The organism is Mycobacterium sp. UNC410CL29Cvi84, assembly GCF_000686745.1.
GTDB classification, from domain to species: Bacteria; Actinomycetota; Actinomycetes; order Mycobacteriales; family Mycobacteriaceae; genus Mycobacterium; species Mycobacterium mucogenicum_B.
The window spans coordinates 115,343-160,088 of record NZ_JMLM01000015.1; the positions used below are offsets into that span (position 1 = coordinate 115,343).

General features: G+C 67.5%; 47 protein-coding genes (1 of these 47 only partly in view). 22 read left to right on the plus strand and 25 right to left on the minus strand.

The window, feature by feature from the left end; translation table 11 throughout:
* Positions 1 to 286, plus strand: the 3' end of a protein-coding gene (locus BR47_RS0121185; protein ID WP_020100555.1) for a helix-turn-helix domain-containing protein. The gene continues 314 nt to the left of window position 1, outside the view; 286 of the gene's 600 nt are visible here — the last part of the coding sequence; its start codon lies beyond the left edge, outside the window; it ends in the stop codon at positions 284 to 286.
* Here BR47_RS0121185 and BR47_RS0121190 read toward each other — a convergent pair whose 3' ends face one another.
* On the minus strand, positions 287 to 1,690 hold the full coding sequence (locus tag BR47_RS0121190; RefSeq protein WP_051634926.1) for a purine-cytosine permease family protein: 1,404 nt from the start codon (positions 1,688 to 1,690) through the stop codon (positions 287 to 289). It lies immediately after the preceding gene.
* Between the two features lie 217 nt (positions 1,691 to 1,907).
* Between BR47_RS0121190 and BR47_RS0121195 the strand changes: the two genes are divergently transcribed.
* The 3 genes from BR47_RS0121195 to BR47_RS0121205 are packed head-to-tail and all read left to right on the plus strand — an operon-like array spanning position 1,908 to position 5,818.
* Positions 1,908 to 3,305, plus strand: a complete 1,398-nt coding sequence (locus BR47_RS0121195) for an amino acid permease (RefSeq protein ID WP_231506745.1) — start codon at positions 1,908 to 1,910, stop codon at positions 3,303 to 3,305.
* Positions 3,306 to 4,100, plus strand: a complete 795-nt coding sequence (locus tag BR47_RS0121200; RefSeq protein ID WP_029120717.1) for a carbon-nitrogen hydrolase family protein — start codon at positions 3,306 to 3,308, stop codon at positions 4,098 to 4,100. It abuts the gene before it with no gap.
* On the plus strand, positions 4,097 to 5,818 hold the full coding sequence (locus tag BR47_RS0121205; protein ID WP_020100559.1) for a flavin monoamine oxidase family protein: 1,722 nt from the start codon (positions 4,097 to 4,099) through the stop codon (positions 5,816 to 5,818). The genes BR47_RS0121200 and BR47_RS0121205 overlap by 4 nt, the downstream gene beginning before the upstream one ends.
* A gap of 109 nt (positions 5,819 to 5,927) precedes the next feature.
* Here the strand turns inward: BR47_RS0121205 and BR47_RS0121210 are convergent, their stop codons facing one another.
* The 14 genes from BR47_RS0121210 to BR47_RS0121275 all read right to left on the minus strand — a co-directional run bounded on the left by BR47_RS0121210 (position 5,928) and on the right by BR47_RS0121275 (position 18,202).
* Positions 5,928 to 6,122 carry a helix-turn-helix domain-containing protein gene (locus BR47_RS0121210; protein WP_029105025.1) on the minus strand — a complete coding sequence of 65 codons (195 nt, stop codon included), beginning with the start codon at positions 6,120 to 6,122 and terminating at the stop codon, positions 5,928 to 5,930.
* 96 nt (positions 6,123 to 6,218) lie between these two features.
* Entirely contained in the window at positions 6,219 to 7,844 is a 1,626-nt protein-coding gene (locus tag BR47_RS0121215; protein ID WP_020100561.1) for an ABC-F family ATP-binding cassette domain-containing protein, read from the minus strand.
* A gap of 40 nt (positions 7,845 to 7,884) precedes the next feature.
* Positions 7,885 to 8,715, minus strand: a complete 831-nt coding sequence (locus BR47_RS0121220) for an enoyl-CoA hydratase (RefSeq protein ID WP_020100562.1) — start codon at positions 8,713 to 8,715, stop codon at positions 7,885 to 7,887.
* A 47-nt stretch (positions 8,716 to 8,762) separates the two neighbouring features.
* A complete protein-coding gene (gene trxA, locus BR47_RS0121225; RefSeq protein ID WP_020100563.1) occupies positions 8,763 to 9,128 on the minus strand; it encodes a thioredoxin in 366 nt (121 codons plus the stop codon).
* Between the two features lie 65 nt (positions 9,129 to 9,193).
* Positions 9,194 to 10,294, minus strand: a complete 1,101-nt coding sequence (locus tag BR47_RS0121230) for an NADH:flavin oxidoreductase (protein ID WP_029120718.1) — start codon at positions 10,292 to 10,294, stop codon at positions 9,194 to 9,196.
* A 69-nt stretch (positions 10,295 to 10,363) separates the two neighbouring features.
* On the minus strand, positions 10,364 to 11,047 hold the full coding sequence (locus BR47_RS0121235) for a DUF8548 family protein (RefSeq protein ID WP_029120719.1): 684 nt from the start codon (positions 11,045 to 11,047) through the stop codon (positions 10,364 to 10,366).
* 149 nt (positions 11,048 to 11,196) lie between these two features.
* Entirely contained in the window at positions 11,197 to 11,685 is a 489-nt protein-coding gene (locus tag BR47_RS0121240) for a hypothetical protein (RefSeq protein ID WP_141772255.1), read from the minus strand.
* 218 nt (positions 11,686 to 11,903) lie between these two features.
* Complete coding sequence (locus tag BR47_RS0121245) at positions 11,904 to 12,281, minus strand: metal-sulfur cluster assembly factor (RefSeq protein ID WP_020100567.1); 378 nt, start codon at positions 12,279 to 12,281, stop codon at positions 11,904 to 11,906.
* On the minus strand, positions 12,278 to 12,826 hold the full coding sequence (gene sufU / locus BR47_RS31070) for a Fe-S cluster assembly sulfur transfer protein SufU (protein WP_231506746.1): 549 nt from the start codon (positions 12,824 to 12,826) through the stop codon (positions 12,278 to 12,280). The genes BR47_RS0121245 and sufU overlap by 4 nt, the downstream gene beginning before the upstream one ends.
* Positions 12,823 to 14,082: a cysteine desulfurase gene (locus BR47_RS0121255; protein WP_029120722.1), complete on the minus strand. Its 1,260-nt coding sequence runs from the start codon at positions 14,080 to 14,082 to the stop codon at positions 12,823 to 12,825. The genes sufU and BR47_RS0121255 overlap by 4 nt, the downstream gene beginning before the upstream one ends.
* 1 nt (position 14,083) lies before the next feature.
* The gene (sufC, locus tag BR47_RS0121260; protein WP_029120723.1) at positions 14,084 to 14,851 is read right to left on the minus strand and encodes a Fe-S cluster assembly ATPase SufC; all 768 of its coding nucleotides are present in this window, start codon (positions 14,849 to 14,851) and stop codon (positions 14,084 to 14,086) included.
* A complete protein-coding gene (sufD, locus tag BR47_RS0121265; protein WP_029120724.1) occupies positions 14,848 to 16,029 on the minus strand; it encodes a Fe-S cluster assembly protein SufD in 1,182 nt (393 codons plus the stop codon). Before sufD ends, sufC begins: the two co-directional genes overlap by 4 nt.
* Positions 16,029 to 17,456: a Fe-S cluster assembly protein SufB gene (gene sufB, locus BR47_RS0121270; RefSeq protein WP_020100572.1), complete on the minus strand. Its 1,428-nt coding sequence runs from the start codon at positions 17,454 to 17,456 to the stop codon at positions 16,029 to 16,031. Before sufB ends, sufD begins: the two co-directional genes overlap by 1 nt.
* Complete coding sequence (locus tag BR47_RS0121275; RefSeq protein ID WP_020100573.1) at positions 17,453 to 18,202, minus strand: helix-turn-helix transcriptional regulator; 750 nt, start codon at positions 18,200 to 18,202, stop codon at positions 17,453 to 17,455. Before BR47_RS0121275 ends, sufB begins: the two co-directional genes overlap by 4 nt.
* A 97-nt stretch (positions 18,203 to 18,299) precedes the next feature.
* On the opposite strand from BR47_RS0121275, the gene mptB reads away from it, so the two are divergent.
* From mptB to BR47_RS0121295, 4 genes are read left to right on the plus strand one after another with little or no spacing between them, the layout of a single operon-like run.
* On the plus strand, positions 18,300 to 19,979 hold the full coding sequence (mptB, locus tag BR47_RS0121280) for a polyprenol phosphomannose-dependent alpha 1,6 mannosyltransferase MptB (RefSeq protein ID WP_020100574.1): 1,680 nt from the start codon (positions 18,300 to 18,302) through the stop codon (positions 19,977 to 19,979).
* Entirely contained in the window at positions 19,970 to 20,905 is a 936-nt protein-coding gene (locus tag BR47_RS0121285) for an ABC transporter ATP-binding protein (protein WP_036420326.1), read from the plus strand. Before mptB ends, BR47_RS0121285 begins: the two co-directional genes overlap by 10 nt.
* The gene (locus BR47_RS0121290; protein ID WP_020100576.1) at positions 20,902 to 21,684 is read left to right on the plus strand and encodes an ABC transporter permease; all 783 of its coding nucleotides are present in this window, start codon (positions 20,902 to 20,904) and stop codon (positions 21,682 to 21,684) included. The genes BR47_RS0121285 and BR47_RS0121290 overlap by 4 nt, the downstream gene beginning before the upstream one ends.
* 46 nt (positions 21,685 to 21,730) lie before the next feature.
* The gene (locus BR47_RS0121295; RefSeq protein WP_020100577.1) at positions 21,731 to 22,645 is read left to right on the plus strand and encodes a COX15/CtaA family protein; all 915 of its coding nucleotides are present in this window, start codon (positions 21,731 to 21,733) and stop codon (positions 22,643 to 22,645) included.
* A gap of 174 nt (positions 22,646 to 22,819) precedes the next feature.
* Here the strand turns inward: BR47_RS0121295 and BR47_RS0121300 are convergent, their stop codons facing one another.
* Positions 22,820 to 23,755 (minus strand): ATP-grasp domain-containing protein, encoded by a 936-nt coding sequence (locus BR47_RS0121300; protein WP_029120725.1) that lies wholly within the window; start codon positions 23,753 to 23,755, stop codon positions 22,820 to 22,822.
* An 18-nt stretch (positions 23,756 to 23,773) separates the two neighbouring features.
* On the opposite strand from BR47_RS0121300, the gene BR47_RS0121305 reads away from it, so the two are divergent.
* Positions 23,774 to 24,748 carry a quinone oxidoreductase family protein gene (locus BR47_RS0121305; protein WP_020100579.1) on the plus strand — a complete coding sequence of 325 codons (975 nt, stop codon included), beginning with the start codon at positions 23,774 to 23,776 and terminating at the stop codon, positions 24,746 to 24,748.
* On the opposite strand, the gene BR47_RS0121310 is transcribed toward BR47_RS0121305, so the two are convergent.
* Both BR47_RS0121310 and BR47_RS0121315 read right to left on the minus strand, forming a co-directional pair.
* The gene (locus BR47_RS0121310) at positions 24,745 to 25,674 is read right to left on the minus strand and encodes a DUF1254 domain-containing protein (RefSeq protein ID WP_029120726.1); all 930 of its coding nucleotides are present in this window, start codon (positions 25,672 to 25,674) and stop codon (positions 24,745 to 24,747) included. The two genes, BR47_RS0121305 and BR47_RS0121310, sit on opposite strands and share 4 nt — an antisense overlap.
* A 33-nt stretch (positions 25,675 to 25,707) precedes the next feature.
* Positions 25,708 to 26,724 carry a heme o synthase gene (locus BR47_RS0121315; protein WP_225433633.1) on the minus strand — a complete coding sequence of 339 codons (1,017 nt, stop codon included), beginning with the start codon at positions 26,722 to 26,724 and terminating at the stop codon, positions 25,708 to 25,710.
* Positions 26,725 to 26,952: 228 nt separating this feature from the next.
* Here BR47_RS0121315 and tkt point away from each other — a divergent pair, with 228 nt between their 5' ends.
* The 12 genes from tkt (at position 26,953) to BR47_RS33260 (ending at position 37,074) form a co-directional block, all read left to right on the plus strand.
* Complete coding sequence (gene tkt, locus BR47_RS0121320; RefSeq protein ID WP_020100582.1) at positions 26,953 to 29,046, plus strand: transketolase; 2,094 nt, start codon at positions 26,953 to 26,955, stop codon at positions 29,044 to 29,046.
* Between the two features lie 26 nt (positions 29,047 to 29,072).
* Entirely contained in the window at positions 29,073 to 30,182 is a 1,110-nt protein-coding gene (tal, locus tag BR47_RS0121325) for a transaldolase (RefSeq protein WP_020100583.1), read from the plus strand.
* On the plus strand, positions 30,179 to 31,738 hold the full coding sequence (zwf, locus tag BR47_RS0121330) for a glucose-6-phosphate dehydrogenase (protein ID WP_029120727.1): 1,560 nt from the start codon (positions 30,179 to 30,181) through the stop codon (positions 31,736 to 31,738). Before tal ends, zwf begins: the two co-directional genes overlap by 4 nt.
* On the plus strand, positions 31,735 to 32,646 hold the full coding sequence (gene opcA, locus BR47_RS0121335) for a glucose-6-phosphate dehydrogenase assembly protein OpcA (protein ID WP_029120728.1): 912 nt from the start codon (positions 31,735 to 31,737) through the stop codon (positions 32,644 to 32,646). Before zwf ends, opcA begins: the two co-directional genes overlap by 4 nt.
* Positions 32,639 to 33,373, plus strand: coding sequence for a 6-phosphogluconolactonase (gene pgl / locus BR47_RS0121340; RefSeq protein ID WP_029120729.1), 735 nt, complete (start codon positions 32,639 to 32,641; stop codon positions 33,371 to 33,373). Before opcA ends, pgl begins: the two co-directional genes overlap by 8 nt.
* Positions 33,374 to 33,375: 2 nt before the next feature.
* Positions 33,376 to 33,744: a hypothetical protein gene (locus BR47_RS0121345; RefSeq protein ID WP_020100587.1), complete on the plus strand. Its 369-nt coding sequence runs from the start codon at positions 33,376 to 33,378 to the stop codon at positions 33,742 to 33,744.
* A gap of 172 nt (positions 33,745 to 33,916) precedes the next feature.
* A complete protein-coding gene (locus BR47_RS31075) occupies positions 33,917 to 35,311 on the plus strand; it encodes an HNH endonuclease signature motif containing protein (protein WP_036427634.1) in 1,395 nt (464 codons plus the stop codon).
* Positions 35,312 to 35,615: 304 nt separating this feature from the next.
* Positions 35,616 to 36,068, plus strand: coding sequence for a hypothetical protein (locus BR47_RS0121355; protein WP_029120730.1), 453 nt, complete (start codon positions 35,616 to 35,618; stop codon positions 36,066 to 36,068).
* Positions 36,069 to 36,135: 67 nt separating this feature from the next.
* The gene (locus BR47_RS32745) at positions 36,136 to 36,309 is read left to right on the plus strand and encodes a CsbD family protein (protein WP_081831358.1); all 174 of its coding nucleotides are present in this window, start codon (positions 36,136 to 36,138) and stop codon (positions 36,307 to 36,309) included.
* A 45-nt stretch (positions 36,310 to 36,354) separates the two neighbouring features.
* Positions 36,355 to 36,513: a DUF6131 family protein gene (locus tag BR47_RS33570; protein ID WP_020100591.1), complete on the plus strand. Its 159-nt coding sequence runs from the start codon at positions 36,355 to 36,357 to the stop codon at positions 36,511 to 36,513.
* A 126-nt stretch (positions 36,514 to 36,639) separates the two neighbouring features.
* Positions 36,640 to 36,840 (plus strand): hypothetical protein, encoded by a 201-nt coding sequence (locus BR47_RS0121370; RefSeq protein WP_036427635.1) that lies wholly within the window; start codon positions 36,640 to 36,642, stop codon positions 36,838 to 36,840.
* Between the two features lie 66 nt (positions 36,841 to 36,906).
* Positions 36,907 to 37,074: a hypothetical protein gene (locus BR47_RS33260; RefSeq protein WP_155987078.1), complete on the plus strand. Its 168-nt coding sequence runs from the start codon at positions 36,907 to 36,909 to the stop codon at positions 37,072 to 37,074.
* 19 nt (positions 37,075 to 37,093) lie between these two features.
* Here the strand turns inward: BR47_RS33260 and ppc are convergent, their stop codons facing one another.
* The 4 genes from ppc to secG all read right to left on the minus strand — a co-directional run bounded on the left by ppc (position 37,094) and on the right by secG (position 41,328).
* Entirely contained in the window at positions 37,094 to 39,901 is a 2,808-nt protein-coding gene (gene ppc / locus BR47_RS0121380) for a phosphoenolpyruvate carboxylase (protein ID WP_029120732.1), read from the minus strand.
* 54 nt (positions 39,902 to 39,955) lie between these two features.
* Positions 39,956 to 40,321, minus strand: a complete 366-nt coding sequence (locus BR47_RS32210) for a hypothetical protein (protein ID WP_141772256.1) — start codon at positions 40,319 to 40,321, stop codon at positions 39,956 to 39,958.
* On the minus strand, positions 40,318 to 40,911 hold the full coding sequence (locus tag BR47_RS0121390; protein ID WP_502685832.1) for an MspA family porin: 594 nt from the start codon (positions 40,909 to 40,911) through the stop codon (positions 40,318 to 40,320). Before BR47_RS0121390 ends, BR47_RS32210 begins: the two co-directional genes overlap by 4 nt.
* Positions 40,912 to 41,091: 180 nt before the next feature.
* Positions 41,092 to 41,328 (minus strand): preprotein translocase subunit SecG, encoded by a 237-nt coding sequence (gene secG / locus BR47_RS0121395; RefSeq protein WP_029105032.1) that lies wholly within the window; start codon positions 41,326 to 41,328, stop codon positions 41,092 to 41,094.
* Between the two features lie 169 nt (positions 41,329 to 41,497).
* Here secG and BR47_RS0121400 point away from each other — a divergent pair, with 169 nt between their 5' ends.
* Positions 41,498 to 41,809 carry a hypothetical protein gene (locus BR47_RS0121400; RefSeq protein WP_138158388.1) on the plus strand — a complete coding sequence of 104 codons (312 nt, stop codon included), beginning with the start codon at positions 41,498 to 41,500 and terminating at the stop codon, positions 41,807 to 41,809.
* Between the two features lie 4 nt (positions 41,810 to 41,813).
* Here the strand turns inward: BR47_RS0121400 and tpiA are convergent, their stop codons facing one another.
* The 3 genes from tpiA to gap all read right to left on the minus strand — a co-directional run.
* Entirely contained in the window at positions 41,814 to 42,599 is a 786-nt protein-coding gene (gene tpiA, locus BR47_RS33830; protein WP_029120735.1) for a triose-phosphate isomerase, read from the minus strand.
* Positions 42,600 to 42,602: 3 nt separating this feature from the next.
* The gene (locus BR47_RS33835) at positions 42,603 to 43,829 is read right to left on the minus strand and encodes a phosphoglycerate kinase (protein WP_029120736.1); all 1,227 of its coding nucleotides are present in this window, start codon (positions 43,827 to 43,829) and stop codon (positions 42,603 to 42,605) included.
* 23 nt (positions 43,830 to 43,852) lie between these two features.
* On the minus strand, positions 43,853 to 44,746 hold an 894-nt coding region (gene gap / locus BR47_RS0121415), incomplete at its 5' end, for a type I glyceraldehyde-3-phosphate dehydrogenase (RefSeq protein WP_029120302.1).

Genomic DNA, 44,746 nt, shown 5'->3' on the forward strand with positions numbered 1-44,746 from the left:
CCGCTTCCAGGTCCTGATGAGCGACATCGCGCCCGGCGGCGGCAGCGGGAACGACACCTACTCACTGCCGGCCGAAGTGGAGTTCGCGATGGTCATCGAGGGCCGGCTGCACATCGACTTCGTCGAGGGCAACGGCAGCCGCATCACCCTGAACCAGGGCGATGCGCTGACGTTCGAGGCCGACCGTCCACACGCCTTCCACGCCGACGCGCAGTCCGGCGCGAAGGTGTTGTGGGTGCTGACCCCGGCCCTGGCGCACCGGCGCCTGGCCGAGGCCGCCGAATAGCTAGGCGGCCGTCAGCTCCTGACGGCTCCGTTCGACCGCGGCGTGCTCAGGCGCCAGGTCCACGCCGCGCGTCAGCACGTAGTACGCCAGCCCAGATACCGCCAGGCCGACGACGAACGAGATGTCCACTCCCCCAAGCATCTTGGCGATGGGCCCCTCGTAGAAGTGCAACGAGATGAACGGCACCATCGACACCATGCCGACGAGGTACGCCGCGAGTCCGCGCCAGGACCACCGGCCGTAGATGCCGTCGGGCCGGAAGATGTCGACGATCGAATAGTGCCCGCGCCGAACGAAATAGAAGTCGACGAGGTTGACGGCCGTCCACGGGATCAGGAAGTACAGCATCAGCAGCACGAAGGTGTTGAACGACTCGAGGTAACCCTCGGGCAGCGACAGCGCGACGACGAAGGCGACGAACGACGTGAGCGCGATGCCGAGCACCCGCAGGCGCACGGTCGGCGTGATCGGCCGGAAGGCGTCGAGGGCGCTCATGCTCGTCAGGCTGGCGCCGTAGGCGTTGACGGACATGATGGTCACCAGGGCGATCGACGCCACCACGACGGTGAAAGTGCCGAAGCCGGGCAGTAATTGGTTGCCGACGGTCTGGATCGAGACGATCGCGTCCGGCGTCGGCAGCGCCGATGCCAGCACCGCGCCGAGCGACATCAGCCACACCGACGACCCGGCGGCACCGAGGTAGGTCCACCAGATGACGTGCTTGGCCGAGGTGTTCTCGGGCAGGTACCGCGAGTAGTCGGAGACATAGACCGCGTACGAAATCTGGTATCCGGCCGCGGCGGCGAACTGCATGAGGAACACCGTCAGCGAGAACTTGCCGCCGTCGGGAACCGCCGCATTGAGGTGCAACGTCGACAAGGCGTAGACGGTGAGGACGCCGAACACGACGATCAGCAGGTATGTCAGCCACCGCTGCACGACCATCATCAGGTCGAAGCCGACGACGGCGATGACGATCGCGGCCACCATCAGCCCGAGGTACCAGAGCCAGTTCGGGCCGGGGAAGACCGTCTTGAAGCCGGATGTGGCGAGGATCGTGTTGAAGACGTTGAAGCCGATGTACACGAAGATCACGGCGATGAACGGGACGAGCGCGCCGCGCGAACCGAACTGCGCGCGCGACTGGATCATCTGCGGCAGGCCCATCGTGGGGCCCTGGTTGGCGTGGAAGCACATGAAGAGCGTCCCGAAACAGGCGCCGGCGACGGCCGCCAGCACCGACCACCCGGCGGACAGTCCGTTGGCCGGCCCGAGGAAGCCCGTGACCATCGTGGTCAGCACGAAGTTCCCGGTGAACCAGAACGGTGCCTGGTGGTGCACCTTGCCCCTGCGTTCCCCGGTCGGGATCCAGTCGATGGACCGGGTCTCGATTGCACCTGCCATGGCATCCCCTTTGATGTGGCTCAGATCACTGGCCCTAGAGTAGGCATCCGCGGTCGCCAAAGGCAACAATTGTTTCCTAGCTCACTCCACATGTTGACAAGCGGGAGTGACGTACCGCACTCTGTTACGCGAGTCACAAATCTCGTGGCGCGCCCTCCTCCCCACGGAGCTCCCCTTGGCCATCACCGAGGCCCCTCGTCCGGGCATTCTGCGCGCCATGAGCGCACAAAAATCCGTCGACGACATCGTCGCCGCCAACGAAACCCCCGACGGCCCCCACCTCAAACGCTCGATGGGTTTCATCCATCTGACCGCCCTGTCCATCGGCGCGACGCTCGGCACCGGAATCTTCGTCATTCTCGGCGCCGCCGTCCCGAAAGCCGGTCCGGCAGTCCTGCTCTCGTTCATCCTCGCTGCCGTCACCGCGCTGTTCTCGGCGCTGTCGTACGCCGAACTGGCCGGCACCATCCCCGTCTCCGGCAGCTCCTACTCCTACGCCTACGCCACCCTCGGCGAGTTCTGGGCCTGGGTGTGCGGCTGGTGTCTGATGCTCGAATACGGCGTCTCGGTCGCCGCCGTCGCCGTCGGCTGGGGCGGCTACATCAACACACTGCTCCACCAGTTGTTCGGCATCGAACTTCCCGCCGCCATCACCGGCGCACCGGGCGAGGGCGGTGTCATCAACCTGCCGGCCATCGCGATCGTGGTCCTCGCCTCGATCCTGCTGCTCAGGGGCGCATCCGAGTCTGCCGCCGTCAACACCGCGATGGTGATCCTCAAGTGCATCGTGCTGGTGTTCTTCTGCGCCGTCGCCTTCACCGCGTTCAAGGCCGGCAACCTCACCCCGTTCATGCCGCTCGGCTTCCTCGGCGTCTCCGCCGCCGCGTCGCAGGTCTTCTTCTCCTACATCGGCTTCGACGCGGCCTCCACCGCGGGCAACGAGGCCAAGGACCCGAAGCGGGACCTGCCGCGCGCCATCATGGCCTCGCTGCTGATCGTCACTGTGCTGTACCTCGCGGTCGCGCTGGCGGCCCTCGGCGCGATGAGCTGGACCAAGTTCAGCGCCGACGAAGGCGCCACCCTGGCCGTCGCCCTCAGCGGCATCACCACCAGCAATGTGCCGGCCATCATCCTGTCGATCGGTGCCGTCATCGCGATCGCCAGCGTCGTCCTCGCCGTCCAGTACGGGCAGACCCGCATCCTGTACACCATGGCCGTTGACGGCCTGGTTCCCGGGCTGTTCGCCAAGATCAACCCGAGGACCTTCGTGCCGACCTGGAACATCGTCATCTGCGGTGTCGTCGTGTCGCTGTTGGCCGGCTTCGTCTCGCTGGGTGAGCTGGCCAACGCCACCTCGATCGGCTGCCTCTTCGCCTTCGCGCTCGTCAACATCGCCGTCATCATCCTGCGGCGCACGCGCCCCGATCTGCACCGCACGTTCCGGCTGCGGCTGTTCCCCGTCGCGCCGGTGCTGGGATTCCTGTTCTGCTGCTACCTGATGTGGGCGCTGCCCGTCGCGACGTGGATCGCGTTCGGCATCTGGGGTGCCCTCGGTCTGGCGATCTACTTCGGCTACAGCATCCGGAAGTCCAAGCTGCGAGTGGGCGCTGCGTAGATGATCACCGTCGGCATGTTCCAAGGTCCGCAGGAATCCGGGACCGTCGCCGAGAACCTCGCCGCCATCGCGGCGGCGGCCCAGCAGGCCGCCGCCGCCGGCTGCCAGATCGTCGTCACGCCCGAGATGTCGGCCACCGGCTACAACATCGGCAGCGAGATCGCGCAGCGCGCCGAACCCGCCGACGGCCCGATCTTCCAGGCAGTCAGCACGATTGCGCGCGAGGCCGGAATCGCCGTCGTCTACGGATATCCCGAGGCCACCGAGGGCAAGCCGTACAACAGCGTCCAGGTCGTCAGCCGGGACGGTGCGGCCCTGGCCAACTACCGCAAGACCCACCTGTACGGCTTCGACCGCGACTACTTCACCGCGGGTTCGCAGTGGGTCACGCAGTTCGAGCTCGACGGCGTCACCTGCGGACTGCTGATCTGCTACGACATCGAATTCCCCGAGAACGCCCGCGCCCACGCCGATGCCGGCACGCAATGGCTCGCAGTCCCCACCGGACTCATGGAGCCGTGGAGTTTCGTTGCGACGCACATCGTTCCGGCCCGCGCCTATGAGAGCCAGATGTTCGTGTCGTACGTCAACCGCACGGGGTTCGAGAACGGCCTCGAGTACTGCGGACTGAGCTGCACCATCGCGCCCGACACGACCGAACTGAGTCGCGGTGGCCGCACCGAGGAACTCCTCATCACCCACATCGATCCCGGCGCGGTGGCCGTGTCCCGCGCCGTCAACACACATCTCGGCGATCGCCGCCGAGATCTCTACCAGGAGAACCAGACCCGATGACCGTCCCTCAGCCCATCGAAGAGACGCAGCTGTCGGAGACCGGACCACGGTCGTCCGACAAGCCGATCACCATGTTCGGCCCCGACTTCCCGTTCGCCTACGACGACTACGTGTCCTCCGCCGACGGCCTCGGCGAGATCCCGGCCGACCGCCACGGCACCGAGGTCGCGATCGTCGGCGCCGGCTGCGCCGGCATCACCGCCGCCTACGAGCTCATGAAGATGGGCCTGAAACCCGTTGTCTATGAAGCCGATCAGATCGGCGGCCGCATGCGGTCCATCCCGTTCGAGCACGCCCCCGACGCGGTCGCCGAAATGGGGTCGATGCGGTTCCCGCCGACGTCCACGACGCTGTACCAGTACTTCGACAAGGTCGGCATCGAGACCGTCGAATTCCCGAACCCGCTGTCGGCCGCCGCCCCCAGCACCGTCGTCGACCTCAAAGGACAGACCTACTACGCCGAGAAACTCGCCGACCTGCCGCAGGCCTTCACCGACGTCGCCGACGCCTGGCGCCAGACGCTCGAGGACGGCGCCGACCTGCACGCGATCCAGAACGCCATCCGGGAGCGGGACACCCAGGCCCTGAAGTCGGCGTGGGGCAAGCTCGTTCGCGAACTCGACGACGAGACGTTCTGGGGCTTCCTGACCAAGTCGCATCACTTCAAGTCGTTCGAACTGCGCGAGATCTTCGGCAAGGTCGGCTTCGGCACGGGCGGCTGGGACACCGACTACCCGAGCTCGATGCTCGAAATCCTGCGCGTCGTGCTCACCGAGGCCGACGACAACCACCGCGGTGTGGTCGGTGGATCGCAGCAGCTGCCGCTGCGGTTGTGGAAGCGCGCCCCGCAGCGCCTCGCCCACTGGCCGGCCGGCACCTCGCTCGAATCGCTGCACGGCGGCCGCACCCGGGGCGCCGTCACCGACATCCGGCGCACCTACCCGAACCGCTACACCATCACCGACGCCGACGGGGAAACCCGCACCTACGACGCCGTCATCGTCACCGCCCAATCGTGGATGCTACTCAACAACATTCGCTGCGACGACGACCTGTTCCCGTCCAACGTATGGTCGGCCATCGAGCAGACGCACTACATGGGTTCGTCCAAGGTGTTCGTGTTGGTCGACCGCCCCTTCTGGAAGGACAAGGACGCGCAGGGCCGCGACGTCATGTCGATGACGCTGACCGACCGGATGAGCCGTGGCACCTATCTGCTCGACCAGGGGCTCGACGCCGACGGCAACGAGAAGCCCGGCGTCATCTGTCTGTCGTACACGTGGGAGGACGACTCCCGGAAGATCGTGCCGCTGAGCGCAACCGAGCGCATGGACCTGATGCTCAAGTCGCTGCAGGCGATCTACCCGAACGTCGACATCCGCAGCCACATCATCGAGACGCCCAAGACGGTGTCGTGGGAGACCGAGCGCAACTTCATGGGTGCGTTCAAGGCCAACCTGCCGGGCCACTACCGCTACCAGGAGCTGCTGTACACGCACTTCATGCAGCGCGATCTCGACCCACGGCATCGCGGCATCTACCTGGCGGGTGACGACATCTCGTGGACCGCGGGCTGGGCGGAGGGCGCGATCACCACGGCGCTCAACGCGGTATGGGCCGTGATGGATCAGTTCGGCGGGTCGACGTCGCCCACCAACCCCGGGCCGGGCGACGTCTTCGACATGATCGCCCCGGTCCGCCTGACCGACGAAATCTAGGACGCGTCAACGGGTTACGACCCGAGGAGCCGTCGTGCGCGTCCCCCGACCGCGCATGGCGGCTCCGCGACGGTCCGTTCGCGGCGAAAGCGGCTGGGCCGCAGGATGTTCAGGCGATCTTGCGGCTGCGGTGATTCGGGCCGCCGCGGCTGCGCATGACCGCGCCGGACTGCACCAGCATGCTGTGCACCGACCCATAGGATTTTCCGGACGTGGCCACCAATGACCTGATACTGGCGCCGCTCTCGTAGGCGTTACGCAGCTGGGTCATCATCTGGTCGCGAGATGCTTTGGATTGCCTCATCGCCGGTCCCCTGACTCTCCCCCGGCGGTATACCGGGCTGACGGGAATCAGCGTAAGAACAGCAGTCGCTCGGCGCGGGCGATTCGGTGAATCAGGTCAGGCCAATTCGATGAGATCGCGGTAGGTGTCCGACCAGAAGTCCTCGGTGGCGTCCGGCAGCAGCAGCACGCGCTGCGGATTGAGCGCCTCGGCCGCACCTGGGTCGTGCGTCACGAGCACCACCGAACCGGCATAGCTGCGCAGCGCGTCGAGCACCTGCTCGCGCGACGCCGGGTCCAGGTTGTTGGTCGGCTCGTCGAGCAGCAGCACGTTGGCGGTCGAGGCGACCAGGCCGGCCAAGGCCAGTCGGGTCTTCTCACCGCCGGACAGCGTGCCGGCGGGCTGATCCAGCTGCGGGCCGGTGAACATGAACGCGCCCAGCAGGCCGCGCAGATCCTGCTCCCCGGTGTCCGGGGCGGCGTGCCGGATGTTCTCCCACACCGTCGCGGCGTTGTCGAGGGTGTCGTGTTCCTGCGCGAAGTAACCGATCTTCAGGCCGTAGCCCGGTTCGATGCCGCCGGCGTCGGCGGTCTCCACGCCGGCCAGCAGGCGCAACAGCGTCGTCTTACCGGCACCGTTGAGGCCCAGCACGACGACGCGCGAACCCCGGTCGATCGCGAGGTCCACGCCGGTGAAGATCTCTAGCGAGCCGTAGGTCTTGGTGAGGCCCTTGACGATCAGCGGCGTCTTGCCGCACGGCGCCGGCGTCGGGAACTTGATCTTCGCGACCTTGTCGGCCACCCGCTCGGCATCGAGCTCGGCGATCATACGCTCGGCACGGCGCAACATGTTCTGCGCGGCAACAGCTTTGGTGGCCTTGGCGCCCATCTTGGCGGCCTGCGCCCGCAGTGCGCTGGCCTTCTTCTCGGCGTTCGCGCGCTCGCGGCGGCGGCGCTGCTCGTCGGTGGCGCGGGCGTCGAGGTACTTCTGCCAGCCCATGTTGTAGACGTCGGCCTCGCCGCGCACGGCATCGAGGAACCACACGCGGTTCACCACGTCGGCGAGGAGTTCGACGTCGTGGCTGATCACCACGAGGCCGCCGGTGTGGCTCTGCAGGAACGTCCGCAGCCAGCCGATGGAGTCGGCGTCGAGGTGGTTGGTCGGCTCGTCCAGCAGGAGCGTGGTGTTGGAGCCGGAGCCCTCGGATGCGGCGAACAGGATGCGGGCCAACTCGATACGGCGACGCTGGCCGCCGGACAGGGTGCGCAGCGGCTGCGTCAGCACCCGGTCGGGCAGACCCAGGCTGGCGCAGATGCGGCCGGCGTCGCTCTCGGCGGCGTAGCCGCCCAGGGCCGAAAACCGTTCCTCCAGAACGCCGTACCGCCGGACCGCCTTGTCGCGGGCGGCGTCGTCGACGACCTCGGCCATGATGGCCTGCTGCTTCTCCAGGTCGGCCAGCAGGGTGTCCAGGCCGCGGGCCGAGAGCACCCGGTCGCGGGCCAGGACGTCCAGGTCGCCTTCCTTCGGATCCTGCGGCAGGTAACCGACTTCGCCGATGCGCTCGACCGAGCCCGCGTAGGGCTGTCCTTCGCCGGCCAGGATGCGCAGCGTCGTGGTCTTGCCGGCTCCGTTGCGGCCGACCAGACCGATCCGGTCGCCCGGCTGGATGCGCAGCGCGGAACCCTCGAAGGCCAGCAGCGTGCGCGCTCCGGCGCGGACCTCCAGGTCCGTTGCGGTGATCACGCTGCTGCCTCCTTAGGGGTGCCGGGCTGTCCGGGCCGGCTTACTTGTCGTCTGTGAAGACCGCGGGTCGCTTTTCGGCGCGCGCGGCAACCGCCTCTTCGAAGTTGGCGGTGAGCAGTCGGATGAAGAGCTGACCCAGGCCTTCGGCCTGCATATGGCTCTCCAGACTACCGGCGTCCAGTCCACTCCAGAGAGTCCGCTTGGTCAATTCAATTCCCGGGCGGGAGAACGAGCCGATGCGCTCGGCCATGTCGAAGCAGGTTTGCAGGAGCTGATCGTCGGCGACGGTCCGCGACACCAGACCGATCCGCTCGGCCTCTGCCGAGTCGATGTCCCGGCCGGTGAGCATCACCTCGAACGCCCGCGACGTCCCGATGGCCCGCGGCAGCAGATAGGACAGGCCCAGTTCGCTGGCCGTCAGGCCGTTGTTGATGCCCGCGGCCCGGAAGTAGGCGCCCTCGGCGGCGACGCGGATGTCGCACGCCAGCGCGAGGCACAGGCCGCCGCCGATCGCCGCGCCGTTCACGGCCGCGATGACGGGTTGATGCAGCTTGCGCAGGGCGAGGATGACATCGTCGAGCACTTCCATGGAGCGCAGTGCGAACGTCGGCCGGGTCAGTCCCGCGACGTGCGGCACCGAGCCGGCCGACTTGTGGTCGGCGCCGGACGAGAATCCGCGGCCGGCCCCGGTGAGGACGACCGCGCGCACGTCGTTGTCGTTGGTGATCTCGTCCAGGGCCGCCTTGAGCGGGACCATGACGTCGAAGGCCATGGAGTTCATCCGCTCGGGGCGGTTGAGGGTGACCAGTGCGACGCCGGGGCGCGGACGGTCGACGAGTACCAGTGGGTTCTGTTCGCTCACGTCCTGCACGCTAGCGGGTGCGCAAAGTCACACCCGCCGGCAGTGCTCGGCCACTCTCAGGCGTCGGTGGCGTCGCCCTTTTCGGCCATCGCGGCGTCGATGTCGAATTCCTTGATCTGGCTGATGACCTCGTCGAGCTGGTTGGCCGCGAGCATGCCCGAGTGCCGGAAGACCAGCTGGCCCTTCTTGAAGGCCATCAGGGTCGGGATGGCCTGGATCTCGGCGGCGGAGGCCAGCGCCTGCTCGGCCTCGGTGTCGACCTTGGCGTGGAAGACGTCGGGGTGCTTCTCGGACGATGCGGTGAACGTCGGAGCGAACGCCCGGCACGGCCCGCACCATGACGCCCAGAAGTCCACCAGCACGATGTCGTTGTCGCTGATGATGCCGTTGAATTCGGCGGCGGTGATGTCCTTGGTGCTCACGCTTCTCCCAACATTGCGGTGTACCTGCTTGTTCCCAGTATGTGGTCGGCTCAATCCTGGTCTGGTCAGCTCAATCGCGCCAGCGCAGTGGCCGCGTCGTAGCCATTGAACCCGTCCAGGGTGCCGCTGCGCAGGCGGTTGACCCATCCGGGGTCGGCGAGCAGCGCCCGGCCGATCGCGACCATGTCGAACTCGCCCGCGTCGAACTGCTCCACCAGCTGATCCACCGGTCCCGGTTCGATGACCTGGCCGGGCTTCTCGGAGCGGAATGCGGTCTGCAGGCCGACCGAACCGACCGTGATGACGGGCGTCCCGGTGACCTTCTTGGTCCAGCCGGCCAGGGTCAGGGCGGGGTCGGCGTCGGGGAACGCCGGCACATAGTGCCGACGCGTCGAGGGATGCAGCGCGTCGACACCGGCATCCACCAATGGCGCCAGCAGTTCCTGCAGCTGCATCGGGTCGTCGACCAGCGTCGCGTTGTAGTCGGTGCCCTTCCACTGCGAGAAGCGGTAGATGATCGGGTAGTCCGGGCCGACCGCGGCACGCACCGCCGCCACCACCTCGGCGGGGAACCGGGTGCGGTTCTGGACCGAGCCGCCGTACTCGTCGGTGCGCAGATTCGTTCTGGTCCACAGGAATTGGTCGAGCAGGTAGCCATGGGCGCCGTGCAGTTCGACGGCGTCGAAGCCGACCTCCTTCGCATTGCGGGCGGCCTCGGCGTACCACTGCGCGACGGCGGGGAGCTCGTCGGCGTCCAGCGCCCGGCCGATCTGCTCACCGTGGCCGTTCACGCCCGACGGACTGACCGGCGCCACCCCGTCGCGGTCGCCGCGCTCGGCGCCCTGGTGCCACACCTGGGCGGCGATGGTCGCGCCGTGGCGGTGCACCGCGCTGGTGACGCTGCGCCAGCCGTCGAGCGCCTCGGCGCCCACGAGCGTCGGGATGTCCGGCGAGCCGGCTGCCGACGGGTCACCCACCCGCACGCCTTCGGTGATGATCAGGCCGACACCGCCGGCGGCCCGACGCGCGTAGTACTCCGCCACGTCGGGCCCCGGGACACCTCCGGGCGACGCCTGCCTGGTCATGGGAGCCATCGCGAACCGATTGGGCACGGTAAGGTTCCGCAGGGCCAGAGGGGCGAAGAGTGCAGATGCATCGACGGTCATGAGCCTATGCAACACCGTGCCGGCTCAACCGATTCCGCCGGCGCCCGGCCGGCGGTCAATTGTCGGCCCTCACGCCGACGACGGGAGCTCCTGCGCGCGGCGTGCTTCGAACCGCCAGATCGCCTGGTGCAACGCATCGGCGTGCCAGCCAGCCGCCGCCGCGACAGCGGCCAGGAGCCCCGCCGTGTCGGCGGCGTCGCCACCGACCTCACGCGCGACGTATCCCGCGACCGTCGGATCAGTACCAGGCAGTTCGGCCAGCATCAGCAGGAAGCGCCAGGTGAAGCCCGACCGTTGCCCGGGCACCGCGCACCACGCCCGCTTGGCCTCCCTCGCCAACTCGGGGTCCCCGGCGATCACCCGCAGGTCCTCGGTGGTGCGTATCCCCAGTGCGACGAAGGCCTGCGCCGTCTCGGTCAGCGCCACCGATCGCAGCGGTGCGTCCTTCCTCGTGGACGTCGGCCGGCGGTTGCCGATCTGGGCGGCCCACTGCTCGGGACCCCCGAGCGCTTCGACATTGGCGAGCAGTTCGGGTGCGCCGTCGGTGTCGGCGTCACCGCCCTGCCCGGCTCGGTAGCTGCGGTACCGCTCGACGATCGAGTCGACGGTGAGGTGCCGGGCGCCGGGTGCATAGATCGCGTCAATGATGCAGAGTGCCAACGAATCCGGATAGCCGACGGGCGTCGGCCAGCCGGCGGGGTCGCCGAGATCGCGTTCGCACGCGGCCCGCAGTCGTTCGATGCCAGCGTTCATGGTGATGCCTCCTGTCGCAGTGGACCGGTGTGGTCCTGTTGCGCTGGAAGCTAGAGAAAGGCTCCGACAAGAACGCGGCGAAATGGCGTCAGAATCGGGAGTTATCCACAGGCTCGGTCGATATTTTCGACTGTTCGGTCTGTACGCCATCATCGGCGGGCCGGCGTCGTCAGCCCGGCCCACTGCCGCAACAACCAGCGGTCGGCGGGCACCTGGGGATTCCAGTCGCCCCACTCCCAATCGAAGCCGCTGCCGACGACCCTCGCTCCGTAGAGTTGCCGGCGCACGCCTCTGGCGCCGATCAGATCGAGGACTTGCCTCACCTCATCCGACATCGCCAGGTTCACCGCTCGAATGACGATTCGATCAGCTTGCCTGCGAGCTTCCGCGATCTTGCGAAACAGCCCCCGCGCCTCGCAACCGAAGTACGTCTTGAACTCGACCAGCGTGCCGCTGACGATGGCATCGGCGGAGGCCGTGCCGTCCACTCGACTCACAGGCAACGCGATGACGTTGTGCCCTTCAGCGGCAAGCTGTTTCGCGATCACAATCTCGTTCTCATCGAACGCCTGCATCGATTCGTCGACCCAGCCGGTCGGCGCCCCAGACCAGTGCGAGGCCTCGATTTCGGTGAGCATCTGGGCAAGCTCTACAGCGTCAAGCCCAAAGTGGAGCCACTGCAGCACCGCTTGGTGATGCGGCCCATACCGCAGGGATTCACCCGAAGCCCGACAAGCGCACCAGATCGGACGATCGTCCGCACAGCCGACCATCCCGACTCCTTCCGTCTGATCAACGGAAGGACGTTACGGATGCGGTACGACAAAATTCGGCGGCGAATGCCGTCTCGAGAAAACTAGACCGTGAAGCCCAGTGCCCGAAGCTGTTCGCGACCGTCGTCGGTGATCTTGTCCGGACCCCACGGCGGGTTCCACACCCAGTTCAGCTTGAGGTCGCTGACGAGGCCCGCGCCCACCAGGGCGGTCCGGGACTGGTCCTCGATCACGTCGGTCAACGGACAGGCCGCCGACGTCAGCGTCATGTCCAGCTTCACGACGGTGCCTTCGTCGCCCTCTTCGAGGGTCATGCCGTAGACGAGACCGAGATCGACGACGTTGATGCCGAGCTCGGGGTCGACGACGTCGCGCATGGCCTCCTCGACGGCGTCGAGCAGTTCGGGGTCGTCGACCACATTGGCCGCCGCGGTGGTGGCTTCGGGTGTGCCTTCGGTCATCGCTTGTCCTCCGCAATTGCGCCGGCGGATGCCAGCGCCGTGTCCGATGCGCTCGCCAACGCGAGCGCCGTGTCCGATGCGCTCGCCAACGCGAGCGCCGTGTCTTTGGCGCTCGCCTCGGCGAGCGCGGCTTTGAACGCGGTCCAGCCCAGCAGCGCGCATTTCACCCGCGCCGGGTACTTGGCGACACCGGCGAACGCGATGCCGTCACCCAACACATCTTCGTCCCCCTCGACGTTGCCGCGGGAGGAAATCATCTCGGTGAACGCGCCGACGGTCTTGAGCGCCTCGTCGATGCTCTGACCGATCACCTGGTCGGTCAGCACCGACGTCGACGCCTGGCTGATCGAGCAGCCCTGGCCGTCGTACGAGATGTCGGCGATGGTCTCGCCGTCGTCGGACAGCGTGACCCGCAGCGTGACCTCGTCACCACAGGTCGGGTTGACGTGGTGCACCTGCGCGCCGAACGGCTCGCGCAGCCCGCGGTGGTGCGGGTGCTTGTAGTGGTCCAGGATCACTTCCTGGTACATCTGTTCCATTCTCATGCAAAGAACTCCACAGCGCGTTTGACGCCCGCGACCAACCGGTCCACTTCGTCGAGCGTGTTGTAGACGGCGAACGACGCGCGGGCCGTCGCGGCGATCCCGAACCGCCGGTGCAGCGGCGCCGCGCAGTGGTGCCCGACCCGGACCGCGATGCCCTCGTCATCCAGAATCTGGCCGACGTCGTGGGCGTGCACACCGTCGAGCACAAAACTCACCGGGGAACCGCGGTGCTCGGTGGTGGTCGGCCCGATGATCCGCACCTGCGGAATCTGGGTCAGCCCGTCGAGCGTGGCGGCCACCAACTCGGCTTCGTGCGCCTCGACGGCAGCCATGCCGATGGCATCGAGATACCGTGCGGCAGCGGCCAATCCGACGACCTGGGACGTCATCGGGGTGCCGGCCTCGAACCGCTGCGGCGCCGGCGCATACGTCGCCTGCTCCATGGTGACGGTCTCGATCATGGAGCCGCCGGTGAGGAACGGCGGCAGCGCGTTCAGCAGATCGCGGCGCCCGTACAGCACACCGATTCCGGTGGGCCCCAACATCTTGTGACCCGAGAACGCCGCGAAGTCGACGTCGAGGGCGTGGAAGTCGATGGGCTGGTGCGGCACCGACTGGCACGCGTCCAGCACGGTCAGCGCACCGACAGCCTTGGCTCGCGACACCAGTTCCGCGACCGGCGCGATGGCGCCCGTGACGTTCGAATGATGGGTGAAGGCAACCACTTTCACCCGGTCATCGAGCTGCAGCGAATCCAGGTCGATGCGGCCAGCCTGATCGCCTGAGTCGGTCACTCCGAACCACTTCAGTTCGGCGCCGGTCCGGCGGGCCAGCTCCTGCCACGGGATCAGGTTGGCGTGATGCTCCAGCTCCGTGGTGACGATGACGTCGCCCGGGCCGACCACGCGGTCGAACCGGCTGTCCCCCACCGCATACGACACCAGGTTCAGTGCCTCGGTGGCGTTCTTGGTGAAGACCAGCTCGTCGTCGTCGGCACCGACGAACGCCGCGATGTCCGCACGGCCCTGCTCGTAGGCGTCGGTCGACTCCTCCATCAGCTGGTGCGCACCACGGTGCACCGCGCCGTTGGAGGTGGTCAGGAACGCCCGCTCGGCGTCGAGCACCTGCAGCGGCTTCTGCGACGTGGCCCCGGAATCCAGGTACGCCAACTGATTCCCGCCACGCATGACGCGGCTGAGAATCGGGAAGTCCGCCCTGATCCGCGTCAGGTCAAGGTCAACCGACGACGCGGTCATGTCAGGCCTCTGCGGCGGCAGCCGTGTAGCGCTCGTAGCCGTGCTCTTCGAGCTCGTCGGCCAACTCCGGACCACCGGAGGCGACGATCCGGCCGTCGAAGAAGACGTGCACGAACTGCGGACGGATGTAGCGCAGGATGCGGGTGTAGTGCGTGATCAGCAGGACGCCGCCGTGCTCGGCCTCGGCGTACCGGTTGACGCCCTCGGACACCACGCGCAGCGCATCGACGTCCAGGCCGGAGTCGGTCTCGTCGAGGATGGCGATCTTCGGCTTGAGCAGGCCCAGCTGCAGAATCTCGTGGCGCTTCTTCTCGCCACCGGAGAAACCTTCGTTGACGCTGCGCTCGCCGAACGCCGGGTCGATGTCCAGCTCGGACATGGCGGTCTTGACCTCTTTGACCCAGTGCCGCAGCTTGGGGGCCTCACCGCGGACCGCGGTGGCCGCGGTACGCAGGAAGTTCGACATCGAGACGCCGGGCACCTCGACCGGGTACTGCATGGCCAAGAAAAGACCAGCACGGGCCCGTTCATCCACGCTCATCTCCAGCACGTCCTCGCCGTCCAAGGTGATGGAACCGGAGGTGACGGTGTACTTGGGGTGACCGGCGATGGCGTACGACAGCGTCGACTTGCCGGAACCGTTGGGGCCCATGACCGCGTGGGTCTCGCCCGACTTCACGGTCAGGTTGACACCCTTGAGGATCGGGACGTCGGCACCGTCGGGTGCGGTGACCGAGACGTGCAGGTCCTTGATTTCCAGTGTGGTCATGAGTTGTTGCGTCCTTCAGTCAATTCGAGTTCGTGTTCGATGGCGGCGGTGAGGCGGTCGCGGACTTCCGGCACGGCGATCTTCTGGATGATCTCGCCGAAGAAGCCCCGGACCACCAGGCGGCGGGCCTGGTCCTCGGGAATACCGCGGGCCTGCAGGTAGAACAGCTGCTCGTCGTCGAAACGTCCGGTGGCACTGGCGTGTCCGGCGCCGACGATCTCGCCGGTCTCGATCTCGAGATTGGGCACCGAGTCGGCGCGGGCGCCGTCGGTGAGCACCAGGTTGCGGTTCACCTCGAAGGTGTCGGTGCCGGTGGCCGCGGCGCGGATCAGCACGTCGCCGATCCACACGGTGTGGGCATCGGGCTTCTTCGAGTCCGGATCCCCTTGCAGCGCACCCTTGTACAGCACGTTGGAGCGGCAGTTGGGCACCGCGTGGTCGACCAGCAGGCGCGACTCGAAGTGCTGGCCGTCGTCGGCGAAGTACAGGCCGAGCATCTCGGCGTCGCCGCCGGGGCCCAGGTAGCGGGTGCGCGAAGTCAGCCGCACGACATCGCCGCCGAGGGTGACGGCGACGTGCCGCAGCACGGCGTCCTTGCCCAGCGTCGCGTGGTGGGTGCTGACGTTCACCGCGTCGTCGGCCCAGTCGGCGATCGACACGACGGTCAGGCGGGCCGCGTCACCGACGACGAATTCGATGTTGTCGGCGTAGGTTCCGCTGCCGGTCTGGTCGACGACCACGACGGCCTCGCCGAGTTCGGCGACCCGCAGCTGCAGCTGGCCGTACGCGGTCTTGCCCTCACCCGGTCCGGCGATGGTGATCTCGATGGGCTCGGCGACCTGGACGTCGCGACCGACCGACACGATGGTCGCTTCGGTGAACGACGAATACGCCTGCGCGGCAACGCGGTCCGCGGGCACGCCGCCCTGGCCCAGGCGCTCGTCGTCGCGGCCGACAGTCTCGACGGTGACGCCGTCGCGCTCCGACACCTCGACGCGCGCGGCGCCGGTGGCGACCGCGGAGCCGTCGTGCAGACCGTGCAGACGCTTCAGCGGCGTGAACCGCCACAGCTCGTCACGGCCGCCCGGCACCTCGAAAGCGTTGACGTCGTAGGACGTGAACAGCTCACCCTTGTTGGCGACGATGCCTTCCGTCGCCTCAGTCAGATTCGAACTCACTAGCCGACAGCACCTTCCATCTGCAGCTCGATCAGCCGGTTGAGCTCGAGCGCGTATTCCATTGGCAGTTCCTTGGCGATGGGCTCGACGAAGCCGCGCACCACCATCGCCATGGCCTCGTCCTCGGTCAGGCCGCGGCTCATCAGATAGAACATCTGATCCTCGCTGACCTTCGAGACCGTGGCCTCGTGACCCATCGTGACGTCGTCCTCACGGATGTCGACGTACGGGTACGTGTCCGAGCGGCTGATGTTGTCGACAAGCAGCGCATCGCATTTCACGCTCGACTTGGAGCCGTGCGCGCCCTTGTTGACCTGGATCAGGCCGCGGTACGACGAGCGGCCGCCACCACGGGCCACCGACTTGGACACGATGTTGCTCGACGTGTTCGGCGCCAGGTGCACCATCTTGGCGCCGGTGTCCTGGTGCTGGCCTTCGCCGGCGAACGCCACCGAGAGCACCTCGCCCTTGGCGTGCTCGCCGGTCATCCAGACCGCCGGGTACTTCATGGTGACCTTGGAACCGATGTTGCCGTCGATCCACTCCATGGTCGCGCCGGCCTCGGCGCGGGCCCGCTTGGTTACCAGGTTGTAGACGTTGTTCGACCAGTTCTGGATGGTCGTGTACCGAACGCGCGCACCGGGTTTCACCACGATCTCGACGACGGCCGAGTGCAGCGAGTCCGACTTGTAGATCGGCGCGGTACAACCCTCCACGTAGTGCACGTAGGAGCCCTCGTCGGCGATGATCAGCGTCCGCTCGAACTGGCCCATGTTCTCGGTGTTGATCCGGAAGTACGCCTGCAGCGGGATGTCGACGTGCACGCCCTTCGGCACGTAGATGAACGAGCCACCCGACCACACGGCGGAGTTCAGCGCCGAGAACTTGTTGTCACCGGACGGGATCACGGTGCCGAAGTACTGCTTGAACAGCTCCGGGTGCTCGCGCAGGCCCGAGTCGGTGTCCAGGAAGATGACGCCCTGCGCCTCGAGGTCCTCGCGGATCTGGTGGTACACGACCTCGGACTCGTACTGCGCGGCGACACCGGCGACCAGGCGCTGCTTCTCGGCCTCCGGGATGCCCAGGCGGTCGTAGGTGTTCTTGATGTCCTCGGGCAGTTCCTCCCAGGACGTGGCCTGCTTCTCGGTGGACCGCACGAAGTACTTGATGTTGTCGAAGTCGATGCCCTCGAGGTCACTGCCCCACCGCGGCATCGGCTTCTTGTCGAAGATGCGCAGCGCCTTGAGCCGGAAGTCGAGCATCCACTCCGGCTCGTTCTTCTTCGACGAGATGTCGCGCACGACAGCCTCGTTCAACCCACGGGTCGCGGCGGCGCCGGCAGCGTCACTGTCTGCCCAGCCGTAGCCGTACGTGCCCAGGGAGGCAATGGTCTCCTCCTGGGTCAACTGTTCCGGGGTGGTCGTCATTGCGACACTCCTTCTTCTTGGGTCGCGGGGTGGATCGAGTGGACTGCGTGCTCGGGGATGACGGGGACGTGCGTCGTACACGCACAATCGCCGTTGACGATGGTGGCCAGGCGCTGCACGTGCGTACCCAGGACCTCGGCGAACGCTTCGCGCTCGGCGTCGCACAGCTCGGGGAACTCCTCGGCGACGTGCGATACCGGGCAGTGGTGCTGGCAGATCTGCACCCCGCCGATCGGGCCCGTCACCGGGGTCGTCGTGGTGGCGTAGCCGGCCTGGGTCAGTGCCGCGGCCACCTGGTCCGCGGTGGCGGTGACGTCGTCGGTGGCGGTGACGCCCGACAGGATCGAGTCGATCCGGCGACGCGCGAACGTGCGGATGGCGTCGTCACCGCCGATCTCGCGCAGCTGGCGCATGGCGGCCGCCGCGAGGTCGTCGTAGGTGTGGCCGAGCTTGGCGCGCCCGGCGGCCGTCAGTCGATAGCGCTTGGCGGGGCGGCCGCGGCCGTTGTGCTGCCACGCGGCGGCGGCGCTGGATTCGGCGTCGCCGGCCTCGATGAGCGCGTCGAGATGACGCCGCACACCGGCGGCGGAGATGCCGAGCTGCTCGCCGATCTGGGTCGCGGTGACCGCGCCTTCCAGCAGCAACTGCACGATGGCCGAGCGGGTGTGACCATCGGAAACAGCCGTCGCCGACGCCACCGCGGTCGCGGTGCCGACAGCTTCGGGAGCTCCGGACGGTAATTTCACAACACCATTGTGACGGAATTCAGAACCCGAATCTAGGAAGGTAACCCTTATCACCGAGTTGGCGGGGGCCGAACAGGCCTACGGCTAATCTGCTCTGATGCCCGACCGCCTTCAGCACCTGAGCACGGCCGTCGCGCATTGGCACGCCGACGAGCCGTCCGTCGGCTCCCCGCTCAACGCGTCCGAGGTCGCCTCGCTGCGCCGGACCCGGCGATTCGGCGCCACCGGAACGGTACTGATGGCCATCGGCGCACTCGGCGCCGGCGCCCGGCCCGTCGTGCAGGATCCGACGTTCGGGGTGCGCCTGCTGAACCTGCCGTCGCGCATCCAGACCGTCTCACTGACCATGACCACCACCGGCGCCGTCATGATGGCGCTGGCCTGGCTGATGCTGGGCCGCTACACGCTGGGCAAACGCCGGATGTCGCGAAGCCAGCTGGACCAGACGCTGCTGCTGTGGGCGTTGCCGCTGCTGATCGCGCCGCCGATGTACAGCAAGGACGTCTACTCCTATCTGGCGCAGAGCCAGATCGCGAGCATCGGACTGGACCCGTACCGCGTCGGCCCGGCGACCGGCCTCGGGCTCGGCCACGTCTTCACCCTGACGGTGCCGAGCCTCTGGCGAGAAACACCGGCGCCGTACGGACCGCTGTTCCTGTGGATCGGGCGCGGCATATCGGAGCTCACCGGCGACAACATCGTCGCCGGCGTGCTCTCCCACCGGCTGGTCGTGCTGCTGGGTGTCGCCGCCACGGTGTGGGCAACGCCACGTCTGGCCCGCCGCTGCGGTGTCGCCGAGGTCAGCGCCCTGTGGCTCGGGCCCTGTAATCCCCTGCTCTTCATGCACCTCATCGCCGGCATCCACAACGAGGCCCCGATGCTCGGCCTGATGCTCGCCGGCACCGAATTCGCCATGCGCGGCATCGATTCCGGCCGTCCCCTCATCCCCCGGCCACTGCACTGGCCGCGGCACCGCGAGGACTGGTCGGCGTGGTGGCCACTGGCGATGCTGCTCACCGGCACGGTGCTCATCGCCATGTCGTCGCAGATCAAGCTGCCGTCCCTGCTCGCGCTGGGGTTCGTCGCGATGGCCCTCGCACGCCGGCTGGGCGGGACGGTCAAGGCCTTCTTCCAGGCCTGCGTGCCGCTGGGCACCGTCGCGCTCGCGGTCATGGCGCTCATCGGCTGGGCCAGTGGCCTGGGCTTCGGCTGGCTGTTCACCCTCGGCACCGCGAACGTGGTGCGCTCCTGGATGTCGCCGCCGACGCTGGTCGCGCTCGGCACCGGGCAGGTCGGCATCCTGCTGGGCCTGGGCGACCACACCACCGCGGTCCTCGGACTGACCCGCGGGATCGGCGTCTTCGTCATCGGCGTGCTGGTGAGCTGGCTGCTGTTGTCGGTGCTGCGGGGACGGCTCCATCCGCTCGGCGGTCTCGGCGTCGCCATGGGCGCGACGGTGCTGCTGTTCCCCGTCGTGCAGCCCTGGTACCTGCTCTGGGCGATCATCCCGCTGGCCTGCTGGGCCACCCGGCCGGGCTTCCGCGGCACCACCATCGTGGTGACGTTCGTCGTCGGCGTCTTCGGCCCGACGGCCAACGGCGACCGGTTCGCGCTCTTCCAGATCCTCGACGCGACGCTGGCCAGCACCGTCATCGTCCTGCTGCTCATCGGCCTGACCCGCAACCGCCTGCCCTGGCGCGGATTGCCGGAATCAGACAACGGTGACGCCCCTGGTAGCGGCGCTGCCAGGCCCGACGCTTACGCTGAATCCCCGTGAGTTCCGGTGAGACGCCCGTATTGCTGCGCGGCGTCAGCAAGCGCTACGGCGATATCCAGGCCGTGAACAACCTGGATCTGGAGGTGCGGCGCGCCGAGGTGCTGGCCCTGCTCGGACCCAACGGGGCCGGCAAGACCACCACCGTCGAGATGTGCGAAGGCTTCAACAAGCCCGACTCGGGCAGCATCTCGATCCTGGGCCTGGACCCGACGGCCGACAACGCCAAGCTGCGCGCCCGCATCGGCGTGATGCTGCAGGGCGGCGGCGGCTACCCCGCTGCCAAGGCCGGCGAGATGCTGAACCTCGTCGCGGCGTATTCGGCGAATCCGCTCGACCCGCAGTGGCTCATGGACACCCTCGGTCTGACCGAAGCCGCGCGCACCACCTACCGCCGGCTGTCCGGCGGGCAGCAGCAGCGCCTCGCGCTGGCCTGCGCCATCGTCGGACGCCCCGAGCTGGTGTTCCTCGATGAGCCCACCGCGGGCATGGACGCCCACGCCCGAATCGTGGTGTGGGAGTTGATCGAAGGCCTGCGCCGCGACGGTGTCACCGTCGTGCTGACCACGCATCAGCTCACCGAGGCCGAGGAACTGGCCGACCGCATCGTGATCATCGACCACGGCGCGGCAGTGGCCGCGGGCACGCCCGCCGACCTGACGCGAGGTGGCGCCGAGAACCAGTTGCGCTTCTCGGCCCCGCCCAAACTGGACCTGACCCTGCTGATCTCGGCGCTGCCGGAGGGCTACCGCGCCACCGAAGCCGGCGCCGGCGAGTACCTGGTGGAAGGCCACATCGACCCGCAGGTGCTGGCCACCGTGACCGCGTGGGCCGCCCGCCTGAACGTGCTGGCCACCGACATGCGCGTCGAACAGCGCAGCCTCGAGGACGTGTTCCTCGACCTGACCGGACGGGAGCTGCGGTCGTGAGTACCGAGACCAATCGGTTCGCCCCGGGAACGTTCACCCCGGACCCGCGACCGGCGGGCATCCCCGCGATGCTAGCGGCGCAGTACGGCCTCGAGCTCAAACTGCTGCTGCGCAACGGCGAGCAACTGCTGCTGACGATGTTCATCCCGATCACGCTGCTGGTCGGGCTCACACTGCTGCCACTGGGCTCGCTCGGTGATCACCGGCCGGGGACGTTCACCCCGCCGATCATGGCGCTGGCGGTCATCTCGACGGCCTTCACCGGACAGGCCATCGCCGTCGCGTTCGATCGGCGCTACGGCGCGCTCAAGCGCCTCGGCGCCACCGCGCTGCCGGTATGGGGCATCATCGCCGGCAAGTCGCTGGCGGTGATCACGACGGTATTCCTGCAGTCAATCCTGTTGGGCGGCATCGGCATTGCGCTGGGTTGGCGGCCGAGCCCGCTGAGCCTGCTGCTCGGCGCCCTCGTCATCGCGCTCGGCACCGCGTCGTTCGCGGCGCTGGGCCTGCTGCTCGGCGGGACGCTGAAGGCAGAGATCGTGCTGGCCCTGGCGAACCTGCTGTGGTTCGTCCTGGCCGCCCTCGGCGCCCTGACCATAGAGCACCGCGTCGTGCCCGAGGCGCTGCGCTGGGTGGCCCGGCTGACACCGTCGGGTGCACTCACCGAGGCCCTCACACAGGCGATGATGCTGTCGGTGGACTGGTTCGGCATCGCCGTGCTGGCCGCGTGGGGCGTGCTCGCCGGGCTCGCCGCGATGCGCTGGTTCCGGTTCAGCTGACAGCCCCTACTACGCCGCGTAGTTAGCCCTGGCCTACGATCAGACCGTGCTCGACAAGCTGCCCATCCCCTCGCTTCGGGTCCAGCGGCTCATCGCGTTCCTGGTCATCCTGACCCAGGGCGGCATCGCCGTCACCGGGGCCATCGTCCGCGTCACCGCATCTGGACTGGGCTGCCCGACGTGGCCGCAGTGCTTCCCCGGCAGCTTCGTGCCGGTGCCACACGCCGAAGTGCCCGTCGTGCATCAGGCCGTCGAATTCACCAACCGCATGTTCACGTTCGGCGTCGTGCTGACGGCCGCCCTGGCGGTGCTCGCCGTCATCCGCGCCGGCCGCCGCCGCGAGGTCCAGGTCTACGCCTGGCTGATGCCGGCGTCGACCGTCGTGCAGGCGGTCATCGGCGGCATCACCGTCCGCACCGGACTGCTGTGGTGGACCGTCGCCGTCCACCTGCTGGTGTCGATGGTGATGGTCTGGCTGGCGGTCCTGCTCTACGTCAAGATCGGCGAACCCGACTCGGGCACCGAGGAACTCGTCGTGCCGCAGCCACTGCGCTGGTTCACCGCACTGACCGCCGTGACCCTGTCCGCGGTGCTGGTCACCGGGACCTTGGTGACCGGCGCCGGACCGCACGCCGGCGACAAGAGCGCCCTGCAGCCCGTCAAGCGCCTGCAGGTCGAGATCACCGATCTGGCGCACCTGCACTCGTCGCTGCTGGTGGCCTACCTCAGCTTCGTGATCGGGCTGGGCTTCGCGCTGCTCGCGGTGCACGCCCCCAAGCCGGTGCTGCTGCGGCTGGCGGTGCTGGCCGGGCTGGTGCTCGCGCAGGGTGCCGTCGGCGCGGTCCAGTTCTACACCGGCGTGCCCGCGGTTCTGGTCGCCATCCACGTGGCCGGTGCAGGCGCCTGCACCGCGGCCACCGCAGCGCTATGGGCGTCGATGCGAGTGCGGACGTCCGCGTAGCGAGTCCCTGGCTTCAGTCGGGTCTGCGACATCCCGTCACAGATTGCAACCAGGGACGCCGCGACGCCGAACTTGATCCCTGACTTGGGCCAAAGTAGCGACACGTCGCCGCAGATTGATGTCAGGGATCTCGGCTCAGCACTTCGCCCGCTGACCATGCCCCAGGCAGCCTGGTTATCCCAGGCCCGACAGCGGGCCGAGGCCGAGCCGCTCCAGAGCTGACTCGACACCGAGGGCGAATTGTCGTTGGGCCGCAGCACGTTCGGGCTCGGCCAACTGCCGCCAGCCCAAGCCCGGTTCGACCAGTTCCAGCTCGAGCAACCGCGGGTCCCGGTGGTCGCCGATGACGTCCACCCGGGCGTACAAGAACTCCGCCGGCTCGATGCCGAGATGCGCGGCCGCGGCGGCCAGGGTCGCGTAGCCGACGTCCCACAATTCGAAATCCGGGTCGGCAGGTTGCAGCTGTTCCTCGGCGTACGTGCCGGATTCGTGCATCTCCACGCTGCCACCGGGCGGCGGCAGCATCGGCCCCTTGATGAACGCGTGCGACTGCTTGCCGGCCAGGAACACCAGCGCTGTCTCCCCCGCCTCGATGCGCTCGTCATACGGCTGGATCAGCGCCGTGCGGCCGTCGGCCTGGAGTACGGCAGCGTGCGCCGCGGCCGCGGCGGCATCGGTGAATCGTTGCGCGCCAACCGAACCCGCCCCCACCGCGGGTTTGACCACGACCTGACCACTGGGCACCGTCACCGGCTCCCCCGGCGCGAAGAAGCCGCTGGGCACCGTCGGCACGCCGGCCGCCGCCAAATCCGCCAGGTAGCGCTTGTCGCTGTTCCACGCGACCACCTCGGGTGCGTTCAGCAGATTGGGCACCTTCCTGGTCCAGGCCACGAACTCATCGTGCCGCTCGGTGTAGTCCCACGTGGCCCGCAGGATCACGAGATCGGCCTGCAGCGTGGCTGGGTCGTCCCACGCCAGCCAATGCGCGTGCAAACCGCGGTCCCGTAACGCCTTGACCAACCCGTCGTCGTCGCCGTCGCCTTCGACGAGGGCCTGGCAACCTGCGAAAACGATACGGGGATGACGGATATCGGGCCGCGCGAGTTTCACGTTGGAATGATAGGTGGCATGCATGCCATCGAAGTCGCCGAACTCGGCGGTCCGGAAGTCCTGTCCTTCGTCGAACGCCCCGAGCCCACGCCGGGTCCGGGCGAGGTCCTGATCAAGGCCGAGGCCATCGGCGTCAACTTCATCGACACGTACTTCCGCTCCGGCCTGTATCAGCGCGAAGTGCCATACATCCCCGGCACCGAGGTCTGCGGCACCATCACCGCGGTCGGCGACGACGTGGCGGCGCTCGCCGTCGGCGACCGGGTGGTCACCGCCGCGGCCGACGCCACCTACTCCGAATACTGCGTCGCCCCAGCCGATTACGTGGCCTACGTCCCGGAGGGCGTGGACCCCGAGGTGGCCGCCGCGGCACTGCTCAAAGGCATGACGGCGCACTACCTGATCAAGTCGACCTACCCGGTGCAGCAGGGCGACACGGTGCTGCTGCACGCCGGCGCCGGCGGCGTCGGGCTGATCCTGACCCAGTGGGCCACCAGCATGGCGGTGCGCGTCATCACCACGGTCTCCAACAGCGACAAGGCTGCGCTCTCGCGGCAGGCCGGCGCCATCGAGGTGTTGGACTATCCCGACGATCCCGCCGAGTTCGGCGCCAAAATCCGTGAACTCACCGACGGCAACGGCGTCGCCGCGGTGTACGACGGAGTCGGCGCCTCCACGTTCGAGGCGAGCCTGGCCAGCCTCGCGGTACGGGGCACCTTGGCCCTGTTCGGCGCCTCCAGCGGCCCGGTGCCGCCGATCGATCCACAGCGCCTGAACAGTGGCGGATCCCTGTTCCTGACCCGGCCGACGCTCGCGCATTACACCCGCAACACCGACGAGTTCTCCTGGCGGGCAGGCGAACTGCTGCAGGCCATCTCCGATGGCACCCTCAACGTGACGATCAGCCAGCGCTACCCGCTGGCCGATGCCGCCCGCGCACACGCCGACCTGCAGGCCCGCCTGACGGTCGGCTCCGTGGTGCTGGTGCCCTAAACCGGAGCGGCCGCCGGGAACCTCCAGCTGCCGTCGAGAATCTCGGGCCGCGGGCGGTAGAGCCGCACGGTGTAGTTCCAGCCCGGGGTGATCGGCAGCAGATTTTCAGCACCCGCGCCACCGAACTGGATGGTCGTCGAACCGTCGGCGGCCTTGACGGCAGTGATGTTGTTCACCGAGTAGGCATTCTGCTCGTTGGCGGTGAAGTAGCCGTCCTTGTTGTAGACCGTCACCGACCAGAAGCCGTCCACCGGAACGTCTTTGACGGTCAACCGGTGCACCGTGGTGCCGTCGTTCTGCGCGGGCACCACGGTCAGGTAGAACGCGTCGCGCTCGGGATTGCCGCCCCAGGCGTTGGCCGAGCCGATCAGATGCCGCACCGGGTCGGTGTCGGCCGCGGTGCCGAACATGCCCTTGGTGTCCGGCAGTGTGGTGGCCAGCGTGACGAGCGCGTCGCGGACGGTCTTCTGGCTGACCGGGTCCCAGTCGGGTACCGCAAAGCTCCCCGGCGCCTCCTGCGCGACGGTGATGGCGTCCTGCAGCGCGTGTACGGCGGCCAGATCAGCCGCATCGTTGGGATCGACCAACGTGCGGACGGCCACCGCCACGTAACGGGTACCGACGGCCGCGCACGTCAGGTGCACCGTCGCCGGGGCATAAGCGACCTCGGTCGTGTAGTGGTCCTCGTTGATGACCTGGAGCGACATGAACCGGCCCGCGCTATCGGGCAGGGTGACAGTGACCGGTCCGGCGTCGAGGTCGAACACCGCGGCCGAGTAGAGGGTGTCGCGGTTCTGCCGGATGACCACCTGGTGATCGATCGAACTCAGTTCACGGTGATGCAGAAAGCCACCGACGCCGCCGTCGTTGACGATGCCGGAGAAGTACAGATCCGATTCGGCGCGGGCGAAGTTGTCGGGGCTCACCAGTTTGGGCATGCCCCAAAACTAGCGGGTCCGTCAGTGGCCGAAGACCATCGGCAGCGCGAGCGCCGAGTCGACCGCCAGCGCGCAGAACACGACGGCGAGGTAGTTGTTCGACTGCAGGAACAGCCGCAGCGGCTTCACCGGCTCGCCGCGCTTCACGCCCGAGTACAGCTGGTGTGCCATCACCAGGAACCAGACGCCGGCGACCAGCGCCACCGCCGCGTACAGCCAGCCGGTGGCGAACGCCAGCGCGAGCGTCGTCAGCACCGTCGCCCAGGTGTAGATCAGGATCTGCTTGGTGACCTGGCGCTCGGTGGCGACGACGGGCAGCATCGGCACGCCGGCCGCCTCGTAGTCCTCCTTGTAGCGCATGGCCAGCGCCCAGGTGTGCGGCGGCGTCCAGAAGAAGATGATCAGGAACATCACCAGCGCGGGCCACTGGATGGTTCCGGTCACCGCCGACCAGCCGATCATCACGGGCATGCAGCCGGCGGCGCCGCCCCACACAACGTTCTGCGACGTGCGGCGCTTCAGCAGCAGCGTGTAGACGAAGACGTAGAAGGCGATGGTCGCCAGCGCCAGGAGGCCCGACAGCAGATTCGAACTGCGCCACAGCCACAGGAACGACGTGACGGTGAGCACCAGGCCGAAGATCAGCGCGTTCCGGGTGGGCACCGTCGCGCGGGCCAACGGCCGGCGGGCGGTGCGCTTCATCACCTTGTCGATGTCGGCGTCGGCGACACAGTTCAGCGTGTTGGCGCCGGCCGCCGCGAGCAGCCCGCCGACCAGGGTGTTGAGGATCAACAGCGGCTTGATGGGACCTTGGCTGGCCACCACGTCGAAGCGGTGCGCCAGCAGCATGGCCGGGATGGTCGTCACCAGCAGCAACTCGATGACACGCGGCTTGGTGAGGGCGACGTAGGCCAGCAACGTGTCCCGAACGCGGTGCGGCGACTTGGTCCCCGAAGCAGCGTCGTGCTCGTCAGACGCCGCAGCTCCGGGACCGAAACCGTGTGCCCCGTGGACGGAACGGCGCTCGCGAATGCTCACGCAGATATCTCCTCGGAAGTCACGGCCGCGCAGCCTCTACTACAGACGATGGTAGACCGCGCACCTGAGTGCTCCACACCGCAGGGTGCATTCAGGTGAACGGAAACCCAATCACGGACAGGCCAAAGGTGAAGCGGTCTGCACCACACCAGCGGCGCGCATTAGGGTAGTCATGCAGCTCGCTTGCGATTTGCCGAGCCCGAGACGTCCCTCAGTAGGAGTGCGCCCGTGACCACAGTCGAAGAGATTTCCGAACTCACCCGCCCGCACCACCCGGACGACTGGACCGAGCTGGACTCGGCCGCCGTCGACACCGTGCGCGTGCTGGCCGCGGATGCGGTTCAGAAGGTCGGAAACGGCCACCCCGGAACCGCCATGAGCCTGGCCCCGTTGGCCTACACCCTGTTCCAGCGCCAGATGCGCCACGACCCGTCCGACACCCACTGGATCGGCCGTGACCGCTTCGTCCTGTCGTGTGGGCATTCCAGCCTGACGCTGTACCTGCAGCTGTACCTGGGCGGCTTCGGCCTCGAGCTGGCCGACATCGAGGCGCTGCGCACCTGGGGCTCGCTGACCCCCGGCCACCCCGAGTACGGCCACACCAAGGGCGTGGAGATCACCACCGGTCCCCTGGGACAGGGCCTGGCCTCGTCGGTCGGTATGGCGATGGCGGCCCGCTACGAGCGCGGCCTGTTCGACCCCGATGCCGCTCCCGGTGAGAGCCCGTTCGACCACTTCATCTACGTGATCGCCTCGGACGGCGACATCGAAGAGGGCGTGACGAGCGAGGCGTCGTCGCTCGCCGGCACCCAGCAGCTCGGCAATCTGATCGTGCTGTGGGACAACAACAAGATCTCCATCGAGCACGACACCAACATCGCGCTGTCCGAGGACACCTGCGCCCGCTACCGCGCCTACGGCTGGCACGTCCAGGAGGTAGAGGGCGGCGAGAACGTCGTCGCGATCGAGGAGGCGCTGGCCGCCGCACGCGCCGTGACCGACCGGCCGTCGTTCATCTCGGTGCGCACCATCATCGGCTACCCGGCCCCCACCAAGATGAACACCGGCGGGGTGCACGGTTCGGCGCTGGGCGCCGACGAGGTCGCCGCCACGAAGAAGGTGCTGGGCTTCGATCCGGACAAGAGCTTCGAGGTGAAGCCCGAGGTCATCGACCACACCCGTGAGCTGGTCGCCCGCGGCAAGAAGGCGCACGACGAGTGGCAGGTCGCGTTCGACGCCTGGGCCGCCAAGGAGCCCGAGCGCAAGAAGCTGCTGGACCGCCTGGAGGCCGGCGAACTGCCCGAGGGCTGGGACGCCGACCTGACGTACTGGGAGCCGGGCAGCAAGGCCGTCGCGACGCGTGCCGCGTTCGGCAAGGTGCTCAACGACGTGGCCGGCAAGCTGCCCGAATTGTGGGGTGGCTCAGCCGATCTCGCGGGCAGCAACAACACCACCATCAACGGGGTGAAGTCGTTCGGCCCGCCGTCGATCTCGACCGAGGACTACACCGCCGACTGGTACGGCCGCGTGCTGCACTTCGGCATCCGCGAGCACGCGATGGGCTCGATCCTCAACGGCATCGTGCTGCACGGCCCGACGCGTCCGTTCGCGGGCACGTTCCTGCAGTTCGCCGACTACATGCGTCCGGCGGTGCGGTTGGCCGCGCTGATGAACATCGACCCGATCTACATCTGGACCCACGACTCCATCGGTCTGGGTGAGGACGGTCCGACGCACCAGCCGATCGAGCACCTGGCCGCGCTGCGCGCGATCCCGAACCTGTCGGTGGTTCGTCCCGCCGACCCGAACGAGACCGCGTACACCTGGCGCACCATCCTGCAGCGCACCCACGGCAACAACCCGACTGGTTTCATCCTGACCCGTCAAGGGGTACCCGTCCTCGAGGGCACTTCTTCGGAAGGCGCTGCCAAGGGCGGCTACGTGCTCGGCGGCGGCAACCCGGCCGACGACGCCGACGTCATCATCATCGCGACCGGCTCCGAGGTACAGCTGGCCGTCGAGGCACAGAAGCTGTTGGCGGACAAGGACATCGTCGCCTATGTGGTATCGATGCCGTGTCTGGAATGGTTCGAGGCGCAGCCCAAGGAGTACCGCGACGCGGTGCTGCCGCCGGACGTCTCGGCACGTGTTGCGGTCGAGGCCGGCATCGCGCAGCCTTGGCACAAGCTGGTCGGTGACACCGGCGAGATCGTCTCGATCGAGCACTACGGCGCATCGGCCGACGACAAGACCCTGTTCCGGGAGTTCGGCTTCACCGCTGAGGCCGTCGTCGCCGCCGCAGAACGCTCGTTGGACAACTGACAACCAATTCAGAAAAGAGCACCCTCATGACTCAGAACCCGAACCTCGCGGCGCTGAGCGCCGCCGGTGTCTCCGTGTGGCTCGACGACCTGTCGCGTGAGCGGCTGCAGTCGGGGAACCTCACCGAGTTGATCAACACCCGCAGCGTCGTGGGCGTCACCACCAACCCGTCGATCTTCCAGGCCGCGCTGTCGAAGGGCACGGCCTACGACGAGCAGGTGCACGAGTTGGCAGCGCGTGGCGCCGATGTGGACGCCACCATCCGCACCGTCACCACCGATGACGTCCGCAACGCGTGCGACGTGCTGGCCAAGGTGTACGAGGCCTCCGGCGGGGTCGACGGCCGAGTGTCCATCGAGGTGGACCCGCGGCTGGCGCACGACACCGACAAGACGATCCTGCAGGCCATCGAGCTGTGGAAGATCGTCGACCGGCCCAACCTGCTGATCAAGATTCCGGCGACGCTGGCGGGCCTGCCGGCGATCACCGCGGTCATCGCCGAGGGCATCTCGGTCAACGTCACCCTCATCTTCTCGGTCGAGCGGCACCGCGCCGTGATGGACGCCTACCTGACCGGGCTCGAGAAGGCCCGCGAAGCCGGCCACGACCTGTCCAAGATCCATTCCGTCGCTTCGTTCTTCGTGTCCCGCGTGGACACCGAGATCGACGCGCGGCTGGAGAAGATCGGCGGCTCGGCGCTGGGTCTGCGCGGCAAGGCCGGCGTCGCCAACGCCCGGCTGGCCTACGCGGCCTACGAGCAGGTCTTCGGCGGACCGCAGTTCGCGAACCTCAAGGCCGAGGGCGCTCGCGTGCAGCGTCCGCTGTGGGCGTCGACCGGCGTGAAGAACCCGGACTACCCGGACACGCTGTACGTCACCGAACTGGTGGCCGCCAACACGGTCAACACCATGCCGGAGAAGACGCTGGAGGCGGTCGCCGACCACGGTCAGATCACCGGAGACACCATCTCCGGCACGGCGGCCGCGGCGCAGGCCGTGTTCGACGAGCTCTCGGCCGTCGGCATCGACCTGGACGACGTGTTCAACCTCCTCGAGGTCGAGGGCGTGGAGAAGTTCGAGAAGTCCTGGGCCGAGCTGCTCGAGGCCACTCAGGGTCAGCTCGACGCGCTGAAATGAGCGACAGCAGCGGGCGGCCGACGGACTGGGTGAACCCGCTGCGGGACAAGCGTGACAAGCGCATGCCCCGCATCGCCGGCCCGTGCGCGGTCGTGATCTTCGGTGTCACAGGCGATCTCGCCCGGAAGAAGCTCATGCCGGCGATCTACGACCTCGCGAACCGTGGGCTGCTGCCGCCGTCGTTCGCCTTGGTCGGGTTCGCCCGGCGAGACTGGGCCGACGAAGATTTCGGCAAGGTCGTCTACGACGCCGTCAAACAACATGCTCGGACACCGTTCCGGCAGGAGGTCTGGGACCGGCTGGCCGAGGGATTCCGGTTCGTGCAGGGCACGTTCGACGACGACGCGGCGTTCCAACGGCTGCGTGACACGTTGCACAAGCTCGACGAGGAACGCGGCACCGGCGGCAATCACGCGTTCTACCTGTCGATTCCGCCGAACGCGTTCCCGCAGGTGTGCGAGCAGCTGTCGACGTCCGGCCTGGCCAACAAGTCGGACGGGTCCTGGAGCCGGGTGGTCATCGAGAAACCGTTCGGTCACGACCTGGCCAGCGCCGAAGCGCTCAACGGGGTCGTCAACAGTGTGTTCCCTGAGTCGTCGGTGTTCCGCATCGACCACTACCTGGGCAAGGAGACCGTCCAGAACATCCTGGCCCTGCGGTTCGCCAACGAGTTGTTCGAGCCGGTGTGGAACGCCCATTACGTCGACAGTGTGCAGATCACCATGGCCGAAGACATCGGGCTCGGTGGCCGCGGCGGTTACTACGACGGGGTGGGCGCTGCCCGCGACGTCATTCAGAACCACCTCCTGCAGCTGCTCGCGCTGACGGCGCTGGAGGAGCCGGTCAACTTCTCGCCGCATGAACTGCAGGCCGAGAAGATCAAGGTGCTGTCGGCGACGCACCTGGCCGAGCCGCTGGACGAGACCACGGCACGCGGTCAGTACGCCGCCGGCTGGCAGGGCGGGCAGAAGGTGGTCGGGCTGCTCGATGAGGAAGGCTTCTCGAAGACGTCCACCACCGAGACATACGCCGCGATCACCGTCGAGGTGGACACCCGACGGTGGGCCGGGGTGCCGTTCTACCTGCGCACCGGAAAACGGTTGGGGCGCAGGGTCACCGAGATCGCGCTGGTGTTCAAGCGGGCCCCGCACCTGCCGTTCGATGCGACGATGACCGACGAGCTCGGGCAGAACGCATTGGTGATCCGGGTGCAGCCCGACGAAGGCATCACCCTGCGGTTCGGTTCGAAGGTGCCCGGGCATCTCATGGAGGTCCGCGACGTCAGCATGGACTTCTCGTACGGTTCGGCGTTCGCCGAGGACTCCCCCGAAGCCTACGAACGACTGATCCTCGATGTCCTGCTCGGCGAACCGTCGCTGTTCCCGGTCAACGCCGAAGTCGAATTGTCCTGGAAGATATTGGATCCCGCGCTCGAACATTGGGCGGCGCAGGACCGCGCCGGCGGCCGGCCCGAGGCCTACGAAGCAGGCACATGGGGGCCGGATTCGGCGTTCGAGATGTTGCGGCGTACCGGCCGCGAATGGAGGCGGCCGTGATTCTCGAACTGCCCGACACCGATACCGGTGCGATCAACAAGAAGATCGTCGCCCTGCGCGAAGAGGGCGGCGCCATCACCCTCGGGCGGGTGCTGACCCTGGTGGTGGCACCTGACACCGAAGCCATGCTGGAAGAGGCTATCGACGCGGCCAACACCGCCAGCCGCGAACACCCGTGCCGCGTCATCGTGGTGATCCCGGGTGACCGCCTTGCCACCGAGGCCCGCCTGGACGCCCAACTCCGGGTGGGCCGCGATGCCGGCGCCAATGAGGTTGTGGTGCTTCGCCTTTCGGGGCCGCTGGCCGGCCACGCCAGCAGCGTGGTGACGCCATTCCTGCTTCCGGATACCCCGGTGGTCACCTGGTGGCCCGATGTGGCACCGGCGGTGCCGGCGGCCGACCCGCTGGGCAAGCTGGCGATCCGCCGGATCACCGATGCCACCAACGGCGAAGACCCGCTGGCGTGCATCAAGAGCCGACTGGCCGGCTACACGTCCGGGGACACCGATCTGGCCTGGAGCCGGGTGACCTACTGGCGGGCGCTGCTCGCCGCCGCGCTGGATCAGGCACCGTATGAACCGATCACCGAAGCATTGGTGTCGGGGCTGAAAGACGAACCGGCCCTGGACATCTTGGCCGGCTGGCTGGCGGCCTGCATCGACGGTCCTGTGACACGTGCAGTCGGCGATCTCAAAGTCGTGCTGACCCGGCCGAGCGAGACCATCACGCTGAGCCGCCCGCAGACCGGTGTCACCGCGTCGCTCACCCGCACCGGCCGACCGGAGGCCCACATTCCGCTGGCGCGCAGGGAAGCTCGCGACTGCCTCGCCGAAGAGATGCGCCGGCTCGATGCCGACGAGATCTACCATCGCGCCCTGGTGGGCCTGGACAAGGTCATATATGTCTGAACAGATCATCGAAAAGTATTCCGACGCAGACGCTCTGGTGACCGCGGTCGGCGATCGCCTCGTGACGGCCATCAACGGCGCCATCGAGGCCCGCGGCGTGGCGTACATCGTGCTGACCGGCGGCGGCACCGGCATCAAGTTGCTCAAGCATGTCGGCGGGCATCCGATCGACTGGGCCAAGGTGCACCTGTTCTGGGGTGACGACCGTTTCGTGCCGGCCGACGACGCGGACCGGAACAGCAAGCAGGCGCGCGAGGCGTTGCTGAATTCCGTTGCCATTCCGGCGGAGAACGTGCATGCGATGGCCGCCAGCGATGGCGAGTTCGGCGACGACATCGACGCCGCGGCCGCCGCCTACGCGCGCGAGCTGGTCGAGGTGGCCGGGAATGGTTCGCCGACACCGGAATTCGACGTGCACCTGTTGGGCATGGGCGGCGAGGGCCACATCAATTCGCTGTTCCCGCACACCGACGCGGTGCGCGAGACGGCACGGTACGTCGTCGCTGTCACCGACTCCCCCAAGCCACCGCCGCGGCGGATCACCCTGACGCTGCCCGCAGTCCGCCGCGCCCGTGAGGTGTGGCTGGTCGTGGCCGGTGCCGAGAAGGCCGACGCGGTCGCGGCCGCCGTCGGTGGCGCTGCGCCAGAAGACATTCCAGCAGCCGGCGCCATCGGCACCGAGGCGACGGTGTGGTTGCTCGACGCGGCCGCGGCGGCGAAGCTGTAGCCATGGTCGACAAAGGCGATGGGCGGACCCGTCCGGTCGGCGGCCGGATCCGGACGCTCACGCAGGCGGCGCTGAACGCCGATGTCACCGTCTCCCAGGTCGATGCACTGCTCGTCGACATGGAAGGCACGCTGGCCACCCTCAGCGGGCTGACCGACAACCTCGACGCGACGATGTCGCGGTTCAACGAGACCATCACCCAGATCGACGAACTCGCGCCCCGCATTTTTGGGGTCGTCGATCGGATGGAGGCGATCGTGACGCGTGTCGAGGCAATCGTCGGCGTCGCCGAGACAGTGCTGTCGCCCATCGCGCTCACCGAGAGTGCCGTGCGTGGCGTGCTGAAGTCAGTTCGCGGTTGGGCTCCGTAGCGCACCTGCTGCCTACCCAACGGCATCCCAAGGCGCCGTTAGGCCACGATTTCCACTGCCATCCGCGCACCGCCCAAAAAACTCTGGTCACTTTGTTTTCCCTGGTCACAGTAGGTAACTAGCGCCACATTTCCCGCAGGTTCTTGTCGGTGCTTCGAACTAGTGTTCGAATATGGCCACGGACCGCGCCACCATCTTCGCCGCTCATGCGGCGCTGGAGAATGCGGTCACCGAGATCAACGAGTTCGACTACAGCGGCCTATCGGTCACTGATCAACTCGAACTGCTGTCGCGCCGGGAAGTGCTCGCGCGCCGCATGCCGGTCGCCGACCACGCACTTCTGGCGGGCCTTCAAGGGCAAACCACGCCGCACGAGATCGGAGCGAAGAGTTGGGCCGACGCCCTGACCATCCGCCTTCACATCTCCGCAGATGAGGCCCGGCGACGCGTCCGCGACATGGCCGATCTGGGCCCACGCACCGCTGTCACCGGCGAGACGCTGGCACCGGCGTACGAACACATCGCCGCAGCCCAAGCCGCGGGCGCGATCGGCGCCGAACACATCGCGATCATGAACACGTTCGTCAAGAACCTGCCCGCCTGGGTGGACACCACCACCCGCAGCCAATGCGAAGAAACGCTGATCACCAACGCCGCCGCAGGTCAAACCCCCGAAGAACTCAAAGCGGCCGCCGATCTGCAGTTGTACCTGCTCGACCAGGACGGGCCACTACCCGATGACGCCGAACGAGCCCGCAAACGCAGCTTCCGAATCGGCAAGCAGCAACCCGACGGAATGTCCAAGGTGCAGGGCTGGCTCGACCCCGAAGCGCGCGCCACCCTCGAAGCAGTCCAGGCCAAACTCGGCGCCCCCGGCATGTGCAACCCCGCCGACCCCACACCATGTCAGTCGGGCACACCCACTCAGGCCCAGATCGACAACGACACCCGCAGCGCCGAACAACGCAACCACGACGCCCTCACCGCAATGGGCCGGATCACCCTCGGCACCGACCTCGGCCATCACAACGGCATACCCGTCACCATCGTGGTCACCACCACCCTGCAAGAACTCGAACACGGTACCGGGCTGGCCCTCACCCACACCGGCTCCAAACTGCCCATCCCTGACCTGATCCGGATGGCCGCCCGCAGCGCCCAACCGTATCTGCTCGTGTTCGACAAGCACACCAACGTCCCCCTGTACCTGGGCCGCAGCCGCCGCACCGCATCACTGGGACAGCGGCTGGCACTGTTCGGCCGCGACCGCGGCTGCACCCGCCCCAACTGCACCGCCCCCGCCTCGCGCTCCCAAGCTCACCACGTGAATACCGACTGGCGTGACGACGGACCCACCGACATCACCAATCTCGCCTTGGCGTGCGGCTGCGACAACCGCCTCGCCGACACCGGCGGCTGGACCACCACCATGAAAAACGGCAGAGCCCACTGGACCCCACCACAACTACTCGACGTCGACCAACCAAGAACCAACCAGTACTGGCATCCGCAGCTCTACCCCGCCGAAGGCGAAGGTGACAGCGAAAGTGACAGTCCCGCAAATTGATTGGGCGTTTCACAGCGTCCCACCATCGCCGAGCACCCGGTCGGCTGACGAACTGCGCCGCCGGCAAATGGGGTGCGGCGCGCCACGAACCGCTCGTTGCGCCGCAGTTCTCGGAGATGAACTGGTCGCTGTTGCCGACGCTCGCCGCCGCGGTCTGCACTTCCACCCTCGCGCCCGCTACCGCATCACCGAAGAGGCCGGTCAGCCCTTCGCGACAATGTAGGTCGATGCTGTAGCTCTACACTGTTGACAGCAGGGAAAATGGGGCGTGTACTGGACTTCTAGCAGTATTAGAGGTGCCACCATGATCGTCATCATTGGACTAGTCGTACTGCTCATGGCGATGATCGCAGGATTCGCCGGCGTGCTCACCAACTCGGGAGCCGCCCACCCGCTGACCGAGAACTTCTCGCTCCTGGGCTATCACGTCACAGGGTCGACCGGCGCGGTGTTCCTGGCCGGGATCGCGGTCGGCGCAGTGGCGATGCTGGGTCTTGCCGTGTTGCTGGCAGGCGCACAGCGTACCGCTGGGCGCGGGCGAGATGCCCGACACCAACTCAAGGATTCGCAACGTGAAACGGCGTTGCTCAACCAGGAGCGCGATCAACGGCTCGAGCATCAGCCAGCCGACACCACCACCGGATCACCGGTGAAGCGCCAGCGAACGACCTCGGGGCACAGCAGGTTTCCCTTGCTCCAGCGCTGGACGCGCGGTCTGCGACCTGCGGGCACCGCGCATGCCTACAGGCCGCGGTAACACCCGCCTGCGATCACAAGCGTCAGCCGCAGTCGCGGCGTAACCAAAAGAAGGAAGGCGACAGCCAATGAGCATCACCAGGACCATGGCCAACAAGACCGAGGCCGCCAAAGGCGCCTTGAAGAAGTTCATCGGCCAGAGCACCGGCAACACCCGGTTGCGCACCGAAGGCCGGGTCGATCAGTTCAAAGGCAACGCCAAACAGGCCGGCTCCAACATCAAAAACGCTTTCAAACCCTAACCAGCTATCCCCCAACCACATCGGCATCGAAACGAGGTAGACGCCATGATCGTCGCCGGAATCGTCCTCATCATCGCCGGCATGCTGCTCAACACCAACCTGCCCCTGGTGCCCATCGGAGTCGTCCTTCTCGTCATCGGCTTGGTACTGATGGCCATGGGACGGATGGGACGCCCCGCATTCGGCCGCCGCCACTACTACTAGCACTGGCCGGCAACACGTCTCGCCGAGACGTGATTCACCGCGGCGTGGGCACGGCGCAATCACTTACCGCTGCCAAGTGATGCAACTCCCCGCAGCCACCCGGCCGAATGTCAGAGGAGAAACATCATGCGATACGCAGGGCTATTGGTAGTCGTATGGCTGGTCATCGGCGCCTTCGCCACCGGCCAACGCGGCTTCTTCACCCACGCCGAACAGAACTGCGCCAGCGTGGGGACCATCGCGGTCACCGTGATCGCAGGACCACTGAACTACCTGGGTGTCAATCCGAAGGTCACGAACTGTGTTGTGCCCCAGCCCAGTTCGTGACAACCATGGCTCAAGTCCGATCGACCTGCACCTAGGTATCCTACTCAACCACTCCAAGAAGCCAGCATGATCATCAGCACCCAGGCTTTGATCGTCGTCGTCGCGATCGCAGCCATCGTCTTACTCATCGCCCTCGGGGCGATGTTGATGAAAAAGAGCGTTCTCCTGCTTGTCAAAAGCCGGGCAAGCCGGCCGGCGCGCGCCGCCCACCACGGCTCGACGCCGTTCGTCTAACGGCGGGCCAAAATCGCCGCTACCCGCTGTTGCGCAGCGCGGTGGCCAACCCACTCATGGTCAGGAGAATGCCGCGCTGCACGAGTTCGGCGTCGTCGCCCGAGCGGTAGCGGCGCAGCAGCTCGACCTGGAGGTGGTTGAGCGGCTCCAGGTACGGGAACCGGTTGAACACCGACCGTGCGAGGGCCGGGTTGTCGGCGAGCAGGTCGTCGTGGCCTGTGATCAGGGCGTGCATCCGGATGGTCCGCTCATGTTCGGCAGCGATCTTGTCGAACACCCGGTGGCGCAGGGCCTCGTCGTCCACGAGCTCCGAATACCGCGCCGCCAGGCCCAGATCCGACTTGGCGAGCACCTGCGCCATGTTGGACAGCACGGTCCGGAAGAACGGCCACTTCGCGTACAGGTCCTGCAGCACCTCGAGGCCGCCGTCGGTGTTGTCGATGAATTCCTCGAACGCGGTCCCGGTGCCGTACCAGCCGGGCAGCATGACGCGCGACTGGCTCCAGGCCAGCACCCACGGGATGGCCCGCAGATCGGCGATCGACGTGGTCGGCTTGCGGGACGTCGGGCGGCTGCCGATGTTGAGCGCACCGATCTCGCTGACGGGCGTCGACGCCTTGAAGTACTCGACGAATCCCGGTGTCTCGTGCACCAATTCGCTGTAGGCCCGTTGCGCGCGGGCGGCGAGATCGTCGAGCACGTCGTAAGCGGGTGCCGCGGCGTCGCCGAGCCCTTCGACGTCGAGCAGGGTCGATTCGAGGGTCGCGGCCAGCAGGGTCTCCAGATTCCGATGTGCGGCATGCGGTTCGGCGTACTTGGCGGCGATCACCTCACCCTGCTCGGTGATCCGCAGCGAGCCCCGGACCGCACCGGGCGGCTGGGCGAGGATCGCGTCGTAGCTCGGGCCACCACCGCGGCCGACGGTGCCGCCGCGGCCATGGAACAGCCGCAGCCGGATTCCGGTCTTGCGCGCCGATTCCACGAGATCGAGCTCGGCGCGGTACAGCGCCCAGTTGGCCGCCAGGTACCCGCCGTCCTTGTTGGAGTCGGAGTAGCCGAGCATGACCTCCTGGTGGTCGCCGCGGGCGGTGACGATCGACCGGTACAGCGGAATGGCAAGGGCCGCTTCCAGAATGGCCGACCCGCGTTGCAGGTCGTCAATGGTCTCGAACAAGGGCACGATGCCGACCGGGCTGTACGGCTCGGGCCCCGCGGCATCGAGCAGGCCGGCCTCTTTGAGCAGCACTCCCGCCTCGAGGAGATCGGATACCGACTGACACATCGAGATGATGTAGTTGGGGACGGCCTCGGACCCGAACACCTCGACGGCCCGGGCAGCCGCCGCGACGATGTCCAGTTCCTTGCGCGCCAGTTCCGACAGCTGGGCGTCGCGCCCCACCAGCGGCCGCCGCGTGGACAGCTCCTCGACCAGGACGGCGACCCGCTCGTCCTCCGGCAGCGAGGCGTAGTCGGGGTGCACACCGGCCCAGGCCAACAGCTCAGCCACCACCTGCTCGTGCACTTCGGAGTTCTGGCGCAAGTCCAGGCCACACAGATGGAACCCGAAGACGCGCACCGACTCTCGCAACCGGGCCAGCCGGTCGTCGGCCAGCACGCTGGTGCCGCCGGCGCGCAACGAGGCGTCGATGACGTCCAGGTCGGCGAGCAGTTCGGCGGGCGTGGCGTACGGCGGCAGGCCGAGGTCCAGCTCGTGCTCGGGCTGCCGGTCGAGAATCTCGGCGGCGGTGGCCGTCAGGCGCCCGCGCAGCACGTGCAGCGCCTGGCGGTACGGTTCGTCGGCGTGGGCCGGTTCGGGATGCTGGTCGGCCAACTCCTGCAGCGCATCGCTGACGCGGACCAGCCGCGCCGACATCGACAATTCGTGTTCCAGCGCAAGGAGTTCGGCGAAGTAGCGGTCGAATGCGGTGTAGGCCGCACCGCCGGTGGCCAGGCGTACCACGTCGGCGGTGACGTTGGGATTGCCGTCGCGGTCACCGCCGATCCATGAACCGGGCCGCAGGATCGGCGTCTCCAGCAGCGGCTCACCCGGCCAGCGGGCCTGCAGCGCGCCACGCACCTCCGCGTTGACGCGTGGGATGACGTCGAAGAACGCAGCCGGGTAGTAACGCAGCCCGGTGGCGATCTCGTCTTGAATCTTCAACCGCGACAAGCGGATCAGCGCCGTCTGCCACAGCGTGAGAATGTGCCGGCGCAGCTCGGTCTCGATGTCGCGGTCGTCGCGCGTCAGGCTGTGCCCGTGCAACCGCAGCCGCATCAGGTCGGTGATCCGGTTCTGGGTGTCGAAAATGGTGCGCCGCCGGGTTTCGGTGGGATGAGCGGTGATCACGGGCGAGACCAGCGCACCGCGCAGCGCGTCGGCGACCGCGGCACCGTCCAATCCCCCGGCTTCGTCCAGCTTACGGTACGTCGCGGCCAGGCTGCTGTCCTGCGGCGGCTCCCCCGCTGCCACGTGCACCGCGCGCCGCCGCTCGCGGTGAATGTCCTCGGCGACGTTGGCCAGCAGCGCGAAATGCGTGAATGCCCTGATCACCGGGATGGCCTGATGAATGTCGATGCCGGAGAACAACGCTGCGAGCTCCGCCCGGTCGATCTCGGAACGACGCACGCGGAACGATTCGACCCGTGCCCGTTCCACGAGGTCGAAGACGGCGTCACCGTTCTGCTCGCGCACCGTGTCACCGAGAATGGCGCCGAGCAGCCGGATGTCTTCGCGCATGGGTTCGGTGGCCTCACGGCCCAGTTCGGTGCGCTGAACCGATCCGATCGGCAGCAGCGTGGTGTCGGGAGCGTTCGGAACCTCGGCCATCACTTCAGTATCGACGCCATACGCCGTTGGCGCAGAGCACGGAGACCGACTCGGTCACGGGGAACCAACGGGGACGATCGGCGTCGACGACGTCGTGGGTGTGGCCGGGCCGCTCGTTCGCGACGTCGTGGTCGACGGTTTCTGCCCGTCGGGCAACACAATTGGGTGCGAATCGCCGCCGTCGCCGCCCTCGCCGGAACTGTCCGCATCCAGGTTCGGCGGCCAGTCCACCGACGTCGGCGGCCAGGCCTTCGCCGACGAGCTGCCGCCACCCGGTGGCGCACAACCCGATCCGGCACCGAAGTCGCCCGCGCCGGTGCAGTCGGCACGAGCGACCGGTGCAAGAACCAAGAACCAGGCCGATGCCGCGACGCCGACCACCGCGGCCCGGCGTCTCACCGGCGTTCGTACGACACTCATAGCTGCAGGATGTCCCCGTAGGCGTTGACGCTGTCGTCGTTCTTGTCTGTATCGATCGTCACCGTCGAGAAGAACCGGACGGCCACCGCCCCGCCGCAGGCGTCAACCTTGACGTGGGCGTCGTGGACGGTGATGCCGCCGGTGCGGCCCTTCAGCGATTTCTTGCCGAGCACGACGTTGGTGATCGTGCCCGGCAGCAGGTTCACCGAGACGTTGCCCTCCAGATCGGCGTAGGGACCGATGGCATTCAGCACGTTTCCGCTGAATCCGGGGTTGATTCCGATGTCGGCGTCGCCGCCGACGCTGGCGCCCTCGCTGAGGTCGACCTGACAGCCCAGCTGCAGGCCCACGATCAACGTCCCGTTGTTGACGGCCGACGAGCCGCTCCCGTCGATGGTGGCCTCGGCCCGGCCGGTGACGAAGCCTTCGCGCGTGAAGGCTGTCGCCGCCATGTTGGGCACCGAGTTGACGGTCATCTGGGTGAGCGAAACCCCAAGGCGCCAGCCATCTTCGGTGTTGACGGCCTGGCGGACATCCGCAACCGGCAGCGGATCGGCAGACGCCACACCACCGGCCACGCAGAGCAGCACCGCCGCGCCTGCGCCGATACGAAGAAGATGCACCACGAGGCGAGATTAGGGGCCGGCGCTATGCGCGCCCTGTCATCGGGATAAGCGCCGGCACAGCACCCGCTGGACGGTTGCTGTCAGTAGCTGAACAAACAGAACCGGCCACGCCTGAGAGGCGTGGCCGGTTCTGGAAGTCTGAAGCTAGGCGCCGTACTTGATCTGCAGCGCGATGCCGATGATCGACACCAGCCAGATGCCGGTGATGAAGTAGGTCAGCCGGTCGAGGTTCTTCTCGACCACGGTGGACCCGGACAGGCTGGACTGCACACCGCCGCCGAACAGGGTCGACAGACCGCCACCCTTGGCCCGGTGGAGCAACACCAGCAACACAACCAACACGCTGGTGATGATCAACGTGATCTGCAGGGCCAAAATCATGAGCCACAGCTTACCGGGTGAAGTGCCGTAGCCCGGCCGCGGTCCGCCGTCGCGTCGTCCCCATGACCACAACTGCGTTGCTGATTCCGCGCCACCGGCGACCGTGACGGCGCACCATGGACACATCAACATCCACTACTCGGCCTATTTGGAGGCCAACATGTCCGTAGTGAAACGTGCTTCCGCGGCTTTGCTGACTGCCGCATTTGCGCTGACGACACCGGCAATATCGCTCGCCGCGCCCAGCGACGACACCTGGGATATCGAGGCATACGACAACTGCATGAAGAAGACCATCCGGAATCCGGACTTGTGCTGTGTCGAGTCCGGGGGCATTCCCGGAATGGACCCCGAGACAGGTTGCCACGCGCCGCCGGCCAAGGCGGCAGACGCCCCGTTGACCACCACGCCGACCCGGCAGCTACCGGGAGGCATCAACAGGGGCAACCTGCCCACCATGGTGTTGGAGCCGGCGAACTAGCCCGTCAGGGCAGCGGACCGCCCGCGGCGATCGCCGACAGCGTCGCGAACTGCTCGCCGTCGAGGGATGCGCCGCCGACCAGCGCGCCGTCGATGTCGGACTTGGCGACCAACTCGCCGACGTTCTTGGCGTTGACCGAGCCGCCGTAGAGCACGCGCACGGTCGCGGCGATCTCGGGCGACGCCAGCTCGCCCAGGGTCGAGCGGATGGCGGCGCACACCTCCTGCGCGTCGCCGGCGCTGGCCACGCGCCCGGTGCCGATGGCCCAGACGGGCTCGTAGGCGATGACGACCTGGCTTATCTCGTCCGCCGACAGCCCCGCCAGCGAGCCCGTGAGCTGGCTGGTGCAGTGCTCGACGTGGTTACCGGCCTCGCGGACGTCCAACCCCTCGCCGATGCACACGATCGGGGTCAGGCCGTGCTTGAGCGCGGCCTTGGCCTTGGCGGCGACCAGGGCGTCGTCCTCGTGGTGGTAGGTCCGGCGCTCGGAGTGCCCGACGACGACGAACGTACAGCCCAGCTTGGCCAGGAACGCGCCACTGATCTCACCGGTGTAGGCGCCGGAGTCGTGCTGGGACACGTCCTGGGCGCCGTAGGTGAGCAGCAGCTTGTCGCCGTCGACCAGGGTCTGCACGCTGCGCAGGTCGGTGAACGGCGGCAGGACGGTGACGTCGACCTTGGCGAAGTACTTGTCCGGCAAGGCGAATGCGATCTTCTGTACCAGGGCGATGGCCTCGAAGTGATTGAGGTTCATCTTCCAGTTGCCGGCGATGAGCGGCTTACGCGCCATGGTCTACGACCCCAGAACTTCGATGCCCGGGAGGGTCTTGCCCTCGAGGTACTCCAGTGACGCGCCGCCGCCGGTCGAGATGTGGGAGAAGCCGTCCTCGGCGAGTTCGAGCTGGCGCACCGCGGCAGCCGAGTCGCCGCCACCCACGACGCTGAACGCGCCCTTGGACGTTGCGGTGATGATGGCCTCGGCGACGCCCCGGGTGCCGTCGGCGAAGGCGGGGAACTCGAAGACGCCCATCGGGCCGTTCCAGAACACGGTCTTGGCGTTGGACAGCAGCGCGGTGAAGCGCTTGACCGACTCGGGGCCGATGTCCAGGCCCATCTTGCCGTCCGGGATGCGGTCGGAGGCGACGGTCTCCGGCACGGCGTCGGCGGCGAACTTGTCGGCCACCACGATGTCGACGGGGAGGTGGATGACGTCGGCGTAGGTGTCCAGCAGCCGCTTACAGGTGTCGATCATCTCCTCCTGCAACAGCGAGGTACCGACCGAAAGCCCTTGGGCCGCAAGGAAGGTGAAGCACATGCCGCCGCCGATGACGATGCTGTCGGCCTTGGTGGCGAGGTTCTCGATGACCGCGAGCTTGTCGGACACCTTCGAGCCACCGAGCACGACGGCATACGGACGCTCGGTCGAGCTGGTCAGCTGCTCGAGCACCTTGACCTCGGTGGCCACCAGCGTGCCGGCGTAGTGCGGCAGGATGTTCGCGACGTCGTACACCGAGGCCTGCTTGCGGTGCACCACACCGAAGCCGTCGGAGACGAATGCGCCGGGCGAGCCGTCGGGACCCTCGACCAGCGCCGCCAGCTCACGGGCCAGGGCAGCGCGCTCGGCGTCGTCCTTGCTGGTCTCGCGCGGGTCGAAGCGGATGTTCTCCAGCAGCAGCACGTCGCCGTCGGTCAGACCCTCGGCGCGGGCGAGCGCGTCGGTGCCGACGACATCACCGGCCAGCTGGACGTGGCGACCCAGCTTCTCTCCGAGCGCGGCGGCAACCGGCGCGAGCGAGAACTTGGGGTCCGGTCCGCCCTTGGGCCGGCCCAGGTGCGCGGTGATGACGACCTTGGCACCGGCGTCGGCCAGCGCGGCCAGCGTCGGGACCGAGGCGATGATCCGGCCCGGATCGGTGATGTTGCCGTTCTCGTCGAGCGGGACGTTCAGGTCGGAGCGGACCAGGACGCCCCGCCCCTCTACGCCTTCGGCCAACAGCTCATCGAGGGTCTTGATGCTCATACCTGTCTTTCTCTTACGTGCGTCTACAGCGACTTGCCGACCAGTGCGGCCAGATCGGCGATCCGGTTGGAGTAGCCCCACTCGTTGTCATACCAGGACACGACCTTGGCTTGGTTGTCGATCACCTTGGTCAGTCCCGCATCGAACAGTGAACTGTGCGGGTCGGTGACGATATCGGACGACACGATGGGCGCGTCGTAGTACTTCAAAATCCCCTTCAACGGACCCTCGGCCGCGGCCTGCATCGCCGCATTGATCTGCGCCGCCGTCGCCGACTTACCCAGGTCCGCGGTCAGATCGGTCACCGACCCGGTCGGCACCGGCACCCGCAACGCATACCCGTCCAACTTGCCCTTGAGCTCGGGCAGCACCAGCCCGATGGCCTTGGCCGCCCCGGTCGAGGTCGGCACGATGTTGATCGCCGCCGCCCGCGCCCGCCGCAGATCCTTGTGCGGCCCGTCCTGCAGGTTCTGATCCTGGGTGTAGGCGTGGATCGTGGTCATCAGCCCGCGCACGATCCCGAACTCGTCATTGAGCACTTTGGCGATGGGGCCCAGACAGTTCGTGGTGCACGAGGCATTCGAGATGATGTTCTGGCTGCCGTCGTACTTGTCGTCGTTGACACCCATCACGATGGTGATGTCCTCACCGGTCGCCGGCGCCGAGATGACCACCTTCTTGGCCCCGGCCTCCAGATGCCCCCGGGCTTTGGCCGCGTCGGTGAAAATCCCGGTCGACTCCACCACGATGTCCACCCCCAGATCCCCCCAGGGCAGCGCCGCCGGACCCTCCTTGACCGCCAGCGCCTTGATCTTGGTCTCACCCACGATCAGGGTGTCCCCGTCCGCGCGCACGTCATAGGGCAACCGGCCCAGGATCGAATCGAACTTCAACAGATGCGCCAACGCATCGGTGGA

Coding starts and splice junctions, on each gene's coding strand:
- BR47_RS0121205 (WP_020100559.1), top strand. CDS start 4,097: ATGACCGTCCCTCAGCCCATCGAAGAGACGCAGCTGTCGGAGACCGGA.
- BR47_RS0121305 (WP_020100579.1), top strand. CDS start 23,774: ATGCATGCCATCGAAGTCGCCGAACTCGGCGGTCCGGAAGTCCTGTCC.
- BR47_RS33260 (WP_155987078.1), top strand. CDS start 36,907: ATGATCATCAGCACCCAGGCTTTGATCGTCGTCGTCGCGATCGCAGCC.
- BR47_RS0121370 (WP_036427635.1), top strand. CDS start 36,640: ATGCGATACGCAGGGCTATTGGTAGTCGTATGGCTGGTCATCGGCGCC.
- sufC (WP_029120723.1), bottom strand. CDS start 14,851: ATGACCACACTGGAAATCAAGGACCTGCACGTCTCGGTCACCGCACCC.
- BR47_RS0121195 (WP_231506745.1), top strand. CDS start 1,908: ATGAGCGCACAAAAATCCGTCGACGACATCGTCGCCGCCAACGAAACC.
- BR47_RS0121240 (WP_141772255.1), bottom strand. CDS start 11,685: ATGCTCACCGAAATCGAGGCCTCGCACTGGTCTGGGGCGCCGACCGGC.
- BR47_RS33835 (WP_029120736.1), bottom strand. CDS start 43,829: ATGAGCATCAAGACCCTCGATGAGCTGTTGGCCGAAGGCGTAGAGGGG.
- BR47_RS0121190 (WP_051634926.1), bottom strand. CDS start 1,690: ATGGCAGGTGCAATCGAGACCCGGTCCATCGACTGGATCCCGACCGGG.
- BR47_RS0121210 (WP_029105025.1), bottom strand. CDS start 6,122: ATGAGGCAATCCAAAGCATCTCGCGACCAGATGATGACCCAGCTGCGT.
- BR47_RS31075 (WP_036427634.1), top strand. CDS start 33,917: ATGGCCACGGACCGCGCCACCATCTTCGCCGCTCATGCGGCGCTGGAG.
- BR47_RS0121230 (WP_029120718.1), bottom strand. CDS start 10,294: ATGACCGTCGATGCATCTGCACTCTTCGCCCCTCTGGCCCTGCGGAAC.
- tal (WP_020100583.1), top strand. CDS start 29,073: ATGACTCAGAACCCGAACCTCGCGGCGCTGAGCGCCGCCGGTGTCTCC.
- sufB (WP_020100572.1), bottom strand. CDS start 17,456: ATGACGACCACCCCGGAACAGTTGACCCAGGAGGAGACCATTGCCTCC.
- sufU (WP_231506746.1), bottom strand. CDS start 12,826: ATGAGAATGGAACAGATGTACCAGGAAGTGATCCTGGACCACTACAAG.
- BR47_RS32745 (WP_081831358.1), top strand. CDS start 36,136: ATGAGCATCACCAGGACCATGGCCAACAAGACCGAGGCCGCCAAAGGC.
- BR47_RS0121235 (WP_029120719.1), bottom strand. CDS start 11,047: ATGAACGCTGGCATCGAACGACTGCGGGCCGCGTGCGAACGCGATCTC.
- BR47_RS0121255 (WP_029120722.1), bottom strand. CDS start 14,082: ATGACCGCGTCGTCGGTTGACCTTGACCTGACGCGGATCAGGGCGGAC.
- BR47_RS0121245 (WP_020100567.1), bottom strand. CDS start 12,281: ATGACCGAAGGCACACCCGAAGCCACCACCGCGGCGGCCAATGTGGTC.
- BR47_RS32210 (WP_141772256.1), bottom strand. CDS start 40,321: ATGAGTGTCGTACGAACGCCGGTGAGACGCCGGGCCGCGGTGGTCGGC.
- tpiA (WP_029120735.1), bottom strand. CDS start 42,599: ATGGCGCGTAAGCCGCTCATCGCCGGCAACTGGAAGATGAACCTCAAT.
- BR47_RS33570 (WP_020100591.1), top strand. CDS start 36,355: ATGATCGTCGCCGGAATCGTCCTCATCATCGCCGGCATGCTGCTCAAC.
- zwf (WP_029120727.1), top strand. CDS start 30,179: ATGAGCGACAGCAGCGGGCGGCCGACGGACTGGGTGAACCCGCTGCGG.
- secG (WP_029105032.1), bottom strand. CDS start 41,328: ATGATTTTGGCCCTGCAGATCACGTTGATCATCACCAGCGTGTTGGTT.
- pgl (WP_029120729.1), top strand. CDS start 32,639: ATGTCTGAACAGATCATCGAAAAGTATTCCGACGCAGACGCTCTGGTG.
- mptB (WP_020100574.1), top strand. CDS start 18,300: ATGCCCGACCGCCTTCAGCACCTGAGCACGGCCGTCGCGCATTGGCAC.
- BR47_RS0121200 (WP_029120717.1), top strand. CDS start 3,306: ATGATCACCGTCGGCATGTTCCAAGGTCCGCAGGAATCCGGGACCGTC.
- BR47_RS0121345 (WP_020100587.1), top strand. CDS start 33,376: ATGGTCGACAAAGGCGATGGGCGGACCCGTCCGGTCGGCGGCCGGATC.
- BR47_RS0121355 (WP_029120730.1), top strand. CDS start 35,616: ATGATCGTCATCATTGGACTAGTCGTACTGCTCATGGCGATGATCGCA.
- ppc (WP_029120732.1), bottom strand. CDS start 39,901: ATGGCCGAGGTTCCGAACGCTCCCGACACCACGCTGCTGCCGATCGGA.